This window comes from Alcaligenes sp. Me129, from assembly GCF_050487245.1.
GTDB classification, from domain to species: Bacteria; Pseudomonadota; Gammaproteobacteria; order Burkholderiales; family Burkholderiaceae_B; genus Alcaligenes; species Alcaligenes phenolicus.
Genome location: NZ_JBKQGX010000012.1, coordinates 55,948 through 113,618 on the forward strand (window position 1 = coordinate 55,948; position 57,671 = coordinate 113,618).

Annotated in this window: 42 protein-coding genes and 1 pseudogene (2 of these 43 only partly in view); 8 read left to right on the top strand and 35 right to left on the bottom strand. The window is 54.4% G+C overall.

Annotated elements, in window-relative coordinates; genetic code table 11:
* On the bottom strand, nt 1-1,925 hold the 5' portion of the coding sequence (gene metE, locus ACLPGZ_RS13390) for a 5-methyltetrahydropteroyltriglutamate--homocysteine S-methyltransferase (protein WP_321386595.1). The gene continues 367 nt to the left of window position 1, outside the view; the window shows 1,925 of its 2,292 coding nt (coding positions 1-1,925); its start codon is at nt 1,923-1,925; the stop codon falls past the left edge of the window.
* A 111-nt stretch (nt 1,926-2,036) separates the two neighbouring features.
* Between metE and ACLPGZ_RS13395 the strand changes: the two genes are divergently transcribed.
* Together ACLPGZ_RS13395 and ACLPGZ_RS13400 are read left to right on the top strand one after the other, a co-directional pair.
* Nucleotides 2,037-2,957 carry a LysR family transcriptional regulator gene (locus tag ACLPGZ_RS13395; protein WP_115635174.1) on the top strand — a complete coding sequence of 307 codons (921 nt, stop codon included), beginning with the start codon at nt 2,037-2,039 and terminating at the stop codon, nt 2,955-2,957.
* Between the two features lie 62 nt (nt 2,958-3,019).
* Nucleotides 3,020-3,226: pseudogene (locus ACLPGZ_RS13400) on the top strand (transposase); the annotation flags it as partial.
* Nucleotides 3,227-3,475: 249 nt separating this feature from the next.
* Here ACLPGZ_RS13400 and ACLPGZ_RS13405 read toward each other — a convergent pair.
* The 4 genes from ACLPGZ_RS13405 to ACLPGZ_RS13420 all read right to left on the bottom strand — a co-directional run bounded on the left by ACLPGZ_RS13405 (nt 3,476) and on the right by ACLPGZ_RS13420 (nt 8,169).
* The gene (locus ACLPGZ_RS13405; RefSeq protein WP_203144831.1) at nt 3,476-3,841 is read right to left on the bottom strand and encodes a hypothetical protein; all 366 of its coding nucleotides are present in this window, start codon (nt 3,839-3,841) and stop codon (nt 3,476-3,478) included.
* A gap of 40 nt (nt 3,842-3,881) precedes the next feature.
* The gene (locus tag ACLPGZ_RS13410; RefSeq protein ID WP_052695851.1) at nt 3,882-6,305 is read right to left on the bottom strand and encodes a TonB-dependent siderophore receptor; all 2,424 of its coding nucleotides are present in this window, start codon (nt 6,303-6,305) and stop codon (nt 3,882-3,884) included.
* A gap of 131 nt (nt 6,306-6,436) precedes the next feature.
* Nucleotides 6,437-7,597, bottom strand: a complete 1,161-nt coding sequence (locus tag ACLPGZ_RS13415) for a FecR family protein (RefSeq protein ID WP_321386591.1) — start codon at nt 7,595-7,597, stop codon at nt 6,437-6,439.
* Nucleotides 7,598-7,671: 74 nt separating this feature from the next.
* Entirely contained in the window at nt 7,672-8,169 is a 498-nt protein-coding gene (locus ACLPGZ_RS13420; protein ID WP_060185943.1) for an RNA polymerase sigma factor, read from the bottom strand.
* Between the two features lie 199 nt (nt 8,170-8,368).
* Here ACLPGZ_RS13420 and ACLPGZ_RS13425 point away from each other — a divergent pair, with 199 nt between their 5' ends.
* Complete coding sequence (locus tag ACLPGZ_RS13425; RefSeq protein WP_429641485.1) at nt 8,369-8,728, top strand: IS3 family transposase; 360 nt, start codon at nt 8,369-8,371, stop codon at nt 8,726-8,728.
* Nucleotides 8,729-9,021: 293 nt separating this feature from the next.
* Here ACLPGZ_RS13425 and drt3b read toward each other — a convergent pair whose 3' ends face one another.
* From drt3b to ACLPGZ_RS13480, 11 genes are all read right to left on the bottom strand, one after another.
* Nucleotides 9,022-11,100: an antiviral reverse transcriptase Drt3b gene (gene drt3b / locus ACLPGZ_RS13430; protein ID WP_429641487.1), complete on the bottom strand. Its 2,079-nt coding sequence runs from the start codon at nt 11,098-11,100 to the stop codon at nt 9,022-9,024.
* Nucleotides 11,093-12,439 (bottom strand): antiviral reverse transcriptase Drt3a, encoded by a 1,347-nt coding sequence (gene drt3a, locus ACLPGZ_RS13435; RefSeq protein ID WP_429641489.1) that lies wholly within the window; start codon nt 12,437-12,439, stop codon nt 11,093-11,095. Before drt3a ends, drt3b begins: the two co-directional genes overlap by 8 nt.
* A 423-nt stretch (nt 12,440-12,862) precedes the next feature.
* A complete protein-coding gene (locus ACLPGZ_RS13440) occupies nt 12,863-14,035 on the bottom strand; it encodes a GIY-YIG nuclease family protein (RefSeq protein ID WP_429641490.1) in 1,173 nt (390 codons plus the stop codon).
* Complete coding sequence (locus ACLPGZ_RS13445) at nt 14,028-16,091, bottom strand: DEAD/DEAH box helicase (RefSeq protein WP_429641492.1); 2,064 nt, start codon at nt 16,089-16,091, stop codon at nt 14,028-14,030. The genes ACLPGZ_RS13440 and ACLPGZ_RS13445 overlap by 8 nt, the downstream gene beginning before the upstream one ends.
* Nucleotides 16,092-16,104: 13 nt before the next feature.
* On the bottom strand, nt 16,105-17,106 hold the full coding sequence (locus tag ACLPGZ_RS13450) for a virulence RhuM family protein (RefSeq protein WP_429641494.1): 1,002 nt from the start codon (nt 17,104-17,106) through the stop codon (nt 16,105-16,107).
* Nucleotides 17,103-18,452, bottom strand: coding sequence for a hypothetical protein (locus ACLPGZ_RS13455; RefSeq protein ID WP_429641496.1), 1,350 nt, complete (start codon nt 18,450-18,452; stop codon nt 17,103-17,105). Before ACLPGZ_RS13455 ends, ACLPGZ_RS13450 begins: the two co-directional genes overlap by 4 nt.
* Nucleotides 18,449-21,208 (bottom strand): class I SAM-dependent DNA methyltransferase, encoded by a 2,760-nt coding sequence (locus ACLPGZ_RS13460; protein WP_429641498.1) that lies wholly within the window; start codon nt 21,206-21,208, stop codon nt 18,449-18,451. Before ACLPGZ_RS13460 ends, ACLPGZ_RS13455 begins: the two co-directional genes overlap by 4 nt.
* Nucleotides 21,205-21,822, bottom strand: coding sequence for a recombinase family protein (locus ACLPGZ_RS13465; RefSeq protein ID WP_429641500.1), 618 nt, complete (start codon nt 21,820-21,822; stop codon nt 21,205-21,207). The genes ACLPGZ_RS13460 and ACLPGZ_RS13465 overlap by 4 nt, the downstream gene beginning before the upstream one ends.
* A gap of 186 nt (nt 21,823-22,008) precedes the next feature.
* Entirely contained in the window at nt 22,009-22,389 is a 381-nt protein-coding gene (locus ACLPGZ_RS13470; RefSeq protein WP_429641501.1) for a plasmid mobilization protein, read from the bottom strand.
* A 1,057-nt stretch (nt 22,390-23,446) separates the two neighbouring features.
* On the bottom strand, nt 23,447-24,385 hold the full coding sequence (locus tag ACLPGZ_RS13475; RefSeq protein WP_429641502.1) for a replication initiator protein A: 939 nt from the start codon (nt 24,383-24,385) through the stop codon (nt 23,447-23,449).
* A 17-nt stretch (nt 24,386-24,402) separates the two neighbouring features.
* Nucleotides 24,403-24,618 carry a helix-turn-helix transcriptional regulator gene (locus tag ACLPGZ_RS13480; protein WP_136407394.1) on the bottom strand — a complete coding sequence of 72 codons (216 nt, stop codon included), beginning with the start codon at nt 24,616-24,618 and terminating at the stop codon, nt 24,403-24,405.
* Nucleotides 24,619-24,728: 110 nt separating this feature from the next.
* On the opposite strand from ACLPGZ_RS13480, the gene ACLPGZ_RS13485 reads away from it, so the two are divergent.
* Entirely contained in the window at nt 24,729-25,553 is an 825-nt protein-coding gene (locus tag ACLPGZ_RS13485; protein ID WP_429641504.1) for a helix-turn-helix domain-containing protein, read from the top strand.
* 336 nt (nt 25,554-25,889) lie between these two features.
* Here ACLPGZ_RS13485 and ACLPGZ_RS13490 read toward each other — a convergent pair whose 3' ends face one another.
* The 3 genes from ACLPGZ_RS13490 to guaA form a co-directional block, all read right to left on the bottom strand.
* Nucleotides 25,890-29,063 carry a DEAD/DEAH box helicase gene (locus ACLPGZ_RS13490; RefSeq protein WP_429641506.1) on the bottom strand — a complete coding sequence of 1,058 codons (3,174 nt, stop codon included), beginning with the start codon at nt 29,061-29,063 and terminating at the stop codon, nt 25,890-25,892.
* Between the two features lie 306 nt (nt 29,064-29,369).
* Nucleotides 29,370-30,569 carry a tyrosine-type recombinase/integrase gene (locus tag ACLPGZ_RS13495; protein WP_429641508.1) on the bottom strand — a complete coding sequence of 400 codons (1,200 nt, stop codon included), beginning with the start codon at nt 30,567-30,569 and terminating at the stop codon, nt 29,370-29,372.
* 306 nt (nt 30,570-30,875) lie between these two features.
* The gene (guaA, locus tag ACLPGZ_RS13500; RefSeq protein WP_083053949.1) at nt 30,876-32,462 is read right to left on the bottom strand and encodes a glutamine-hydrolyzing GMP synthase; all 1,587 of its coding nucleotides are present in this window, start codon (nt 32,460-32,462) and stop codon (nt 30,876-30,878) included.
* A gap of 161 nt (nt 32,463-32,623) precedes the next feature.
* Between guaA and ACLPGZ_RS13505 the strand changes: the two genes are divergently transcribed.
* Nucleotides 32,624-33,514, top strand: a complete 891-nt coding sequence (locus ACLPGZ_RS13505) for an alpha/beta fold hydrolase (protein ID WP_088452648.1) — start codon at nt 32,624-32,626, stop codon at nt 33,512-33,514.
* Here the strand turns inward: ACLPGZ_RS13505 and ACLPGZ_RS13510 are convergent.
* Nucleotides 33,511-34,317 (bottom strand): AraC family transcriptional regulator, encoded by an 807-nt coding sequence (locus ACLPGZ_RS13510; RefSeq protein WP_203144833.1) that lies wholly within the window; start codon nt 34,315-34,317, stop codon nt 33,511-33,513. The two genes, ACLPGZ_RS13505 and ACLPGZ_RS13510, sit on opposite strands and share 4 nt — an antisense overlap.
* An 85-nt stretch (nt 34,318-34,402) precedes the next feature.
* Between ACLPGZ_RS13510 and ACLPGZ_RS13515 the strand changes: the two genes are divergently transcribed.
* Nucleotides 34,403-35,308, top strand: a complete 906-nt coding sequence (locus tag ACLPGZ_RS13515; protein ID WP_429641510.1) for a DMT family transporter — start codon at nt 34,403-34,405, stop codon at nt 35,306-35,308.
* A 264-nt stretch (nt 35,309-35,572) separates the two neighbouring features.
* Here ACLPGZ_RS13515 and ACLPGZ_RS13520 read toward each other — a convergent pair whose 3' ends face one another.
* The 10 genes from ACLPGZ_RS13520 to ACLPGZ_RS13565 form a co-directional block, all read right to left on the bottom strand.
* Nucleotides 35,573-35,758, bottom strand: coding sequence for a hypothetical protein (locus ACLPGZ_RS13520; RefSeq protein WP_429641512.1), 186 nt, complete (start codon nt 35,756-35,758; stop codon nt 35,573-35,575).
* A gap of 386 nt (nt 35,759-36,144) precedes the next feature.
* Complete coding sequence (guaB, locus tag ACLPGZ_RS13525) at nt 36,145-37,605, bottom strand: IMP dehydrogenase (protein WP_009457979.1); 1,461 nt, start codon at nt 37,603-37,605, stop codon at nt 36,145-36,147.
* Nucleotides 37,606-37,648: 43 nt separating this feature from the next.
* Entirely contained in the window at nt 37,649-41,710 is a 4,062-nt protein-coding gene (purL, locus tag ACLPGZ_RS13530) for a phosphoribosylformylglycinamidine synthase (RefSeq protein ID WP_429641514.1), read from the bottom strand.
* A 235-nt stretch (nt 41,711-41,945) separates the two neighbouring features.
* On the bottom strand, nt 41,946-42,539 hold the full coding sequence (gene greB / locus ACLPGZ_RS13535; protein ID WP_009457980.1) for a transcription elongation factor GreB: 594 nt from the start codon (nt 42,537-42,539) through the stop codon (nt 41,946-41,948).
* A 17-nt stretch (nt 42,540-42,556) separates the two neighbouring features.
* Nucleotides 42,557-43,405, bottom strand: a complete 849-nt coding sequence (locus ACLPGZ_RS13540) for a 3',5'-nucleoside bisphosphate phosphatase (protein WP_429641516.1) — start codon at nt 43,403-43,405, stop codon at nt 42,557-42,559.
* Between the two features lie 6 nt (nt 43,406-43,411).
* A complete protein-coding gene (locus ACLPGZ_RS13545; RefSeq protein WP_115635153.1) occupies nt 43,412-44,308 on the bottom strand; it encodes an alpha/beta fold hydrolase in 897 nt (298 codons plus the stop codon).
* 121 nt (nt 44,309-44,429) lie between these two features.
* Entirely contained in the window at nt 44,430-46,898 is a 2,469-nt protein-coding gene (locus ACLPGZ_RS13550; RefSeq protein WP_429641518.1) for a DNA internalization-related competence protein ComEC/Rec2, read from the bottom strand.
* 200 nt (nt 46,899-47,098) lie between these two features.
* On the bottom strand, nt 47,099-47,932 hold the full coding sequence (locus tag ACLPGZ_RS13555; protein ID WP_404832935.1) for a TatD family hydrolase: 834 nt from the start codon (nt 47,930-47,932) through the stop codon (nt 47,099-47,101).
* A gap of 74 nt (nt 47,933-48,006) precedes the next feature.
* On the bottom strand, nt 48,007-48,720 hold the full coding sequence (locus tag ACLPGZ_RS13560; RefSeq protein WP_009457989.1) for an ABC transporter ATP-binding protein: 714 nt from the start codon (nt 48,718-48,720) through the stop codon (nt 48,007-48,009).
* Nucleotides 48,713-49,987, bottom strand: coding sequence for a lipoprotein-releasing ABC transporter permease subunit (locus ACLPGZ_RS13565; RefSeq protein WP_429641520.1), 1,275 nt, complete (start codon nt 49,985-49,987; stop codon nt 48,713-48,715). Before ACLPGZ_RS13565 ends, ACLPGZ_RS13560 begins: the two co-directional genes overlap by 8 nt.
* 42 nt (nt 49,988-50,029) lie before the next feature.
* Here ACLPGZ_RS13565 and ACLPGZ_RS13570 point away from each other — a divergent pair, with 42 nt between their 5' ends.
* Both ACLPGZ_RS13570 and recJ read left to right on the top strand, forming a co-directional pair.
* Complete coding sequence (locus ACLPGZ_RS13570) at nt 50,030-50,977, top strand: hypothetical protein (protein ID WP_137430912.1); 948 nt, start codon at nt 50,030-50,032, stop codon at nt 50,975-50,977.
* Nucleotides 50,959-52,683 (top strand): single-stranded-DNA-specific exonuclease RecJ, encoded by a 1,725-nt coding sequence (gene recJ, locus ACLPGZ_RS13575; protein ID WP_115635146.1) that lies wholly within the window; start codon nt 50,959-50,961, stop codon nt 52,681-52,683. Before ACLPGZ_RS13570 ends, recJ begins: the two co-directional genes overlap by 19 nt.
* Before the next feature lie 287 nt (nt 52,684-52,970).
* Here the strand turns inward: recJ and ACLPGZ_RS13580 are convergent, their stop codons facing one another.
* From ACLPGZ_RS13580 to ACLPGZ_RS13600, 5 genes are all read right to left on the bottom strand, one after another.
* Complete coding sequence (locus ACLPGZ_RS13580) at nt 52,971-53,807, bottom strand: dienelactone hydrolase family protein (protein WP_226349696.1); 837 nt, start codon at nt 53,805-53,807, stop codon at nt 52,971-52,973.
* A 516-nt stretch (nt 53,808-54,323) separates the two neighbouring features.
* The gene (locus ACLPGZ_RS13585; RefSeq protein ID WP_060185968.1) at nt 54,324-54,755 is read right to left on the bottom strand and encodes a hypothetical protein; all 432 of its coding nucleotides are present in this window, start codon (nt 54,753-54,755) and stop codon (nt 54,324-54,326) included.
* A gap of 295 nt (nt 54,756-55,050) precedes the next feature.
* Nucleotides 55,051-55,272 carry a hypothetical protein gene (locus tag ACLPGZ_RS13590; protein ID WP_155624336.1) on the bottom strand — a complete coding sequence of 74 codons (222 nt, stop codon included), beginning with the start codon at nt 55,270-55,272 and terminating at the stop codon, nt 55,051-55,053.
* Nucleotides 55,273-56,217: 945 nt separating this feature from the next.
* Nucleotides 56,218-56,649: a hypothetical protein gene (locus ACLPGZ_RS13595; protein ID WP_060185969.1), complete on the bottom strand. Its 432-nt coding sequence runs from the start codon at nt 56,647-56,649 to the stop codon at nt 56,218-56,220.
* Nucleotides 56,646-57,671, bottom strand: the final stretch of a protein-coding gene (locus ACLPGZ_RS13600) for a two-partner secretion domain-containing protein (protein WP_429641521.1). It continues 7,770 nt past the right edge of the window; 1,026 of the gene's 8,796 nt are visible here — the last part of the coding sequence; the start codon falls outside the window, past its right edge; it ends in the stop codon at nt 56,646-56,648. The genes ACLPGZ_RS13595 and ACLPGZ_RS13600 overlap by 4 nt, the downstream gene beginning before the upstream one ends.

Here is a 57,671-nt window from a genome sequence, read left to right on the forward strand (position 1 = left end):
CCCACGCCGTTGGCGGTGATGCGGAAGCTTTCCACGGCCCAGTCCAGGTAGCTTTGCCATTGCGATTTACGCAGAGGCAAACCTTCACGCAAGGCGGCTTCGTCAATCTGAATCACATGCACACCGGCCTTTTCCAGATCCAGCACTTCTTCGCGAATGGCCAGCGCCAGTTGCAGGCAAGAAGCCGAGCGAGGCTGGTCATCACGCACAAAGGACCAGTTCAAGATCGTCACGGGGCCGGTCAACATGCCCTTCATGGGTTTTTGAGTCAGCGACTGGGCGTAGGTGATCCATTCCACCGTCATGGCTTGAGGGCGGCTGATGTCACCAAACAGGATGGGTGGTTTCACGCAGCGCGAACCGTAGGACTGCACCCAACCGAACTGGCTGAATGCGTAGCCGTCCAACTGCTCACCAAAGTATTCGACCATGTCGTTACGCTCGGCTTCGCCGTGCACCAACACGTCCAGACCCAGTTTCTCCTGCTCACGCACGCTGCGCTCAATCTCGGCACGCATTGCGGCCTGATAGCTGTTTTCGTCCAGACGACCGGCCTTGAACTCGCTACGAGCACGACGGATTTCTGCCGTTTGTGGGAAAGAACCAATCGTGGTGGTGGGGAATGCGGGCAGTTTCAGGAATTCAGCTTGCTTGGAAGCACGCTGTTCGTAAACGCTCTTGCGCTTGCCCAGCTCGGCCGAGATGCGCGCCACCGCTGCTTTCACAGCAGGATTATTCACACGGGGCGAGTTGCGACGGGCAGTCAAAGCGGCCAGGTTATCGGCCAGCTCTGCCTTGACGGCATCACGCCCTTGGCTCAAGGCTTTACCCAATACACGCAGTTCATCCAGCTTTTGCAAAGCAAAGGCCAACCAGGGCTTCACATCGGCATCCAGCTTTTCTTCGCTGTCCAGATCAACCGGCACATGCAGCAGCGAGCAGGAAGGAGCAATCCACAAACGATCACCCAGTTGCTTGGCGATGGGCTCAACCCAGTCCAGTACAGCGGTCAAATCTGTTTTCCAGATATTGCGACCATTGATCACGCCCAGGGACAAGACCTTGTCGTCACCCAAGAGCTTGAGCAGTGCATCCACACCATCACGATCATTGATGGCATCCACATGCAAACCGGCGACAGGCAAGCTGGCGGCCAAAGCAGCATTTTCCAGCAACTGACCAAAGTAAGTGGCTACCAGCAACTTCACGCCAGCAGCTTTCAGTTGCTGATAAGCGGTCTTGAACGCTTGCTGCCAATCGGCATCCAGCTCGGTAACCAGAATAGGCTCGTCAATCTGCACCCACTCAACGCCGGCTTTAGCCAGCGTCTCCAGCAATTGGACATACACGGGCAACAAGCGATCCAGCAGAGCCAGCTTGTTGGATTCATCCTTGGCCTTGCCCAATGCCAGATAAGTCACGGGGCCAATAATCACAGGCTTGGCCTTCACGCCTTGAGCCTTGGCTTCAGCCAGTTGCTCCAGCAAACGCGAAGCGTCCAGCTTGAACTGGGTGTCAGCCGTAAATTCGGGGACGATGTAGTGATAGTTAGTGTCGAACCATTTGGTCATTTCACCAGCCGCCACACCACCGCAGCAAGCGCTGTGATCTTCCAGACCTTTGGCCGAACGACCGCGCGCTACGCGGAAATAGTTATCCAGCTCGTCACCATGAAAGCCCTGCACACGCTCGGGCAAATTGCCCAGCAAGAAGCTGGCATCCAGCACCTGATCGTAAAAAGAGAAATCTCCAACGGGCACCAAATCCAGACCCGCCTGGTTTTCCCAGTGACGCTGACGCAGTTGTGCGCCCAGAGCCTTGAGTTCGTCACGCGAAGATTCGCCCTTCCAGTAAGACTCCAAGGCGAACTTCAGTTCCCGTTTGGCGCCAATGCGCGGAAAGCCAAGATTATGAATCGTCGTCATGTGCTGCTCTCTAAAGGCCAGTGGATGAATGAATGACTTGCATTGTAGGAAGCCGTATCAATGAAGTAAAATGGTCTTATCTCACCAACCCATGAATATCATTCACGTATCATGTTAGAGCGCATCCACCTGGCCGTTGTGCAGCAAGTTGACAAGCAAGGGTCCCTGACCGCCGCCGCTGCCGTGCTGCACGTTACCCAATCTGCCCTTAGCCACACCATGCGGAAACTGGAGCAGCAACTGGGCACAGAAATCTGGCGTCGCGAAGGCCGTAGCCTGCAACTGACTCAAGCCGGGCAGTATCTGCTGGCCGTCGCCAACCGCGTCCTGCCGCAGCTGGATCTGGCAGAAGAACGCCTGGGCCAGTTCGCCCAAGGCGAGCGAGGATCACTGCGCATCGGCATGGAATGCCACCCCTGCTATCAATGGCTGCTTAAGATCGTCTCGCCGTACCTTAGCGCCTGGCCAGACGTGGATGTGGATGTGAAGCAGAAATTCCAGTTCGGCGGGATCGGTGCGCTATTTGGGTATGAAATTGATCTGTTGGTCACCCCCGACCCGCTTTACAAACCCGGCCTGAAGTTCGAGCCCGTATTCGACTACGAGCAGGTGCTGGTAGTGAACAAGGCCCATGCCCTGGCGAATGTGGACTACGCCAAGCCTAAAGACCTGGACAGGGAAATACTGATTTCCTATCCGGTGGACATAGACCGGCTGGATATCTACAACCAGTTTCTGCTGCCTGCTGGTATCGCCCCCCGACGGCATAAAACGATTGAGACGACGGACATCATGATGCAGATGGTTGCCAGTGGCCGTGGCGTAGCGGCGCTGCCGCGATGGCTGGTGGAAGAGTATGCGGAGAAACTGGACGTAGTGCCGGTAAGGTTGGGCAAACATGGCATCGCCAAGCAGATCTTCCTGGGGATGAGGGAGACGGAAACGGTGATTGATTATCTGCAGGCGTTTATGGATCTGGCTCGGGGGTCTGGGCCTGGAGGGGGGCAAAACTGTATTCGAACCTATCCGTAATCTTGTGGATGAGACATATTATGCAAGCTTACCCGCATGGATATGCCTATAAAGAAAAGATGCACGAGCGCCCCTTTAACGGTTTTGATGAGCGCATCACCACGCTTTATGCCCGAGGCATGAGCGTGCGCGAGATTCAGGCCTTTTTAGCCGATAATGACGGCACACAGGTCTTGCCGGCCTTGTTCAGTTCGGTCACCGACGAGGTAATAGTCGAGGCGATTAGTTGGCAGACTCGGCTCTGGGATGTCCTGTCCTCGATCGTGTTTTTGATACGCTGGATGAAGAAATATTTAGAGCCCACAGCCGTGTTGTCCGCACTGTCGTCAATGCTGAGGGTCCGTACTACTTTGCCAGCATCGGGATCGATGCCCAGAGTTTCATTCTTATCCCCTGACTGACATATCGCATGCCGGTAATAGTGTGATAGGTGGCACGGGCCGTCCAGATGCCTTCGCTGGGGATGTGGTGTATACAAGCATATTCGTCGCAGCATCGATGATCCAGACCAGACTACCTTATACAGGGTGGATAACGAAAAAGCGGTTGTGCGTGTCATCGACGATGGCCTTGCGTTTGGGGGCAAAGATCTCTTCGCCTTTGGCGTTCGTTTTCGGCTGCGCCAACTGAATCTGGTCTTTAGGCATGACATATGTGGCATCCGCCACTGAGAGCGATCCCTCCATCAGCTTGCCTAAATAAAGCGTAGAGGTCGTGTTATTCAGGCCACGTGCGAAAGAATGCCGTGGCACCCAGGGCGAACAAAGGTAAGGAATGCCGGATTCGATTGAGTATGGTGTCGGGGAAAAAGTAAAATGTGAAAGCGGGTTATCTGAAGGATGAACCCGCCATGGGGTGCGAACACCGAGCGTGGGATGTTGCAATCAAACGGCGGCATACACGGACGCTATTCCACCCTACGAACTAGAACTTGTATTGCGCTGTTAGCATGAAGCTACGCGGCTCACCCAGCAGATTGCCATTACGAGGGTAACTGACAGTGCGGTAATAGTATTTATCGAACAGGTTATTGACGTTCAAGCGCAAGTCAAGATGAGAGTTCGGGCTGTATCCGATCATGGTGTTGACAATACCATAAGCGCCTTGTCTGACCGCTGGCCCCTCCCCAGCAATAGAGCTGTGCACCGCACTCTGAAAGCGCGCCGATGCACCAACCCGCCAATTGGCCAGCGCCCCAGGCAGTTGGTACACCGTGGATAAGGTCAGCAAGTTGCGAGGCGTCGTCGTGGCATAAGCATCACCCGCTTTACCATTGACCGAATCCTTACGGTATTCGGCCTGCTGATACGCATATCCGGCAAACACGCTCCAGGCGTCTGTCAGATTACCGGAGACTTCCAGTTCCACCCCACGGCTACGAATTTCACCCGCTGCCGCGTAGCATGATTGCCCCGAGCGACACAGCAACAAAGGCAGGCTTTCCGGCAAATTACTTTGGTTAATCTGAAAAACGGCCAGACTGGCATTAAGCCTGCCGCCTAGGTATTCGCCCTTGATGCCCAGCTCATAATTGGTACCCTCAACGGGGTCAAGCAAAGCGCCTGAAGTCGAACTGTAATTCTGTGGCCTGAAGATACCGGTGACCGAGCCATATACCGTGTGCTGCTCAAACAGATCATAGGTCAAGGCAGCATAAGGGGTAAACTCCCCTTTAGCCTCATAGGCTGTCTTGCCAAGGTAGGTACCGCTTTTGAGAGTCTGATCCAGTTCATACCAACTGAAACGCCCGCCAGCGAATAGATTAAGCCCATCCAGCAAATTGAACTTGCCCGTGAAATACGCACCATACTCTTTCACATCTCCGTCACTCGACCACATCCAGTTCATTTCGGGCATAGGTGGGGCTACGGTCTCCTGCCAGTGCATCGGGTCAAAGCCATACTCATAGGCGCTCGGCCAACCGCCGGGGCCGTCGCTATCGACGCGATGGCGATAGTTGGCGCCCACCGCCAACTGATGAGATCTTCCGAACAAAGTGAAAGGCCCTGTCGCACGCAAGTCCAACGAGGTATTCTTATGGTGGTAGCGATACTGCCCGACGTTATAAAGAAACGTATCCTCCGCACTACGCCCCAGCAATGAAGTACCTAACATATCCAGCTTGCCATCTAGGTACTGTCCCTTCAAAGACACATCCCAATCATTCTCAAACGTGTGCTTGAGCTCACCGAAGAAATTCACATTTGTCTTGTTCCAGTATGACCAGGTCGGGCTGGCGCGCACCGAACGATCAAAGTCATAAAAGCTACCGTCAGCACGCGTGGGCAAACCGTTCCAGTCAGCGCCAGGGTTGTCTTCCTTGTTGTAATACCCCCCCAAGGTCAGCAAAGTGCGGTCGGTCAAATCCGCCTCTACGATGCCATAGAACAGCTCGCGCTTGTGGCCATACCCTTGAGTGAACGTATCGGCATCCTGCAAAGAGGCCACTACGCGGCCGCGCAAGGTGCCACTGGCGTTCAGGGGACCGCCTGTATCCACGCTACCCGAATAATCATCCCAACGCCCCAGTGCCGCCGTCAAGGAGGTCTGCCAGGTCGACGTCGGCCGTTTACGTACCAGATTGATGGATGCCGACGGATTTCCTGCGCCTTCCAGCAGGCCCGCCGCCCCCCGCACAACCTCGATACGGTCGTACATAGCCAAACTGGCTGACCCCAGGGTATCCGAATCGTGATCAACCGTCAGACCATCCACCTGGATATTGGAGACATCAAAACCTCGAGCACTATACGTATTGCGTTCACCGCCCGTGGCCTTCACCGTCATCCCTGTCGTAAAGGCCAAGGCATCCTCCACTGAGGTCATGCCCGCATCCGTCATACGCTCGCGCGTCACCACACTGACCGACTGTGGGGTTTCGCGGATGGACAAGGACAAGGGAGTGGCCGTGTTCATGCTACCAGTCGTATACGAGCCGGTGCCTTCGGTGGTAAGGCCAAGCTGACTGGCACTGACCGTCACAGCGTCCAGGATTGGCACGTCATCGGCGCGCGTAGCGGCTTTTATGACAATGCCGCCACCTTCCTGCGTGGCAAGCAGCCCGCTGCCAGAAAGCATCTGATCCACCGCCTGCTGCGCCGTCAGCTCGCCTCTGACCGCGCGCGCAGTTTTACCCGACACGAGTGCTGGAGAAAAACCAATTGCTGTACCAGTAGCTGCCGACAGTTCGTTGAGCGCAGACGATAAGGGTTGCGCAGCAATGGAAAGCGTAACCGCTTGTGTGCTGCTTACGGTAGCCTGTGCATAGGTGATGCCCGGCGTAGCCAGTGCAAACGTGATGGCCAACGCAAGCGGGGCCAGACGGAAATGAGGGTGCGCCAACGGCATAGAAACGTCCTTTACAAATCGAGCAATGAATAAAAATACGACTCACTACCCTTAAAGACGCACCAGCCCACCCGAAACTACACCTGTGTCACGATCTTTTTTTTTGCCCAGCAGATGTAGGGTCAACAAGCCTAGCGCTGCAAGGTGATTTCAAACTTTCCGGCTTCGCGGGGTACCAGCCTGACGGGCAGGATCTGTCTCACCATCCGGGCAAACTCATCGGGGCGGGTCACCTGAAAACTGCCGCCGATGGGCATGGCGGCGACAGCCGGATCACGCACTACCAGCCCCGTCGAGCCGTAGCGCTCCAACTCCACCAAAGCATCGCCCAGTGATGTATTCTCGAAGTGCACCAGCCCTTTGCGCCACAGTGCAATGCTACCTGGTGCAACTGCCGAGACCTTGCCCATGTGGCCATCTGCCGCCATGCTCAGACCTTGCCCTGCTACCAAGTTGACCTCGGCACCGGCCCCTCTGCCAAACCAACCACCCACGTCAGCCACTCGCACATGCCCTTCTTCCACCGCGACGTTGACAGTGTCGGCATCCATGCCCGTCTGGTGATAGCGCACGGAGAAACGTGTCCCCACAACGGTGACTCGCGCACGGCCCACCAGTACCTGAAAGGGGCTGTCACGGTCAGGCGCGACGGAAAACATGACTTGCCCCTCTTTAATACGCACCTCACGCCGATCACGGTAAAAGATGACCTTCGCCTGCGTTTCTGCATCGAGCACTAGCACGCTGCCGTCGGGCAAGGCAATCGTCTGGCTTTGTCCGCGCTTGACCGCGTACTGCGTCGAGAAGAACCGACCCTGCCCCCATTGGTGCCAACCGATACCAACGGCCAAAAAAGCCACGAAACAGAACGCGAACCAGTTTCGGCGTGATGACAGGCCAAAGAGTGATGACCACCTGCCCAAGACGTTAACGGATTTTTGGCGCCGGGCCGTATTCCTATCAACATGCTCGAACTGGCCCGAGGCATGATTGAAACAAGATGGACGCCCCTGAGCCATGTGCTGCGTCTGCTGTGCTGATGCGCTATGCAGCACCATCATGCCGTCATCAAGATGGACATAGGCAGCGGCATGTGCCGGATCCGTATTCAGCCATAGCTGGAATTCTGCCTGCTCGGCAGCGCTCAAGCCCCTCTCCCAGCGGGTATGCCAATCCACGGCGGCAACATGCACAAGATCTTGCTGACGAAAGAACTCTTCATACTCGCGCGCCTCCACAGCCTCATCAAATGGGACTGAAGATGCATGCGAGGATGGAGAAAAACGGCTCATATTATTGGTATAGACGCACTATCAGGGGCAAAACCACACCCCCACAGGAAATGTTGGCCACGGAAAGCATGTACTCAATTGTCACTATCGAGCTCCTCCCGGCAAGCCATGCAAGCGAGTTTACCGCGCTTGATGTAACGATCCACCATGCTGACCGACACGCCCATACGGTCAGCAATCTCCTGATTGGTGATATCTTCGAACAGATACAGGAAAAAGGCTTCGCGGCACCGGGGCGGCAAGGCTTCGATAGTGTCGAGGTAGGCTTGCACGGTTTGAGACGCAGCATAGGCCTGCTCGGGCTGCAGCGCTTGCGGGCCGCGCGGCTGATCTGCTTCCAGCAAGGCATGAATGTCGTCGTGCTGGCGGATGCTGGCACGGCGTTCCCAGTCGATTCTGGTATTTAACGCCACCTGACGCAGCAATGCGCCGGGCTCGCGAATGGCCTCACCGGTCTGCTGCATGGCCAGCACGCGCGCATAACTTTCTTGCGCCAGGTCAGCCGCGATGTCACGGTCACGCACCTTGCGCATGCAAAAGTTCAGCAAATCTCTGTAATAGCGGGCTAACACGGCTCAGTCAAAGTCACATCCATACGACGGGACCCGTCGTACCATGCATGTGCTGCGGCTGGCTCTATCGCACCAGAAGAAGCGGACGAACGAAGGGTTACTTATTGTACGCCACAGATGTTAATAATTCTCATGTAGATATAGAATATCGAGCACTTTCTGCTTACAACGCTCTCGCGCATCGGATTGACACTCCGCATTGACGGCCCATCTCTCACAAGTCACCGTTGCCCCACACCGTGGCGACAAGCTCAAATCCGAACTGTTCTATTTGCATTGCTTCCTGAGCATCGAGCAGCTAGGAAACAGCATCCGTCAATACATCCACTATTACAATCATCACTGCATCACACTTTACGCAAGGCTTATGAGGTCGCGGCTCGGTAGCTATTTGCATCTTAGCGGCCTAGGAATGCCAGACAGAATTGCGCAAAAAAGCCCGCAGTTACGCGGGCTTAGCGGCTTTTTATGCCATCAGTTGCCTGGCCGTGCCAGACGCGGGATCATTCCCACTCTATTGTCAATAGAAGGAAAATTTCATTTAAAAACATGGGCTTAAAACTACAAAAGGAGGCAGTACCATGAAAAATACCACACCCAGAAAACTCTCAGCCAGTCTCATGGGTTAGCAGAAACCACCTAACGATCAGGGGCAAACCACATGTAGATCAGCTTGCGCCCAGTCTATCGTGTTCCAGCAATTCCATCGAAAGCGGCGACGTAGCCACAAAGCTGGGGGAGAGACGGCCCGCTCCCGCCGTCTCATACCCTCCCCCCAATTGATATAGGGGAAGAGTTGGCGCTTGTGTGTGGGCTGCCAACAGCCATTAAGGGTAAAGCGGAGCGCCGAGGTTAGTATACTTCACGACTACGCTTCGCCTCCAGCTCCTTTCCGAGATCGAATTTATCACCCCAAGCGGTAAACCACTGATCGTTGGATGATTGAACCAACGCAAGTTTTACTGCATCCAGGCCAAAAATCTGTCCGATGGCATCCTTGGTGGCGGCACTAATATGAGGACAGACAATCAGATCAAGCAGCAAAATCAGTGTTTCTGCATCATCCGGACAGTAGGCCTTCATATATTCAAGTTTCGCGATAACGTGAGTCTCTATGAAAGCCTTCAACTTTTCATAGCGAACCTTATCTTTGATATAAGACAACAGAACTGTTATCGAAAAGTGATTCATAAAGCCCGACGGACGAACATAGTTCTCTGTACCCTCTTCCTCTTCGATTAGGAAATGCCGAAGAAGTGCAGAAACCGGCAGCCAATATTCCCGACCAATCTGCGACAAGGAAATAAGTAGGTATAGGCTTTCAATCTCACGATGGGCGCTCATCGTGTTTTTTTCTAGCTGCTGCAACACGTTGTCGTGGACGTACTTAAACAGCAAGTGCTTCTTCTCGTATGGAAAGCTTTGCGCCTGCAAAAAGTTTACGGAAGCTGTGACCATCCTACAGAGGCGGATCGTGTGATTGACCCTCGGGCTTGCAGAGTAGACAAAAAACACGAATTCCATAATTGCCAGCAAGGCATTGGAAAAGCGCTTACGATCACGACCTGTCTTATCACTCGCCACATACGCTTTAGAGAGCTTCTCAATTTTACTCTCGGTTATGGCAAAAGTGTAGTTCAGAAGATCACCATAAGTGACACCAGCCTCTTTGAGGGCAACCTTATACCGAACAATCAGACGGTTCGCATTTACAGAGCAAGCCAGATTTTTTTTTGGAGGGCTGGAAGGATCGACAAGAGGCTCCTCCTCACACCGTGGATCAATCTCATCATTCAGCAGAATCGAGACTCGTTCTTTAGCAACAGTAATCTCTGTGATAATTGGTTTTTGATAATGTTTTATTTTTGCCGTGTTGATGGCAAGCTTTTTCGATTTGAGCACTTGCTGAAGCGTCTCGAAAATCTTGATCTGGGTAGATTCCTCATTATAAAAAACAAAGAAATCATCCACGTAGCGGAAAATTTCATAATCAACCTTATGAGTCAGGTTTGCTCCTTCGAACAACTTCCTGACAAGCTCCACATCAACTGCCTGTAAAATAATCTCAGCAAAGATTCGGGAAAACTCCGGACCAATAACTATACCGTTGGTCTCTTTATGATTAAGATCTTGCATAAGGGCATCGAAACGCCCTCCAAAAGTTTTCCTAGAAGCATCCAGACTAAATTTCGTCTGATCCTTTCCCAATACAGCCCAAGGCAGTGAGTGAGTATAAATACTGTCAAAACACTTACTCACATCAATCTGAACCATTGCATCATACTTTTTCTCACTGCTATGGTATTGATGCGATTCAAAGAAGCGGTGAATATTCCGGTATTTACGATACACGAAATAAGACCCTAGCTGCTCGTACTCTCGGTCACTTTCCTCGATGCCTGAGACTGTATCTAAACGCTCTTCATGAAGCTTGTCTTTGAAATAAGCATAGCGCGACACCGACACAGGATGACGAATCGAGAATTCACTAACAGAGGTGTGATATATGATTAAGGCGCTGTGCGTTGAGTAAAAACTTGCAACAGCAACCTGATTACGCGGATGAACAACGCTAAGCGTTCGCCCATCAAGATTATGGGCGACACGAAAATTAAAAGGGATTGTTGCCATCTGGCACGCATTGACGGGTACGCTGCGGCGCGTTTTCTCCTTACCCCACTCGTTCACCACATTTATCGCAATTCCGGCATTGGGCTTGAGCTTGATTCCGAACAGTAGCACCATTATCTCGTCGAGCGCGTTCGTTTCACAAACCCAGCGCAGCTGGCCATTCTCTATCTCAACGCTGTTATCAACTAAGAAGCGGTAATAGCCCCTATTGGAGAACGTCGGCGGCACTTCGAACGGCAGCATGTCGGTGAGTACAGACCTTTGCTTCCGGTGAGTGAGTGAAACGCGTCGCTTAGTCATGCTTCCAGGCCCCCACGATCATCTGCAACTCGCGCGTACTGAAATTATGGTACCGCCGCTGCTCAAAACCCGTCGTGAATTTAAGTTTCCTCAACTTTTTTTGAAGACTACTTCGTCCTACCTTATCTATACACCTCCTGAGCTGCCTATCGAGTAATTTAAAGCTCGACAAATCGGTCACGATCGGGTTGTTAAAGTATATTCCGGTAGCGGCGCGTGATTTGCTGTTGGAAAGACGTGTATTGCCTGTCAGAAATTTAATACGTCCTACCAGTTTTCTGAATGCCCTCTTTGGACTGACAGGCTTCTCACGCCAATAGTCTGCAAACGCAGCATTCATCCTCGACCGATACTTCATCACTTTTGCCGCGCTCGGGCTAATCTCAAACAGTCCCTGCTTGAGATGAAAGCGATACCCCAGATACTCGAACTTCTGCGAGTTAGTATCAGCCAGATTAAATTCAGAGGTTTTCTCCTCATTGAGCGCCAGTCCGTTATCACTGAGGGTTTCGTTGATCAACTGCTTGAACGAGCCGAGGCTTTTTCCAGCAGGCGGGCGTGCAAACACAGCCACTATGTCATCGACAAACCGACAATACAGCACCAAGCCAGGAATAGCCCGGATAGTCTTATCCACCGGTCTAAGATACAGTTCGGCCAGGTACGCGCTGATACCTACACCTCGGGGAACCCCAGTAGATGTTCCGGAAATTAAGCCATATGAGTCCAACACCTGTTTGATGTATTTTTTTGACGCTGAGCTCAGTAGCTGGTCGCGCTCCAATTTCTCTAGCAAACGCTTACGATCGATACTCTCATAAAACGACGAAATATCCGTGCGAACCAGTTCAAAAGGAAATTTACTGCCAAGCATATCGCGAAGCTGACATACAAGGTCGTGACGGCTCGCTTGTTTGACGCCATAAATACGATGAATGTTACGCTGGATCTGCTTAATGACGAAAAAAGTCTCAGGCTCTTCGTCAATACAGAAAACAGCCTTTCCCTTCGGCCCCATCTTTTGGGAAAGATCTATCTTGAAACTCGGTTTCAGTACCTTCTGACTGATCTCATCCATCAAGGCATCGACGGCCGATGATTTAACTACCTTCAAATCCGTTAGTTCAGCTTGCAACGTAAGTAACCGTGCCTCGAAGTCACTCGCTTTGAATGTGGTTTCGCTTTTCCGTAGATCACGAATCTCCTGCACCTTATTGCGTATGCTGAGCGTGAACGGTTCAAGCGTGGGAAAATATCGGGTCGCCAAGTCGGCACCTTTGCGATTTTCAGCATCATAGATACGACGGAAGTTTTCCGCGGTGAACATTTGGTCGAGCATCGTCAGCGCTTATTCCATTTTTTATTGTCAATTATGTTGTTCAAGTTACTACCCTCGACATCCCAAAAGCATCTGATGATGCCAGGTGACTATCAAACTGGCATCGTTTAGCCTGGTTGTGCCCACTTACCAGCAAACTCAGCTGATGCTTGTTCTTCCTTGCGCTCAGCCTATAGCCCTATATCTCCGCTTCCGTTCGGCATCTGTCAGAGCGTCAGGCCACCTCGCCAATTCATCATCAGTAAGGCCTGCTAGGATTTGCGGCAAGTTTATGGTTCGGTGCGGCGGGATAGGCAGGTCATTGGACGGTGGACCGTCACTGATAAAAAACGGCTCAGCTTGGTATTCCCGCGATTTCGTCATACTACGTCCTCCTAGCGATGATCCCGGTCTGTGGCCGGAGCTGAATATACCTACACTGCTTTATGCGCTCACCAGCTTCGCAGCCTTCGGATCGTACACATACCCTGTGATACTCCCATCTTTAATCCGCGCAACAGCCTCATCAATGACGAACAGCGGAACAAGAAACCACTCCTCAGGCTGCACGGGATGGCCAAAGCGGTCGTTGATGGTAATGTTCAAGCGCGCGGGTGCGAACAGCCTATGGAACAACCTCTCCAGCCGGGTGCGGTTGATGCCTGCGAGTTTGTAGGTGGCTACCACCTCGACCTTGGCCAACAGGTAGGTGGAATCGTGTTCGGCATTGGCGATGCGCGTTTCTACTTTGCCGCCGGTGACACCAATTTTATGGATGACATCACGATGCTCAGCCACATAGGGGTTATCGGATAGCGAGCGCAACACATAAATAGTGCCGCTTTCCAGATCACCCTCTTCCAGAGAATCGCTGAACAACGGCCCCATATCTGGATCAGTAATTCGACGTGCAGTTTCGTCCTTGTACAAAGCACGCGCCAGGGACAGGCGCAGAAGGTTGCTCTCGGTACCATTGGAGAAAATGACCCGCAGCCGGGCGTCTTTCTTGCCTTGTGGCGAATCGAACTCTTCGCCCTCTTCCGCCACATAGGCTGTTTGTCCGTCCAGGATGAACCAGTGGCCCACTTCAATCGTGGCGTACTGGCCAAAAGGCCTAGTCACTCTTAAACCTGCTCTCAGATCACTGCGCACCTGATCAAATAGCGGTTTAAACGTCTCGAAATCGTCGCATGTCTCCCGGTTGGCAATTTCTTCTGCCGCCCGCTTTTGAGCACTGGTACGCACGTGGCGCAGTTCAGTGATATCAGCGGAACCAGCAGCCCCGGCCAACTCGGCAAGCAAAGCATCATCGTCCATCGCTTCCACTGCGTCCTCGTCACTGGCGCCATCACCACTGAGCAAGCCTTGATGATCAAGAGGCGTCAGCAGCTCGCGGCACTCTTCAAGGGCGCGCAGGCGATCCAGACGCACACTGTAGAGCCGCTCGAAGATGTCCCTTCCATCACCGTGCTGTGGAGCACGGCCATGCTGCTCGACAAAACGCTGAATTTCCTCAAAACCAGCAATAATCCGCTCTTCACGGGCGGAGAGGCTTTTCTTCTTTGTCTGCTGGGCGAACTCATCCAGTTCGGCACGCAAATCGTCCAGATCAGTCATAACGACCCTCATCTTTGAAACGCACAAAGGCCGCAGCACCTTCGGCCATACGCTGCTCCCAAGGATCTGCTGAACTCACCGATGGCAGACGGCCTCGCTCCTTCTTGAACTTGACCGCTCTCAGAGCAAGCTCCTTGGCCTCGTCCGGCGTCAGACTGGTGCGCTTGCCAGAAATGGCAGCGGCCACTTGCTTCAGGCTGTCCTCGCTCATGGATTTGGCCAAAATCGCATAGGCCTCGCTGAAAGGATTAATGCGGTCGATCAGGTCGATATCCAGTTCGCGTACGTCCATGGCGAACTTGCGCACGCCAGCAAGCAACGCGGTATTAGGTTTCGGCTCTGAGCCACCCACCTCTATCGTTTCGCCACCGACCAGAAGCTGCTTGGCTTGCTGAGTGAGATTCAGCGCGGCAATAGCGTGTTGGCGAACCGCTTCCTGATCTTCTGCATCCAGGTTGGGGTAGCGATCCTTGATGATCTTACCCATACGCACTTGCGTCAGCTCTTCCGGTACCAGTTCTTCATCGAACAAACCACGCTCGATGGTGTTTTTGTCCTGCACAAAGCTGGCAATTACCTCGTTCAAATCTTCCCGGCAAATGCGCGTAGCCTCATCGCTTTTTGGCTCCACCAGCCCCTTGATCTCGATTTGGTACTTTCCGGTCTCTTCATTGACGCCCACGTTGCATTTGTTCGGGTCATACCCACCCTCGCCATAGTCAAAACCTGCCTGCGGGCCACTGGTAGGGTTCTTGGGTGTGAACTCAAAGCGCGGAGCCAGCACCTGCTCCATCAGCAGGCTGGCGGCGATGGCCTTCAACGTATCGTTCACGGCCTCAGTCACTGCCTGCTCGGCCGCATCCGGCTCTGCGATCAGGTTGGTGAAACGCGCACGGGCCTTGCCCGGTGCATCCCGTGTCGCACGACCGATGATCTGAACGATTTCTGTCAGGCTGGAACGATAGCCGACGGTCAGCGCATGTTCGCACCAGATCCAGTCAAAACCTTCCTTGGCCATGCCCAAGGCAATAATGATGTCCACGTGGTCGCGATTGTGTTTCTGCTCGGGGTCTTTTAATGCAGCGGACACCCGATCCCGCTTCACGGCATCATCGTCTACCAGGTCGGCGATTTTTAGCAATCGGCCTTCTGGCGTTTTGACCAACTGGAAGCCCGTTACCGGGTCAGTGCCCTGCCATTCGCCCAGCTCCTCGATGATGTGCTCCACTTCACGGATCTTGTCCTTGGTGCTCTCACGGGAGTTCACATTGGGAATATGGACGATGGTCTTCTCGGCTGGATCAAGCACCTTGAGAATATCGTCAGCGTAAGAGTCGGAATAAAAGTAGTAACCAATATCCAGGTTTTTGAGGTACTCGTATCCGTTGAGCTGCTCGTAATAGGTGTAGGTCACCGTATCAAAGCGCGACTCGTCCTGAGGAGCGAGCACCGCTTCCGAATCACCTCGGAAGTAGGAACCCGTCATGGCCACGATATGCACCTTGTCACGAGCAATCAGCTCACCCAAGTGGGCACCCAGCTTGTTGTCCGGGTTGGCCGATACGTGGTGAAACTCGTCCACTGCAATCAGCCGATCATCGAAGGCGGCAATGCCAAACTGATCGACCGCAAAGCGGAAGGTGGCGTGAGTACACACCAGAATCTTATCGTCGCTGTTGAGGAAGGCGCCCAGCGATTTGACCTTGCCGCCGTTGTCCGAGCCCGGCGCATTGCACAGGTTCCATTTTGGCTCTACCTGCCAGTCAGCCCAAAAGCCGTACTTCGACAGCGGTTCGTTGTTAAAGCTCGCGCCGATAGACTTTTCCGGCACCACGATAATGGCTTGTTTCAACCCTTGGTTATGCAGCTTGTCCAGCGCAATAAACATCAGGGCGCGGCTCTTCCCGGAAGCCGGAGGCGACTTGATCAGCAGGTACTGCTCACCTCGCCGCTCGTAGGCCCGCTCCTGCATGGGCCGCATGCCCAATGCATTGGACTTGGTCGAGCTGCCATTACTCGCATACGAAACGGAAACAGAGGGTACGATTTTTGTCATAGTGCGATACCTGTCAGGGCCTTTTGCCCTTATGTTTGAGGTCTTGTTCCAGCTGCTCGATTTCCTTCAGATCCGCAGCATCTGCTGCTTCCGCCTCGGCTATACGCCGTTGCTGATCGAAGACCTCATAACGCTCACGGGCAACCTTCTCCATGCTCTCGCGACTGACTGAGCCAGCACCTTCGAGGATCGCCTGGTCATTAAAAGCCAGCATTCTATCGACGTTGTTACGCCAGAAGTCCAGGGTCAGCTCCTTCTGCTGCTTTACACGCAGCTCGGCCTGCTCCAGGAAGATCACCACCAGCCGATTCAGCGTATCTATCTCATCTTCGTTCAGGTAGTTCTTGGCGACGATGACATCCTGCTTTCGTACCCGCGAGCCACTCCAACTGGTTAATGCCATATTGGGCTGGCTGGGATCAGAGCGCTTCAAAATCAGCTCGGCGGCGGTGTAGCCGGTGGTGGCATACAGCAGCTTGTTCTGCACCTCGGCAAAGAACAGCGCGGTTTCACGCTCACGAGCCTGATAATCAGAACTGAGCGAAAACAGATCGCGAACCTTCTGATAAAAGCGCTTTTCCGAGGCGCGTATGTCGCGAATGCGTTCCAGCAGCTCATCGAAGTAATCCCAACCGCCGGGATTTTTCAGGCGCTCGTCATCCATCACGAAGCCCTTGCGCAGAAACTCCTTGAGATGGGTACTGGCCCACTGGCGGAATTGCACGCCACGGGGCGAGCGCACGCGGTAGCCGATAGCCAGAATCAGATCGAGGTTATAGAGCTTGGTACGGTAGTTTTTGCCGTCAGCGGCAGTTGTCAAGGATTCCTTGACAACTGAATCCTGTCGCAACTCCTTGTCTTCAAATATGTTTTTTGCGTGCAGGGAGACATTCTGCTTGGTCGTCTGGAACAGTTCAGCGATTTCCAGCTGACTCAGCCAGATGGTCTCAGTCTCTACTCGCAGGTGAAGTCGAGTTTGGCCGTCGTCGGAGGTATATAAAATAAGTTCGCTCATGCTTTCTGCCCCCACGGCACGCTCTCTGAGTCGGACGTATACGTTGCTGTCAGTCGATTAGTATATGTGCCGTCGTAACCGCACAAGGCCAGTACAGATAATTCCAGATACCAGAGGCTCAGTCTCCAAGCGTCCACATAGCAGTCACGCACATCTTTCTTGCTGACCGGATGAACCAGAGAGTTCCGGATATCGACAATCGCATGAGCTCCGTCCAGCCATTTAGAGCTTTTATTAAAACCATCATTTGCTTTACAAATGCCTGGCACAACATTCGTTATTTCGTTCGGTATACCGCAAAGAGAAAAAAGCATTCTCAACCGATCAGAGGCCCACAAATCATCGAAGCCTTTACCTGAAAGCATCTTGCGATCTACAACAACGTAGTGGTATGCCAGCCGTTCCAGGGCGACTTGTGCCAGGATAATGGCCGTGTCGATACTCGGCGAGTGGCCGCTCGTATTGGCCTGTATATACCAGTAGATAACCGCTCGCAAACACTCCCTCCACTCATCCGACTGTTGCCAACGACTTGCAAACATCGGAAACAGACGTTCAGCCTGACTTGCTTTGGATGGGGTGAACCACGAATAAGGAGGGTTACTGGTGCGAGGTGAAGCAAAGGTTGTCCAAGTTTTCTCACCGTCCTCAGCTAGTCCTACACCGCACACAGCCGTGCACCATCCACCCTTGATAAACGCCAGGAAGTTATCAAGAAGATGGCATTGCTCGCCGGCTTCTTCCCCGGAGAACGGCTTGCCATCGTTGCGCTCCAGCTTCACCATATGCGTCAGACGACAAATACCTTCGGCCTTTATTCGCTTCCATGCCTCACGCGTTGCGCCATCAGGCAATGCCTGTACCGAAAACGTCCATTCTTCGGATGTCAGAACAAGCAGAGGGCAACCTGCGGGCGCAGTATGCTGGTACTGGCCACCGTGGAAGTCAGGAAAGTTGAAAAGATGGTAAATTGCAGAAGTTGAATTCTTGGACTGCATATCGCATAACACTACAGGCTCGAACTCTGGGTGCCAATCCAACTCCCGGGTCACTGGATCCATGTTAGCTTTACGTGCTCCGGAAAATCCATCAACCATCTGGCCGTTAAACGATAACGATTCATCAACCGGCTCGTTGAAAGCAAAAGCAAGCGGAGACCGTTTCCCGCCCTGAACATTCGCATGAAAAATCAGACGAGGATTGGGTATAAATTGAAGTAGCAGGTCCGCTGTTCCAGGATATCCGGTACCATCTAAACTTACCTCTACCGTCCCTTGAGACAAGATAACGGGCTCTGATACAGAGGTAAAGTTGTATGCTGGCTTCAAAGGTTCGGGTCGACTCATATGCTCTTCCTCGCAACCTTTTTCGTTTCTTCCACCGTCATTTTGGTGTAGAGATCAAACAGCTTTTCCAACCGTTCGGTGTCATTTTTGAAACGACGACCAATATAGATACGTTCCAGCACTTCATCGTTGCGATCGTGGGCAGCACGAAGGTTATCCGGCATGACGTCAGGGTTGTAAAGGTCAGCGATCGTGGCGGGAAAATGCGCTTCGCGGGCGAGCAGGATATCTTCGGCGCAGCGGGTTAGGTCAGCTTTGTTCTTTTCGGTCAGCGTGGGGACTGGGAAAGTATTCCAGCCAAGGGTGTTGGAGTAGGAAAAATCCGTACGCATACGCACGCAAACAGTGCCGATCCAAACCCAGTGAAGCCTCGAAGCTATGAGTGCCATGTTCCAGAGTGGTGCGTCGTAAAGGGCGAAGTTTCGATCCCCCACGATAAAGTTTTCAGTCAGGTAATCAACCGGAAGGTAAGGTCTATTTTCAGAGGACACACGGGGAACCACTATTACATTTTCTTTAGCCGCCCCTGCAATCTGAACAAAACGATGCGGCCGCTTGGCGAATTCGCGTGTGGACTCTGCATTAGATTCGATCCGGTTTTCCGAAACCATTCTCAGCCGCTGCGCAATAAACTCGCTTTGCTTCGCAGCTTCAACTTCACCATCTTCAATCCACAAGCAATAGCGAAGTTTTCCGTTAATAAGTTCATCCGAACCAACGAAACGTTTAACGAATGGCTGCGCCGCAACATCTTCGGCAACAATTTTTTGAGCAAGGTCGGAATCCAGAAATAGATTTCCGCCATCACGCGGCATATTGCCGAAAAGCATAATGGACTGTTCACCAATCGGAGTTCTAGCCTTTTCAACGTAAGTCAAACTGTCAGGTACAAGATAAGGCCCAATAGCCGAGCATTCTTTTTGTAGATCTTCTTGATAAAGGGTTTTTGGTAAAGAAGATTTCCTTCCCAAACCGACAATAACCACAGTCACCCCTGCATTGTGCGCAGCAAGATTAGCCCATTTGAATGAAGTGTGAGCAAAACGAATCTCGCAGCCACGTTTGAACGTCGCCGGCCAAATTTCGGTAGCTTGTTGCCCTTGGCAGACACTATTCGTCATTACAAGTGCTGCAACAGCGTTCGGCTCCTGATCAATATAATCCAAGAATCTTGCGATCCAACCTGTGACGAAGTCAGTCGTTTTTGCCAATTTAGAATGCTTACGCCAAGCATTTGCCAGATCAGCTTTTTGCTCATCACTCTGCCACTTACTCCCTCTATACGGCGGGTTTCCGCAAATAAAGGTTTCACCACCTTCATTTTCAAAATCTATTTTCGCCTGATCAAGTGGTGTTTCAAACAAGTCATCGCCCAGTAATTTAACGTCCGTGCCTGACGGTGGGCAGATAGCCAGCCAATCCAACCGCAGCGCGTTACCGCACATAATCCAGTTATCAGAGCTAAGTGGCAGAAACTCGTTGAGTGCCAGCTGTTTGCCACGGTACTGCACGTTGCATTGGTATTCAGCAATGATGAGCGCCAGCCGGGCTATTTCGGCAGAGAAATTTCGCAGTTCAATGCCTCGAAAGTTGGTCAGCGGAATATCGGTAGGCCGATCACGCTCGCCTCGACGCTGATTAATCTCAGCTTCAATCTCGCGCATCTGTTTGTAGGCAATCACCAGAAAGTTGCCCGAGCCGCAGGCCGGGTCAAATACCCGGATGCGAGCCATGCGGTTGCGCAGGTTGAGCAGCTTGCGGGAGTTATCCCCTGCCTCTTCCAGTTTTGTACGCAAGTCGTCAAGAAACAGCGGGTTTAGTACTTTGAGGATATTAGGCACGCTGGTGTAGTGCATGCCCAGTGCGCCGCGCTCTTCGTCATCAGCTACCGCTTGAATCATCGAACCGAAAATATCCGGGTTGATCTGCGTCCAATCCAGTCCGCCAATGTGCAGTAAATACGAACGAGCTATCTTGCTGAACTCCGGTACCGCCGCGCTGCCGGAAAACAGCCCCCCGTTCACATAAGGGAAAGCATCGGCCCAGCGCGGAATACCAGCAGCCGCACGTTCGGCTTGTTTAGTGTTCATGGCACGGAAGATTTCGCTGATCACCTCATGGGTGTTCGCTGAATCCCGGGCGCTCATTTGTGCCACTGTGTCGGTAAACAGGCTGCTACCGCTGAAGATGTCAGTGTCTTCGGCGAAGAAGCAAAAGATCAGCCGCGCCATAAAATGGTTCATTTCATGGCGCTGTTCTTCCGTGCCCCACGCGGGGTTGTCCTTCAGCAGCTCCACATACAGCCGATTCAGGCGGCTGGTAGCGCGGATATCAAACGAGCTATCGCGCAGCTGCTTAACGGTGGTGATGCCCGCCAGTGGCAGAAAGAAGCCGAAGTGATCGGGAAAAGCCTGGTAGCTGCAAGCGACGGTTTCGCCGGTGTCCAAATCTTCGGCTTCGAAACTCTCGCCATCTGTGGCGAGAATAAAGCGGGCTTTAGCGCGACTGGTGGCGGGACTGGCTTTGAGTGCCGTCAACACTTGCGTCACAGCTCCTGCTTCAGCCACGGCAATGTGGATGTTTTTGGTCTGTAAAACGCCACCGAGATCGGATTTATTGGAGGTGCCGGAGCGCAGTTTTTTGAGAGTGGTGGCCTTGTTTCCAAAGGCCTCCAGAAAAGCATAAGCAAACTCAGCCGGGTCAAAGGGCTGGAGCGCTAAATCTGAAATAGCCTGTTCGATTTCTACTGCGTTCATGTGTCTTCTCGTGGCGTTGTCGCGCTTGCGTCTGTTTGATCGCTGCCTGGGGCAGCCGCGCCGCGAGGCGCCACTTTGTAAAGGGTTGTCCGGGAAACTTTGTAGCGTTCTGCAATCTGACTGACCGGGATACTCGGATCAGCCATGAGCCGCTTGATCTCCTTGATTTGCCGGGCATCCAGCTTCGGCTTACGGCCTCCTGATCGCCCACGCGCACGGGCGGCAGCCAGGCCCGCCTGCGTTCGCTCACGAATCAGGTTGCGCTCGAACTCTGCCAGTGCGGCGAAAACATGAAACACCAGCTTTCCGGCAGCGCTCGCTGTCTCGATCTTCTCGGTGATGCTCTCGAAGCCAATACCTTTGTCTTCCAGCTCTGCAACTATACGCACCAGGTCAGGCAAGCTGCGCCCAAGCCGATCCAGTCGCCACACCACCAAGGTGTCACCCGCTCGCAACGCCTTCAGACAATGATTCAGCTCCGGGCGGCCAGCGGCTTTGCCGCTCGCCATCTCTTCGTAGATCGCCTGAACCCCAGACAATTGCAGTGCATCGCGCTGCAAATCCAGGTTCTGGTCATCCGTCGAAACACGGGCATAACCGATCCGTTGATTCATTAACAGTTTCCGGACGATGAAAAAATGATGGGAATTTTAACAGTTTGATAGCCAGAGCGGCAGTGGTTAGGCGAGATTTTTATAGTGTTCAAAAAACCACCGTTTTCTGAACAGATCTACCCTCGCTCCGCCATATAAGGACCACTCGCAGCCCGCACTGTCACAACCACTTCTTGGCTTTGCTCGTTATTTCCGGCCGCGTATCGCTACGTGAATCAAATCGCGCATCTGTTTTTGCAGCATCCGAAAATCATCCATCATTGACGCAACCGCTGTTGGTGCAGCTCCCACCCCTCGCTTTTCCGCCAGCCATAGTTTCAGCAACCCTGCGACCCGGCCTAAATCCCCATTCACTTTAGACAGTTCGGTAGCGGCTTCTAGATCCAGCACGGATTGCACTGGCACATTAAGACCCAGGGCTCGTAAGAAGGCTGACTCTTTCATCCCTGCATCGGCAGCTGACTGCGCGATAGCGGCTTTTTCATCTTGCGTCACCCACACCTCTATCCGATGGCTGCGCGGCCTTCCTTCGCGCCTTCCAGTGCCTGCTAGATCACTTTCATCCATAGGTTCATCCTTTATTGAAATGGGTTCGTCGCGGCAGCGACTGTCAGCCTCGCAGAGCAAGAAGCCCGTTGAGAGAAGCGAATAAGGCTGGTGATGGACTGGTTCGGGCAACGCCCGTACCGGTACAACACACATCTTGCCGTTTAATCACACGCGATCATGTGCAAACAACTACCTGTCAGTGCACAAATTGCGAAAAATCGCGTTTGTTCGCGAATCCTCGCGTTTCATCGCATTTAATCGCGTTAAATCGCACTTAATCGCGTTAAATCGCACTTAATCGCGTACATCAAATGGAAAACACCCGTTATTCAATTGTCCTCTGCACTTTCTGACACTGCGACTCGCAAGGCTTGTCATACCGATAGAAAACTGAGGTGCCCAACAAGCCTACACAAGCACATCTCTAACAAAGCTGCTTTTCCCCCTAACTGACAGCACAGACATAGCGGCCCCCAATGTACGGAAAAATAATCAAGACACGTCGCCCGCATTCTCTGGCGCAAGCTTTTTGAGCGGGAAAAGAGGCACAAGCTGCAGGCTGAACCTCGCACCAAGGGCTCCATCCGTACATTGGGGGCCAACGTTTCTCAGGCATAGGAGCAATGCCTAAAAGGGGTTTAGGCAGCTGCAGACTAGATCCCAGGCGCTGACCGCTTTCCTCCTTTTTGGTGCCGCTTTTTTCTTACGCAATCCGGATCCTGTTCACCAGCACTCTAAACATTCAGGCCCCGCTTCACTTGCGGCGTTCACCCGTGGCAGCACGAGGAATAAGCCTCTGCCTTGCCTCAAGCTACGCAGAGGTCAGCGGCACCATCACGTTAAATATATATATTAGTTAAAACCGCGCGCGCGCGTTACGGTTTTGCAAGATTATGATTCATATAAGATTTCTAGAACTTTTGTTCCTGAAAGCACGATACAGGCGTTCCTGAAAGCACGATACTATCCACAGGCTAGCGTTCCTAAAGGCACGATGTGATTCACAGGGCAGCTCGACTTATCCACAGTCTCAAAACAAACCTTCTTGAGTTTCCGTCAAGCAATCACAGGAGCGTCAGCGTCTTCTCGATCTGGCAGAGTGCGCCTTCTGATGGGCCTTCAACGAAGCGTTCGGCCGACCAGCAAGCATGTCCTTCACTTCGGCTAATTTGCCTTTAGGACCGTTGGCGTAGAACGTCACCATATCCCGCTGCAGGTCAATCGCCATTAAGTAGTCCGGCAGGTTCCCCGACTCAGCAAGCGCCTTCACGTCAAACCGGAAACGACGCAATTCCCCCATGCTGCCACTTTTTTGATGCAATACCGCCAACGATATACGCCAACGTGGCTGCTCACCGCAGTGCTTGCGTGCCAGCTCATAGATACGTCGATCTAGGGGTTTACGCAGACGAAAATAAGCGCTCGATAAGGTCAGCACTCGCTTGGCCTGGACGGAACGAAACAACCATTTGGGCAAGTCCACTTCAACGGCCACCATACGACCAGCGTCTTGAGATTTCTCTATCACTCGCCAGCCTTCTATCAAGCCGAAGCCTCTGCGCTCGCGAAGGCCTGCTGTTTCAATGCTTGTCTCAACCACGGTACCTTTAAGGCGACGCAGCATCTCTGACATGCGCTCATAAGCACGCCCACTGGTACCGCGATGGGTCGTAGCTAGAAAATCAAACGCAGTAAAGCGGACTGTCGGCCCAATTTCACGACCCCGGTTTGCCGCTTCAATCAACTGGCTAATGCAATAGATCCAAAGATCCTTGTCATGGATCGTTGCGCAGCCCGTTGCGCCCGGCAAAACAGTTAAGGTGTGCCCGTTGCGCTCGTACCTGCGTACCTGCATATCCCCTGCACGTAGCGCAAAAATGGGGTGTTCCATGCTGGCAACATCATTTTTTGGTGCTGGATCGAGGATGTCTGCGACAAAAAAATCGCTACGCTGAATGCCATCGGCATCAAGTTGAGCCTGTGCGTCATTCACCGCGCACGCGTCTTGGTTCACACTGAACACGATGACGTTTACACACCGACCTCAGAATGTGGGGCGGGGATACTCGATTGCTTGCGCAATTCAATCCACGCCTCAATTTCAGCCAAGTCCCACGCCACATTGCGACTGGTCAGAGCAATACGTCGAGGGAATTCACCACGTTGCTCCATGTTGTAAATCGTCCGCTCAGCCAGTGGGATCATGGCGTGTAGTTTTTTGCGGTTGATCAGTATTTTGCGTTCCATCATTGCAGTGCCTTAGCATCAATCAGTTGCCTGACGATACCTGCCGGTGCCAGCATAGACATGCAAAAAAGTTAGAATAAAGTTGACACGACAACCGCGCATTCGCAGTCATGAAAAAACAGGGATTCGATCCGATTTATCAGCAGATCACCAGAGTTGCTGAGACCTCATCGCAGCGTATTCAGTCCAAGCTGAGCAATCCGTACTTGTGGTGCTTCTGCGAGCTTTGCTGGCGCACGACCGAATACTCGACTAACTTGAACTCACCGCTAATCATCAAGCACCTGCTGCGCGGCAATGCAAAAATCGTCGGCCTGACGGCTTCGGCTAGAGCTGCAGCCATCAAAAAAGCGGATGCTGTCGTGAAACGCTACGAGCAAGCCTTAGCTGGCGAGCTGGGGCGCTATACCGCATCTCGCCTATATGCCAAATACTGTGATGCAGTGGAGATGCGTGGCGACCGCTCGGTCGCTGGCTTTCGAGACTGTGTAGAACGAGTTACCTTGTATCAGGAATGGGCAAAAAACGGCGAACTAGCTTGGAGCACACGCAAACCTGGACAAGATGACAAAGCTGCCAAACCAAGCAAGTTGTATTGCGAGGCGCATAACCCAAAGCGCAGCGACGAGGCACGTCGCGCCTATCAGCGTGACCGAAGGTTCATGGCAGAGTATGAGAGTTTGATGGATGCCATCTGGTCGCAGGGCATCAATAGTGGCTCTTTGCCCACTTGGGATATTGAGGCACACGCTTACGTCCGGCGCGAGGCCTACCGGCTGCTCCAAGAGATCAAATCGCCCAGAGCAGCTGCCAGCACAATTGAAGAGCTCCTAGCCAAAGGGATGAGTCAAGCAGCCATCGCCCGTGAGCTCTGCGTTTCTCGTCAAGCTGTTTCGGCTGCCATCAAGCGGCACAAGCACAGGGCAACCACCTGACTCGGTCACGGACGATACTTGCAAGGCACCCCATCAAAAACCGAATTTATCATCCGGGAGCACTCATTTGATGACAGATTCGACCCATTGCAGTCGCCCAAGCTTCGTAGACCTATATCAACGTTGAAGCGATTGTTGTCGTTTATCGGGTCTGCTGAACTCATACTGAGCTCCGCCAAGCCATGCGAAGGCCAGCAGTACGGCTTAGATCGGCGTTAGGATTCCCAACTGCTTGTCAGTGACGTGCAAAGGACGGCTTGCGGACGATCCAACTAGTGCTGCTGACCTGCCAGCGGATGCAAAAATGCGGGCATTCGTAGCTGCAATTTAGTGTGCTCAGAGTCTCTTGGCACCTCTTTGGCGTGTTGTGTTACTTGCCAGCGGCGCAACGTTCCTCACCTGTGCCACTGCTTTCTTCGTGGCAGCTTTCGCTCTTGCGGCCACAACAAACTGATCGTCGAATGGGATATCAACAACGGTCAGGCGCACCCCCAGCTGTCTCGCGTAGCCGTTTAATCCTTCCAGTAAGTGGAGTAGTTGCGCCGTCTCTGAGGTACGAGCGGAGGGGGTGTCGATGGCATGTTTGAGCCTCATCTTGTCACAACAGCCTGCCGTTACAAGCACCACGTGTAACTCGCCGTCGGGCGCATCGATGATGTCAGCCTTCAATCTCTTCCAAAGAGGTGTACCCTTCTCAACACTGGTAGGCGTCTTCAAGATTCTGGGCACGCCCGTTTTGTTCCAGAACACATCCGATTTCCAAGACTTAGCGCCTTTGGGTGTCTCTGCGTTAGGCGTCAGGTAAACAAGATTCTTGATGGCCTGCGCCACAACTTCGTGAAAGTCAGAAGCCGAGATGCTTGAGCCTCCACCCGTCTTCGCATGAAGCAGTGCTAGTTTCCTCCCAGCTAGATCAGCAGCGACAAAGTCTGCACACTCTGAACTCAAGTCGTCGCAAATCAGAAGATCTGCATCAAAGGGAATTACTCCCTTCTCCGTCACGATAGCGTTGAAAATGGACCCTGTGGCAAAGGTGGACTGTTTCTGCGTATTGCCGGAGCCCTTTGCGAGCTCGATCTGATCCTTCGTCCCCTTCTCAGTTGCGCACCTCGCCGCACCGGTCAGCGAGATGATACGTTCGAGTAGCGTACTTTCAGCATTCCGATAGTCGATGGCATAGAAGTCTCGACCTTGGTAAACGACTTCGCCTCCATCCAGCCCAATCAGCACCAAATCTTGATTGGCGTTCAGATAGTCGTGCAGGCTTCTGCCTGCGGGAAACCGTGGATCACCTAGATCAGCTCGAATCTGACTGTTGTTGCTAGACTTAAACCAGAATCTCTTTTTCTGAGGCTGGTAGTCGACTAACAGCTTTTCCGTGATGTGGACGCGTGGCGCGACAGTTCCCTCGAATTCAAGGGAGAGCTCATAGCGCTGGGGCGTACCATGAACCTCAGTCAGGTTTCCCGATGATCGCTTAACTTGCACGGGTTCGCCCTCGCCATTAATCAGGAGAGTGCCCATCCGTACAAGATCCACGCAAATCGACCTCGCTGAGAGGTTAGTAGGTGGCTGACAGGTCTGCATGTAGCGTTCGAACACTGTATTGGTACTCGACGACATGCTTAGCTCCATCGCGACTTCGCGACACCAGCTCACGAAGTCTGGAAGTGAATAGTCTTTCCGCTGATGAGTGGAGAGCTCTTGGCGGACCCTTCCACGCTTCATACCAACGTAGCGGCGCCCGTGCTCTGGCGATGCGCCGCGTGCCGCCCGGCATATCTGGATGCGATCTGTCAGCGATGCCGGAATCCTACCGATGTCTTGACCTCGAATATCAGCTCCCCGCACGACGTTATCGAATGGTATTGCGCTGCTGACTGACAAATTGGTCAATTTGAACGTAGAGTCCAATAGACTCGACAGCTGTCCAGGAGCTAAGCCAGAGGAATGGTCTTCCAGGATCTCGACAGGATAGTTTCCTGCGGAGTCCGAGATAAGGAGATAGCCGTTGCTCACAACTGCGCAATGCGCCTCAAGCCGGATCTCGTACAGGGAGTGCCGCTCAAGAAGACGCGAATTCTGGACTGTCGCATAGATCCAGAGCGCATAATCGACACTCTGAACACATGGAGCGAACGGTTTCGGGCCAAGAATGATCGCGTCTGCCATCGATAGCGTATCAGTGCAGTCGGCGACATACTCGTTAAATTTAAACGTGTTGGATAAGGCTCTTACCAGGACGCTGGGAGCGACTGTGACTTTCGGGTTCCGATCCAAGTCCTGAACGTCAAACCTCTTGCGGAATCGTCTATTAAAGTACTCAGCGTCTGGTTGTGAACTTAGCAGCTGATCAATGACCTTCCGGTAGTGCTCCGTAGTGACGAGTTCAGAATTTTTCTCGAACTCCATATATGCATCCCAAGTTCGTTTGATATCGAACTCGTCTGGTGCCAACAAGATCGCGCTCTTCCCCTTGCGATCCGAAGCGTGTCGGCGTAGTGCGCGCCCAACTTGCTGCACCAGTTTGCGATCGTTCTGGACCGGGCAAAAGAGTGCGACGCAACAGAAACGATGGTCGTCAAGCCCTTCGACTAGCTTGTATTGATGAACCCACACCTCTGCATTGGTGTCAGTTGGCGGCACATCGTGAAAATGTCCTTTGGTTTCATCTTTTGAGAAGCTGTCGTGCACGCCAAGTGCGCTGAGGCCATGCCCCTTCAAGCCCGCAACTACTGTCTTGATCGCGATCGCGTTCGAGCAGCAAATGATTGCGCGCGGGGTGTCGGAAACTAGGCTATTGGACTCCGTCACACGCTTCCAGTAAGCAACAAAGTTCGTGATCAGTCCATTGAGGTCATTGCCAGTGCCGAGAGATTCAAAGCCGAGCGAACGGATGATCCGACGACGCTGCGCTTCGTGGTGTCGAAATTGCCAAACAGATTTTTCTGCGTTCGATATCTGAAAAAGCTTCAGATCGTTTCGGTACGGTGTGGCGGTCATCAACACGGTGAGTTTTTTCAACTCCTTGACCGACTTCCCCCACTCCACCGCTGGTTCATAGTGTCCCTCGTCAACAATTACAAGATCAATCTTTTGGCGGAGCGCCTGATAGCGAGGCGGATCGTCACGCCGCAAATCGGTGAGCGCAGCTAAGCTTGAAACAATGACTTTTACGTCTTTTTCGGCCAGCATCTTCTTGGCATTGCGGGGCAGAAGGGTCTGGACACTCAGACCTGGTGCGTCGATCCCCGCTTGCTTCCAGAACCCCTCTCGCAAGGACTCGACCATCTGCTCGCGCAAGTTTGTCCAGGGCGCCAACACGAGCGTCACACCAGAAGCACTCTTCATGGACAGCCATGCGATAACGCCGGTTTTCCCTGTGCCAGTAGGCATTCGCACTACACACGGCCCCTGCGTCGGCCCGGCATTCAGATGCGAGATAATGAAGTCCAGCGCTTCTCTCTGGTGCTTCCACAATCTCGTTGGGTAATTTCCCTTCGTGAACATGTTTCCTCCCTTGTGATCTTGTAGCCACGAAGGTTACTCGAATACATCAACGTGAGAACCTCTGCGCCTGGCTGAGTGCATTTAATTGGTCAACCGGGGGGTATGCCGCAGCGACCGTTTGGGCGGTGCACGACGAGCGCCGCAATGAAGGAGCCGGTTCCGAAGGATAAGCCGCTCAGGACCTGCAGCGTTCAACGTCTCGTGTTGGCATTTGCTGGCTTTCAAGCACACGACCATGAATGACTCAGATCAGCTTGAAGCAGTTGGCCAAGCAGCCGCCTTGCAACATCAGGTAGATCAATCTCATTACATTGATCGTTTGCTCGTCCACTCGTCAATCATGTTGGCCCAATCTTGCAGCATACCAGTGCGCTGTTCCCGGTACTCTGCCTTGTTATAAACCGCCCGTACTCCACGCTGCTCGTGTGCTAGGCACTTCTCAATCCAGTCCGTGTTGTACCCCGCCTCATGCAGCAAGGTGCTTGCGGTACGCCGCAAATCATGCGGCCCAAACTTAGCTAGTGGTTGCCCTTCTTTCTGTGCCAGCCGATAGGTCAAGGTCATCACCTGATTGAGCGTCGCGCTGCTCATGGGTAGGTCAGTGTCGTAACGAGATGGCAAGACATACTCGGAGCCACCCGCGAAGGTTTTCAGGGCGATGAAAATATCTAACACTTGTCGGGATAAAAACACCAAATGAGGATTGCGTCGTTTCATCCTCTCTTTCGGAATGGTCCATAACGCTTCGGTGAAGTTGATTTCGCTCCATTTTGCGTTAGTCAGCTCGCTCTTGCGCACCATCGTCAGCAGCAAAAGCTTTGCTGCTGCTCGGATAGAAGGGGTCGTACCGATACGCTCAATGTATTGATACATCAAGCCGATTTCGTCTGGTGTAAGAGCTCGGTCACGCGGCTCAAATCGGGCGATGCTGGCTGGACGGACCAACTCTGCAGGGTTCTCTACCTTCTGGCCGCGCTCAATCGCCCAGCGGAAGATTTGCAGCACCAGCTCACGCGCATGCACTGCGGTGGCAGGAGCGCCACGCTCAACAATCCGATCCGTCAGCGCGCGCAGATCCTCGTGGCTAATTTCCTGTAGCTTCAGTTTGCCGAACGCCGGTAGCAACTCCCGCTCATAGACGGACCGGCGCATATCGCGTGTGGAATCCGCCATTTGATAGCCGCGCAGCCATTTCTGCGCCCAGGCATCAAAGGTATCAGCATCTTTGATACGAGCCTTGTCACGAGCTTTCTCTTTGGCTGGTGACTTGCCTGCGGCGATCATCTTTTTGGCTTCGCCCAGTTGCTCACGCGCTTCAGCCAATGTGATGCCGCCCAAGCCGTAGCGCCCAAACGTGATTGTCTCCTGCCTGCCGTGGATGCTGTAGTTGTAGCGAAACGAAATGGCACCAGCTGGCGTGACGGCAGCATAGAGGCCATCACGGTCATTCACCTTGTACAGCTTGTCCTGAGGTTTGAGATTGCGCAGCTTGGTATCGGTCAGCATCAGAGGGGGCTCCAGATCTATAGAAATACCATGATTAAAAACTCAGAAAAAAATCAGTAAATATCCAGTAAAAACAATTGCTTATGTATTTTCAATACCATGCACAAACTGATTCGTTCGACATGGTATCTATGAGCTTCATGGTATCTAGCCCCCATGATACCAAGTTTGATGCCATGAGAAATACATGCTTGGTGTTGCCTGAAGGTGCTAGACAATGCCAAACCAAAAAACAAAAAAGCCCGCAATTACGCGGGCTTAGATGCTTTTTATGCCGTGTCGTTCCTGACTATGCCAGACGCGGGATCACTCCCACTCAATCGTCGCTGGCGGCTTGCTGCTAACGTCGTACGTCACACGGTTAATGCCGCGCACTTCGTTGATGATGCGGCCAGAAGTACGCTTCAACAACGAGTATGGCAGTTCAGCCCAGTCAGCCGTCATGAAGTCGGTGGTCTGCACGGCACGCATGGCAACAACGTACTCATAAGTACGCGCATCGCCCATCACGCCTACGCTCTTCACAGGCAGGAAGACGGTGAAAGCTTGGGAAGTCAGGTCGTACCAGTTCTTGCCGGTTTCTTCATCAACCGTGTTGCGCAGCTCTTCGATGAAGATGGCATCGGCTTGACGCAGCAGATCTGCGTATTCGCGCTTGATTTCACCGAGAATACGGACACCCAAGCCTGGGCCTGGGAAGGGGTGACGGTAGACCATTGCTGGCGGCAGGCCCAGGGCTACGCCTAGTTTGCGCACTTCGTCCTTGAACAGTTCGCGCAGGGGTTCCAGCAGTTTCAGGTTCAGCGTATCTGGCAGGCCGCCCACGTTGTGGTGGGATTTGATGCCAGTGGCTTTACCGGATTTAGCGGCGGCGGACTCGATTACGTCCGGGTAGATTGTGCCTTGGGCCAACCAACGGGCGTTGCTGAGTTTGGCGGCTTCTTCCTGGAAGATTTCCACAAATTCGCGGCCGATGATCTTGCGTTTGGCTTCTGGGTCAGTCACACCGGCCAGTTTGCCCAGGAAGCGGTCGGAAGCGTCGATATGGATGATCTTCAAACCCATATTGTCCGCGAAGGTGCTCATGACTTGCTGGGCTTCGTTCAGACGCAGCAGGCCGTGGTCCACGAATACGCAGGTCAGCTTGTCGCCGATAGCCTGGTGGATCAGAGCGGCAGCGACGGAGGAATCCACACCGCCGGACAGAGCCAGAATAACTTCTTCGTCGCCGACTTGTTCGCGAATATTGGCGATAGCCTCTTGCACGTAGTCCGGCATGTTCCAATCGCCCACGCAGCCGCAGATGTCGCGCACAAAGCGCTCGAACAAGGCGCCGCCTTGAACGGTGTGGGTGACTTCGGGGTGGAACTGAACCGCGTAGAAGCCGCGATCTTCATCAGCCATACCGGCGATGGGGCATGTAGGCGTGGAAGCCATCAGCTTGAAGCCGGGAGGCAAGGCGGTAACTTTGTCGCCGTGGCTCATCCAGACTTTGAGCATGCCGTGGCCTTCTGCCGTAGCGAAATCCTGGATACCATCGAGCAGCTTGGTGTGGCCATGGGCGCGGACTTCGGCGTAACCGAATTCACGCTTGTCCGAACCTTCGGTAACGCCGCCCAGTTGGCGGGCCATGGCTTGCATGCCGTAGCAAATGCCCAGAACAGGTACGCCGGCTTCAAACGCGGCGGCAGGAACTTGCAGAGCGTCTTCGGCGTAGACCGAGGCGTGGCTGCCCGACAGAATGATCCCTTTCAGGCCTTCTTGGGAACGGATGAATTCATCGCTGACATCACCGGGGTGAATTTCACAGTACGCACCGGCTTCGCGTACGCGACGCGCAATAAGCTGGGTGACCTGGGAGCCGTAATCAAGAATCAGAATTCGCTGGTGCATGAAAGTATCGAGCCAATAATAAAGCGGTAAAGGATCTATTTTACGCTGTGTAGCGCCGCTTAGGGAGTCGCAGAAATACTCCAGGCCGAAATTGTCCTGCATCACTGGCATTCATGCGGCAAGGCAGCTACAGTACATGCAGCCATTTTGGGAGTTTCAGCATGTCTTCGAGTCGTACCCCTCGTCCGAGCGAACTTAATGAACACCAGGAATCCCGACCTGCACAGGCCACACAACAACAAGGCGGCGGTAGCTATATCCCTGCTCCCGGCCCCTCCGGTGCCCGCTCGCACAGCTTTGCCTATGAATGTCAGGAAGATACGGACGAAGTCTCCGACAGCCTGACCTTTGTGCTGGTTCACGGTGCCTGGCACGGTGGCTGGTGCTGGTCCAGACTGGCTGCCCGGCTACGGGCCAAGGGGCATAAAGTCTATACCCCCACACTGACAGGCCTGGGCGAACGCAGCCACTTGCTTAGTGCGGACATCACCCTGAACACCTTTGTAGATGATGTCGCTAATTTGATACGTTGGGAGGAACTCTCCAACGTGGTTCTGGTGGGCCACAGCTTTGGAGGACTGGTCATTAGCGGCGTCGCCGACGTCATGCCGCGCTGCATTCAACAACTGATTTACCTGGACGCCTTTATCCTGCCCAGCGGCACCAGCACCTTCGACACCCTGCCAGAAAAGATTGTCGACAGCATGGTGGCCTCTGCTGGGAAAAGCGCCATTCCTGCCGTCCCCCCTCCTCCACTGAGTGCACTGGGCCTGCATGCCACAGAAGATCTACACTTTGTCGGTAACCGCCTGACGCCACAGCCGCTTAGCGTCTACCGCTCTTCCCTGCGCTTACAGAACCCCGTCATCGGCAATGGCCGCCCTTGCTCCTATATCTCCTGCATACAACCCACTTTCAGAGGGGTTGATACCTCACGTGAATGGGCCCGTCAGCAGAAAGACTGGGAATTCCGTGAGTTGGAAAGTGGGCACTGCGCGTTGATGACACACCCCGACATGCTGGCCCGGCTTTTACTGGAGCTAGCGGACTAAACTGCGTCGCCCGCGCTGTCTTTAGAGCGATAAAACTCTCTGGGAGTGACCCCAAAATGCCGCCGGAACACGGCGGCATATGCGCTTTGACTGGCATAGCCATGTTGTAAAGCCACTTGCACAATAGGCTCACCGGCTGCCAAGCCCTCCAAAGACCCCAACAAGCGAGCGAATTGACGCCATTGCCCAAAGCTGATGCCGGTATGGCGACGAAACAGGCGGTGGAAAGTTTTGACGCTCATGGCCAGTTGCCTGGCCCAGGCATCTGCATCTCTATCATCATCGGGGCTAGCCTCCAGATGTCGACACACCAATAGCAAGCGCGGCTCTTCGGGCCAGGGCAGATGAAACGGCAATACAGGCAACTCGCGCAGTTCATCCAGCAATAAACGCATCAAGCGGCCATCGCGACTGTCTTGCGCATACACCAAAGGAATTCGGCTGGCCTCCAGAATCAGCTCCCGTAGCAAAGGGCTGACATCCAGCACGCAGTTACGCGCCGGCAAGCCCGGAGCAGCATCCTCATCCACAAAGATCGTGCGCATTTTGACCTGCCCGCGCATGCGAACCGTATGAGGACGACCCGGTTGCAGCCAAACGCCACGGCTAGGAGGAACCACCCAGCGCCCTTCCTGGGCATCAATCACCATCACCCCTTGCACGGCGTACAAGAACTGCGCACGTACATGCTGATGTTCGTGAATAAGATGGCCGTCCGGATAGTCTGCTGCCAAACCACTAATAGGCATCTTGGCCAGCTCAACCGGAATATGAATAAGAGGATCAAGCACAAGCTGTCCCATTTGCGCTAATTCAAGTCAGTTTAGCGAAAGACAGGCAAGTCGGTCTACAGCGAGCATACGTCTTCCTTATTGATGGATGCTTCCAATGCGCAACTATGCTTATCCGCTGGTGACCATGCTGTTGTGGTCCGGCAATGTCATTGTTTCCAAAATGGCGCACGGCCTGATCGCCGCACCTGCCATGAGTTTTTATCGAGTCGTACTGGCGCTGGCCATCATGAGCCTGTTTGCCGCTCGCCCTGTCTGGCGACACTGGCACTCGATCCGTCCTCAACTACCCAAACTGCTGTTTCTGGGATTTCTGAGCATGGCGTTTTATCAATGCCTGTCTTATTGGGCAGCAGCCAGCACCAGTGCCACCAATATGGCCGTGATTACCGCACTGACACCCCTACTGACCCTGTTGACCACACGTCTGCTGCTGCCAGGCTCTGGCTCTCGCGGCATGCTGCCCGGCGCCCTGCTGGCCTTGTTTGGAACAGTCTGGTTGATTAGCGGCGGCCATCCCATGCAACTGCTAAGCCAAGGAGTCCGCTCTGGCGACTTGCTGATGCTGACAGCGGCATTGAGCTACGCCTTTTACAGTGTTTTTTTGAAGAAATGGCATATCACTGTGCCAGCCTGGCAATCGACCTATCTTCAAGCCTGGGGAGCCTTGATCACCCTGCTGCCCGTCTTCTTCTGGCTACCGGCTGAACAAACCCAGCTGAATGAGCAAACAGTCCCCCTGATCCTGTACGCAGGTATCCTGGCCTCCGTCCTGCTGCCCTACTGCTGGATCCAAGGCATCACACGCTTGGGCCCGGCCCGCTGCAGCCTGTTCCTGAACATCCTGCCCTTCATGACCGCCATGCTGGCCATCCCATTGCTGGGCGAACAACTGGGCGCACACCATGTGAGCGGTGGATTGCTGACTCTGGCAGGGGTGATTTTGGCTCAATGGCCGCCTCAACAATGGCTGTTCAAAACCAAAGCAGCCCCTGCTAAATAAGAAATATGGGAGTTTTATATTCAACTCCTGATATGAAATGATTTTCCAGCTATCCGCCACTAATTTGTGAGCTAACGAGTGACGAACTAATGAACTGAATAGCTGAATAGCTGAATAGCTGAATAGCACTCTTAGGGTAAGCGCACCCCGCAGTATCCAAAGCAAGGCGTCCCGTCATAAACGGGGCGCTTTTTATTATTTAGAGTTCTCTGCATTCCCATCCCTCCCACCTCATAAAGAGTCGCTCCCTGAATGAAATAAGGGCTACACAGCACCAGCCAAGGTGGAAATAGCAAAGGCTGAGATAGCAGTAGTTACTGCTATTGCTGTTGCTGTGATCTTGATGGTGACGGTGACGGTGACGGTGACGGTGACGGTGACGGTGACGGTGACGGTGACGGTGACGGCAGTGATTGTGTAGAGCCCTGACCAAACAGCCAACACACCCACAAAAATCCCAAGTGCAAGATACAGGCGGGGCTAAGTATTTCTCGATCTGAGCCTCTTGCGGCCTGGGTGGGGGCGCGGGGCGAGTCAGACTGCTTGCCGCGGGCGGTGTCGGGATACGGGATGCAAGCACTCTGCTGTTTGAACCCGACGCTTGTGATTGGTCCGGGGGACCAATCACCGGGTGAGTTCAGAGTGCGCCCGTATCTCGACACCGCCAAGGGCACCGGTGCGCAGCACCGGCAAGCGGTCCGCCCCGCACCCCCACCCAGGTCGCAAGAGGCGTCTATCCTGAGACTACCCCCTACCCCTCAACACAAAGGCGATACACAAAAAAAACCGCCAACCCAAAGGCTGGCGGTTTCTGGCATGCAAGAGACTGGCTAAGATCAGTCAGCGCGGTAGTTAGGCGCTTCCTTGGTGATCTGTACATCATGCACGTGAGACTCACGTACACCCGCAGCCGTAATCTCCACGAACTCAGCCTTGGCATGCAATTCCTCGATGGATTTGCAACCGCAGTAGCCCATGGAAGCACGGATGCCGCCAACCAGTTGGTAAATAATGGCAATAACACTGCCCTTGTAAGGCACGCGGCCTTCAATACCTTCTGGAACCAGCTTGTCCGCGTTGTTCGAAGGATCCTGGAAGTAGCGATCAGCCGAACCATCGACCATGGCACCCAAGCTACCCATACCGCGGTAGGACTTGTACGAACGGCCCTGGAACAGCACCACTTCACCCGGAGACTCTTCAGTACCGGCAAACATACCGCCCATCATGCAAGCGGAAGCGCCAGCGGCCAAAGCCTTGGACACATCGCCGGAGAAGCGGATACCACCGTCAGCGATCAGAGGTACGCCCGTACCTTCCAAAGCCTTGGCAACGTCAGCGATCGCTGTAATTTGAGGTACACCCACACCGGCCACGATACGAGTCGTACAAATAGAGCCGGGGCCAATACCGACCTTGACACAATCTGCACCGGCCTCGACCAGAGCGCGAGCGGCATCAGCGGTAGCAATGTTGCCACCAATAACCTGAATGCGAGGGAAATTTTTCTTGACCCAGCGAACGCGCTCGATCACGCCACGGGAGTGACCGTGCGCAGTGTCCACCACCACCACGTCCACACCGGCTGCGGCCAGTTTCTCGACACGTTCTTCAGTACCATCACCCACACCGACCGCAGCGCCAACGCGCAATTGACCGTGGCTGTCTTTGCTGGCCAGAGGGTGCTCGGTGTTTTTGACAATATCCTTAACCGTTGCCAGACCACGCAGCTGGAACTGATCGTTAACGATCAGCACGCGCTCCAGACGGTGGCGGTGCATCAGGGCCTGAGCTTCGTCCAGCGTGGCGCCTTCGTGCATGGTGATCAGACGCTCTTGAGGCGTCATGACATCACGCAAAGGCAAATCCAGGCGGTCTTCAAAGCGCAGATCGCGGTTGGTAACAATACCCACCAGCTTGCCGGCCTCAACCACAGGCAAACCGGAAATACCGTGTTGACGCTGCAGGTTGATGGCATCGCGCACCTTCATGGTGGGCGTCACGGTAACCGGATCAATCACAATACCGAACTCGTGACGCTTCACACGTGCAACTTCACGTGCTTGAGCATCCGCCGTCAGGTTCTTGTGGATGATCCCGATACCGCCTTCCTGTGCCATGGCAATAGCCAGACGCGCTTCGGTTACCGTGTCCATGGCAGCCGAAACCAGCGGGATATTCAGGGTGATGTCCCGCGTAAAGCGGGTGAGCAAGGATGTATCGCGAGGCAGAACCTCGGAGTAAGCGGGAACCAACAACACATCGTCGAAGGTCAGTGCTTTCTTGATGAGACGCATGCTTTTATAACTCCGTCCAAAAATCGATTATACGCGTAAGCAATTACGCAATCCAGACCCGAGCGTTGCGAAACATCCGCATCCAGGGAGTAAATCCACCATTTGCCATCTGATCAGCACCCTGATCGGCGGCGCCCCACTGCTCTGGCGTCCAGGACATCATGACGTTGCGCGTCACACGTTCCGGGTGAGGCATCATGATGGTGAAGCGGCCATCTGCCGTGGTGACACCCGTCAAACCGTAAGGGCTGCCGTTGGGGTTCAGCGGGTATTGCTCCGTGCGCTGACCGCGGTGATCCACAAAATGAACTGCAGCCGCTACCTTGGATGCATCGCCCTGACGCTGGAAGTTCGCAAAGCCTTCACCGTGAGCCACGGCTACTGGCAGGCGTGTCCCTTCCATGCCCTTGAAGAACAAGGATGGCGAAGCGGCGATTTCCACACTGGAGAAACGAGCCTCGTATTTTTCCGACTGGTTACGGGTAAAGCGTGGCCAGAATTCCGCACCTGGAATCATGGGAGCCAGGGCCGCCATCATCTGGCAACCATTACAAATACCCAGACCGAAAGTGTCGCTGCGACCGAAGAAGGCAGCAAACTGATCGGACAACTGGTTGTTGAAACGAATGGTCTTGGCCCAGCCTTCACCGGCACCCAGAACGTCGCCGTAGCTGAAACCACCCACGGCCACCATGCCCTGCATGCCTTCCAGCGATGCGCGACCCGACAGCAAATCGGTCATGTGTACGTCCACGGCCTCAAAACCAGCAGTATCAAAGGCCCAGGCCATTTCCACCTGACTGTTGCAACCCTGTTCGCGCAAGATGGCAACGCGTGGGCGTTTGCCGGTAGCGATGAAGGGAGCAGCAATATCTTCTTGCGGGTTGAACATGACACGCGGCGAGATGCCTGGGTCTTGCACGTCTTCCCAGCGATCGAATTCAGCCTGTGCGCAAGCGGGGTTATCGCGACGCTCCATGACGCGGCGGCTAACTTCACTCCACTGTTGCGCCAGTTCCACACGTGGTGCCTGGTAAATGCAAGCGCCATCGCGGTAGAACTCGACCTGATCGGTCTTGTTCAAGCTACCAATTACGTGGGAGTAAGCCGACAAACCTGCTTCACGCAGAGTTTGCATGACCTGATCACGCTGGGCCAATGGCACCTGGATAACAGCACCAGCCTCTTCGTTGAACAAGGCGCGCAAGGTGATTTCATCACGCTGCACGGAAACCTGTTCGGCACGAATCTTGTAATCGCCCCAATCGGCAGCATGAGGGTCGATGGTCAGCATGTCCAGGTTCACGGACACGCCGGTGTGGCCGGCAAAAGCCATCTCGGCCACGGTCGCGGCCAGACCACCGTCGGAACGGTCGTGGTAGGCCAGGATCAGATCCTGGTCGGCCAATTGGCGAATCACCTTCACAAACGCCAGCATGGCTTCGGCGTCCTGCATGTCAGGTACGGACTGGCCAACCTGATTGAAAGCGTGAGCCAATACGGAAGCGCCCATACGCTGTTTGCCCTGTCCCAGATCGATCAAGACCAAAGCGGTATCGCCCACATTGGTTTGCAGTTGGGGGGTCAGCGTGCGGCGCACATCCGCCACTTGAGCAAAAGCGGTCACCACCAGGGAAACTGGCGAAATCACCTGACGGGACTCACCGTCCTGCTCCCAGCTGGTACGCATGGACAGGGAGTCCTTGCCCACCGGAATGGACAGGCCCAGGCTCTGGCACCACTGGCTAACAGCCTGAACCGTGTCGAACAAGGCAGCGTCCTGGCCATCCACGCCGCAAGCGGCCATCCAGTTGGCGGACAATTTGACGTCTTTCAGGTCACGCACATCACTGGCGACCAGGTTGGTCAGGGCTTCAGCCACAGCCATACGGCCGGAGGCAGCAGCGTCAATCATGGCGCTAGGGCTACGTTCGCCCATGGACATGGCTTCGCCGCGCACGCCTTCAAAATCAGCCAAAGTAACGGCGCAGTCAGCCACAGGCACTTGCCAAGGGCCAACCATCTGATCGCGACTGCACAGGCCACCCACGCTGCGGTCGCCAATGCTGATCAGGAAAGTCTTGTTGGCCACAGTGGGGTGACGCAGCACCCGGTGCATGGCTTCGGTCAAAGGAATAGCGGTCAGGTCCAGCGGTTCGGCCACGCCGTCCAGACGCTTGACGTCGCGTTCCATGCGGGGGGCTTTACCCAGAATCACATCCATAGGCACGTCAACAGGACGTTCCTCAATGCTCTTGGGGGTGTGCACTTCGTCCACGCCAGGCAGGCCTTCGCCGAAAGTCACGCGCAATTGGCGCTCTTCAGTCGCCACACCCACGACGGCAAAGGGGCAGCGCTCGCGCTGAGCAATGCGCTCAAAACGCGGCAGATCCTTGGGCAGAATGGCCAGGACGTAACGCTCCTGGGATTCGTTGGACCAGATTTCAGCAGGCGACAGACCCGACTCTTCCAGAGGAACGCGAGTCAGTTCAAAAATAGCGCCACGCTCGGCATCGTTCACCAGTTCCGGGAAGGCGTTGGACAGACCGCCCGCCCCCACGTCGTGGATGGCAATAATGGGGTTATTCTCGCCCTGCTGCCAGCAGCGGTCGATCACTTCCTGGGCACGGCGTTCCATCTCCGGGTTACCACGCTGCACGGAGTCAAAGTCCAGTTCAGCACGGTTGGCACCCACGCCCATACTGGACGCAGCACCACCACCCATACCAATACGCATACCAGGACCACCCAGCTGAATCAGCAAGGCACCCACTGGCAAAGGATCTTTGTGAGTCAGGCGATCGTCAATCGAACCCAGACCACCGGCAATCATGATGGGCTTGTGGTAGCCCCAGCGCTGATCGCCAGCCGTTTGTTCAAAAGTACGGAAGTAACCCAGCAGGTTGGGACGACCAAATTCGTTATTGAAGGCGGCACCACCAATCGGGCCTTCAATCATGATGTCCAGGGGGCTGGCGATACGGTCAGGAATACCGTGGGAGTCTTTTTCCCAGGGTTCCATTTGCTCAGGGAAGCACAGATTGGACACGGTAAAGCCGGTCAAACCTGCTTTGGGCTTGGAACCACGGCCTGTTGCGCCTTCGTCGCGAATCTCGCCACCGGCACCGGTAGATGCACCGGGGAAAGGAGCAATTGCGGTTGGGTGATTATGAGTTTCCACCTTCATCAAGGTGTGAACCAACGCTTCGTGACGCTGATACACAGGCTCGTTGGCCTGATCATCAATACCGGCGTGGAACAGAGTAGCGGGGCCGCCCGTCATGATGGCGGCGTTATCCGCATAAGCCACCACGGTATTTTCTGGTTGAGCGGCGTGAGTTTCGCGAATCATGCCAAACAAGGTCTTGCCCTGGTTTTGACCGTCGATTACCCACTGTGCGTTAAAAATCTTGTGACGACAGTGTTCGCTATTGGCTTGCGCGAACATCATCAATTCCACATCGTGCGGGTTACGACCCAGCCGTGTGAAGGCATCCATCAGGTATTCAATTTCGTCCTCGGACAGCGCCAGACCCATTTCCTCGTTGGCCTGCTTCAAGGTCGCCACGCCACCGCCCAGAACATCCACGGTCTGGATGGGCTTGCCTTCCAGTTGGGTGAACAGCGCCTGACCGTCAAACTCCAAACCAACAACAGTTTCGGTCATGCGGTCGTGCAGCAAGGCAGCCAGTTGCTCCAGCTGAGCCTGATCCAGTTCCTTGGCACCCAGCAAGCCACGCTTGGGGGTGATGATGTAACGCACGCCACGCTCGATACGACGTACCGCTTGCAAGCCACAGTTATGAGCGATGTCAGTCGCTTTACTGGCCCAGGGCGACACGGTACCCAAACGAGGAATGACACGCAGAACCAAGGCGCCTTTAGGCGGTTGAGGGTCCAGCGCAGGCAGACCATCGTCCAGCAGGTCGCTGAGGTGCTGACGCGCACTGGCATCCAGGCCGGACTCTTCAGTCCAGACATAGTATTCGTGCAAGGCAAGAATGTCGGCAACAGGCAGTTGACGCTGCTCGACACGCTCTAGCAAACGCTCACGACGAAATGCGGAGAGCACGGACGAACCGGGAAAGTACAGGATTTGGCTCACGATACGGGAGGGGCAAAAAAGGTGGGAGAAATAGAAAACACGCCATTTTAACCGGAAGCGACACAAGAGGTCACATCGGTAAATGGCGTGCACAAAAAGGGAAAATTCAGTTCAAACAACGGGGCCGCAACAAGCGGGGCTGGAGACACAGCAAACCCGGCAAGCTCGACAAGACGTCTTGAGGGGCCGGAGCGATTGGCGCCCCGTAATCTCCAATACGGACCCGGTACGGCGTTCAAATCGGGCTGTCTCCATCCAGATCAGGAGCTGGTGCGGGTTCAGGATAGGACACTTCCAGAATATCCAGCTCTTCCTTGCCGGCGGGGGTGCGCAGCACCACGGTGTCGCCTTCACGCGCCTTGATCAGGGCCCGGGCCACCGGCGAAATCCAGCTGATACGGCCCTGCAAAGGCTCAGCCTCGTCCACGCCCACAATGGTGATGGTGAACTCTTCACCCTGGCTGTCGCTATAAACAACGGTTGCACCAAAGAACACCTGATCGGGATTGGGCTGCAAGCCGGGATCGACCACTTCAGCAATTTCCAGACGCTTGGTCAGGAAGCGGATACGGCGGTCGATTTCCCGCAGGCGTTTTTTACCGTACAGATAATCGCCGTTCTCGGAGCGATCACCATTGGATGCCGCCCAGGAGACGATCTGCACCACCTCGGGACGCTCCTTGTTCATCAAATGGCTCAGTTCGCCACGCAAACGGCGATACCCCAGGACCGTCATGTAATTCTTGGTCCCACTGGGTAGCGCACTGGCCGGGGCGTCCAGATCGTCGTCATCGTCCTGATCGGACTCTTTCACAAAGGCTTTATTCATCGTTTTCAAGGCTCCTGCTAGAGCCACTCCTGCCAAACGGGTTTCAATCCCGAGGGCAAAGGCGGCAAACCGCCTAAATCAACACGCCCTTCGCTGGGACCATGAAAATCCGAACCACAGGACACTTCAAAACCATAGCTGCGTGCTACCTGGGTATACACGCTGTATTCCTGCGGAGTGTGACTGCCCGTCAGCACTTCAATCCCCACACCACCCAATTCCAGAAACTGGGTATACAAAGCATGGCTGCGGGTGCCGTCCAATTCGTAACGTCCGGGGTGGGCAATAATGGCCTTGCCGCCCGATTCACGTATCCAGCCCACCGCTTCTTCCAGGCTGGCCCAGACGGTTTCCACGGCAGCAGGCTTGCCATCCGCCAAGTAGCGGCGAAAGGCCTCATTCATATCAACGCAGTAACCTTGCTGTACCAGAAACCGCGCAAAGTGCGTGCGGCTGATCAGTTCCGGATTGGCCGCAAATGGGACTGCACCTTCATAGGCATTGGGAAAGCCCAGTTTTTCCAAGCGGTCACCCATTTGACGGGCGCGCTGCTCGCGGCCAGCACGCACATCATGCAGTGCCTTTTGCAAGGCAGGATGGTCCGGGTCCACGCCCAGGCCAACAATGTGGATAGTCTTGTTCGCCCAAGTGACGGAAATTTCTACGCCGTCCACGAAGCGTATGCCCAGATCCTCGGCATAGTGCCGGGCCAGTTTCAAGCCACCAATTTCGTCATGATCCGTCAGGGCCCACAGTTTCACACCGTTAGCATGCGCACGCGCGGCGAGTTCCGCGGGGCTGAGCACACCATCTGAATAGATGGAATGGCAATGCAAATCAACGGGCAAGCGGGCCTGAACACTCATAAGGGGCTATCCAGCTAGAAAGTAGTCGATGTGGTCGATTTGCTCGGCATTGCGCAGCATGGGCGCATGTCCCACATTGGGAATAGTCACCAGTTGCGAATTGGGATTGCGTTGCAACATTTCCTGGGCCGCTTCTGGCTTCAAGAGATCGGACTCTTGACCGCGCACGATCAGCACCTTATCCGGCAAACCCTCATAGGCGCCCCACAACAAGGCCTGTGCCGCTTGCAAGTCCACATCCGCTTGCTGAGCAAAGGCTTGCGACAAGCGCAAATCGTAATGGCGACGCCATTTACCTTCATGTTCCACAAAGACGTGGCGGGACATATCGGCCCATTCTTCAGCGGAATGCTCTCCGAAGGAAGCCGAGACGGAACGTACATACTCCACCGCCTGCTCGAAGGTATCAAACAGCACGGACTGCCCAACGTATTCACTGATGCGTTGCAGCCCTGTCATATCCAGCGCCGGGCCTACATCGTTCAGAACGACTCGACCCAAAGGCAGTTGCAAGGGCTCGACACCCAGACCTGGTCCGGGGCGAGCCGGACGCAGCAAGGCTGACATGGCTTGCGCGCCTTGCAAACCCAAGGCAATCAAACCGCCCATGGATGTGCCCACCCAATCCAGCCGTGCCGGCTGCAATCGGGCAATCAATACCAACATGTCGGCAACGTATTGAGGAATGGCGTAAGCGGCTGGATCAATCAGCCAATCAGAGCGGCCACGTCCCACAACATCGGGGGCTACCACACGGTAACGTTCGGACAGGCGCTGAGCCAATTGATCAAAATCCCGGCCAGTACGTGTCAAACCATGCACGCACATCAAGACCTGATCGTTACCGGGATCGCCCCACTCCCAGTACGCCATGCGGTGCGTACCGGAGGCACTGGCACACATAACCCAATTAAGGCGCGGCTCCTGAAGATCAGTTGTCATGAACGCTCAGACCAGAATTTGACAGATAAAGGACTATTGTAGCCCAGCCCGAGGGCTTTACTATGCCGTTTCTGTCCTGCCGTCAGGGCGGTGGTGGGGACTGCCAGTAGCGGGCGTGACGATCACGCTCGCCAAAGTAATACAGGGCCGAAGGACGCGACTCCACAGTCAAAGCGCCCCAATGATCGGTACGCAGGAATAAAGCGCCGGAGCGTTCCCAACGCGTTTGCACCTGCGCATGTGGATGCCCAAAGCGATTCCACCATCCTAATTGAGCAATCGCCAACCCCGCTTGCATGTGTTTCACAAAATGCGCCCCCGAGGAGGTCCGGGAACCGTGATGCCCGACTACAACGACATCAACAGGCCCCAAGCCCGCCGCCACAATGGCTTGCTCCTGCGCCACACCGGCATCGCCCAAAAGCAAGGCGCTGTGTCGGGCACCTCGAATTTCCAGCACACAGCTGATGGCATTCTTATCTTCCTCGCTACCATAGGCGGCCTTGAATCTGGCTTCATCCGCAGGGGGCCACCAGAACCGGAAACGTACGCCGTCTACCTCCCAGTGCACATCCTGCTCACAGCGCAGGGCCTGCTCCGGGCGAACAGTGGAGCCAGCAGGCACAGCCAGCAAACGCTCCTCCCGATTCAGATGCGCGTCCAGATCAAAGCTGCTATAGGAGCGGCTAACCGGTACCGCCTGCAATACGCTGCGCGTCCCGCCCACATGGTCCATATCGGCATGAGACAACACCAAGGTATCGATCCGCCCTATTCCCTTGGCTTTCAACCAGGGCGCAATGCTGCGTTTGCCTTCATCGGAATCAGGGCCGTAGCGGTTTCCCACGTCAAACAGCAACACCTGACTGCGAGTACGCAGCACCACCGCACTACCCTGGCCTATATCCAGGGCAAACAAGTCCCAGTCCCCTTCCTGCAATAAAGAAGGTCGCAAAGCCAAGGCGGGCACCAGCAGAGACAGGCCGCTCAAGCGGGACACAAAGCCTTTGGGCAAAAGTAATAGCAGCACCCCCAGCAAAGCCAGAACTGTCCAAGCCCAGTGCTGGGCAGGCACTGGCACACTGGCAAGGCTACGCTCCGCCAGCCAGATCGTAGGCTGCATGGTGAAATCCAATACAGCATGAGCAAGATTAGCGACAGACTCGCACCAACTTGACGGAGCCTGTAGCGCCGCCAAAATCAACAAGAGCAGCACCAGCGGCGTCACAACTGAGCCGATCAAGGTGATGGCATACGCATTCGCGGGCAAGGAAGCCAAGGATATTTCATGGAACAAGGGGGCCAGAGCGGGCAACAAGGCCAAGGTAATCAGCACCTGCAACTGAGTCGCAAACCAGATCCGCCGCCCCCAGCGCTGCCACCAGGAGCCTGGCTGCGGCACCTGCCCCATCAAAGCGCCAAACGCGAACAAGACCGAAACAGCGGCGAAAGACAGATAAAAGCCGGTGGTCAGCCCCGCCCATGGATCATGCAAAACCACAAACAGAGCTGCAATCAGCAAAGTCCGGCTGGCTCCCAGGTGCAAGCCCCAAAGACGGCAGACACCCAGCACCAGCAACATCAAAAAAGTACGCTGGGCAGGAACACCCCAGCCTGCGATGACGCAGTAAGCACCCGCCCCGGCAATACCTACCCAGGTCGCAGCAACCTGAGCAGGAACTTGTTCGGCCAATACCCAGCGCCCCCAACGAACACGTCGCCAACACCAGGACACTAAGGCAGCCAACAACACGGCCAGGAACGTAACGTGCGTGCCGCTTATCGACACCAAGTGCGTCAGGCCACTGCGGTTAAAGATCAGCCAATCCGGTGCCGCGATACTGGCCTGATCTCCCAAAGACAAAGCCAGCATCACCCCGCCCCAGCGTTGTTCTTGTACGTAGGGCATCAGGACGTTGCGCAAATGATGGCGTAGACGCTCCGTCCATGTGAACCAGGACTGCGCCGGATCAAAGTCCAATCGTTGTGGCTGACCCCGCACACTGCCCACAGCCCGCCAGCCTTGAGTCATGGCATGACGTTCTGCGTCAAAGCCATGAGGGTTACGGGCTCCTTGAGGTGGACGCATCAATAAAGACATGCGCCAGCGCTGACCGGGCATCAGCTCGGGGAAGCTTTGTACAGACGGCTCACGGTACAAGGAGCGATGGCCTTGAGCCGCATTCCAGCGAACCAGAATCTGCTCGGGCAAACCGGGCGGCTGGGAGTTCAGGACGCGTGCCTGAAACTGTCTGTAATTCGGCCCGGCCTGTATCAAGGACTGGATTTCCAGCTCTACCCGACTGACTTTATTGATGTCAGTGACCGGGACGGATTGAGCCAGCCGGCCCTGTATATGCCAAATGCTGTAGCTGGCTCCCAAGCAGGCAAAGACCAGAACATAAGCAAAAGAAAAACGCTGCGCCAGCAAGATGCTCACAACCACAGCACCCAGCCACGGCCAAACAGGCAAGGCCAGATACGAAGGCTTCAGGAAATGGGTGAATGTGGCTGCGGCCACAAAAGCGGCTAAACACGCACGCCCTGTCATGGGCTCTGCCCTGCCATCGTGATCTCCACGCAAATCTATAGCGTAGAGTTCAGGCGTGCCTCAAAGGGTCGACACAAGAACACTTTGCTCATATCGGCTTGTACCGATAGGCAAAACGCGCCTCTTATCTGACAGATAAACCAGGAGTGAAAGCCCAGGGAAAAAGCAGTTCTGGCAACATCAAAAAGCCTGCCCCCAGCCTAATACCCCTGGCTAGACAAAAACGCATCCAGCCTTGGCAAAACTCGTCGTGCCGTGGCCCCGGTCTGGCGAATGACATCAGCCACGCCCGTCCCCCGCAGCTCTGCAAGACTCTCCGCGACTCCTTTCACCTCAGCCGGCTCATTGCGAACCGATGCCAAGGGAGTCCCCGGCTCCACCAACCAGGACGGCGCCAAATCCGGCGCATCGGTTTCCAGCACAATATCATCAAGACTCATATCCTGCGCCAGACGGCGAATCTGCTTGGCTCGGCCAAAGGTCATGGCCCCACCAAAACCCAGCGCACAGCCTTGGCGTACGAACATCTGCGCCTGCTGCTCACTACCGTTAAAAGCATGGGCGATTCCGCCTACTCCCGGAAATTGCCGCAGATATTTCAGCACCCGGTCTTGAGAGCGACGCACATGCAGGAGTACAGGCAAGCCATAGCGTTGCGCCATGGCCAATTGAGCTTCATACAGCCATTCCTGATGACGACTAGCCTCTTCGGTTTTCAGCTCTGGCACAAAGTAATCCAGACCGATTTCACCCAAGGCGACAAAACGCGGGTCGTCCAGACGCAGCTGGATTTCCTGCTCCAGGGCTTCCAGATCTGCTGCCCCCGCTTCAGGAGTAAACAGGGGGTGAATCCCTAGCGCATACACGCCCCCGGGTGCTGCCATCGCGGTCTCACGGGCAGCTTGAAAGTCAAATACACCTACGGACGGCACCACAATCGAACGTACACCCGCCACGCGGGCACGCTCAATCACCTGCTCTCGGTCTTGAGCAAATTCGGGAGCATCCAGATGACAATGCGTATCAATAAGCATAACGAGACTCCCCACAAACCTCAGCCCCTCAAAGGGAAGGACGCGGTATGACAGCCCCACGCCCCTGCCAGGTATTAGACCCGGCGCTCGGACCTGATTTCCTGGGTCAGATAGCCCTTGTCCATGACCAGCTGACGATGGGCCAGGGAGGCCAGGGCCTGGTCATGGGTCACGATGACAAAAGCCGTGCCGAACTCTTCATTGACCCGGCTTAACAGTTCAAACATGCCTTCAGCGGTATAGCGGTCCAGATTACCCGTAGGCTCGTCCGCCAGCACGCAGGCAGGTCGTGTGACCAAAGCACGCGCCAAGGCCACTCGCTGACGCTCGCCCCCAGACAACTGACCCGGATAGTGATGCACGCGCTGGGACAAACCCACTTGTTCCAGAACCTGCTGAGCCTGCTCGCGCGCCTCTGGACGCTTCATGCGACGCACGATCAAGGGCATGGCCACATTGTCCAGCGCATCAAACTCAGGCAGCAAATGGTGGAACTGGTACACAAAGCCCAGCACCTTGTTGCGCAGCTGACTGCGTTCGCTTTCATTCAGACTCTCTGTCTGGGTGCCGTTAACCTCGATGCTGCCTGTATCAGGCTTATCCAGCAGGCCCAAAGCGTGCAGCAAGGTACTTTTACCCGAGCCGGAAGCGCCGATAATAGCCACCATCTCGCCACGACACACTTCCAGATTCACCCCGGAAAGCACTTGAATGCTGTTGCCACCTTCCTCGTAGTGGACGCTGACATCGCGCGCGCGCAGCACGGTTGGAGCGATAAGATCAGTCATGACGCAGCACCTGTGCAGGTTGAAGCTTGGAAGCACGCCAGCTTGGGTACAGCGTGGCCAGGAAGGACAAAACCAGCGAGACGATAGCAATCAGCACAATGTCATAGACCTGCGGATTGGAAGGCAATTCGCTGATGAAGTAAATCTGCTGAGGCAGGAATTTACGACCCATCAGATTTTCAATAAAGGGCACGATCACGTCGATATTGTAGGCAATCAAGGTACCCAAACCGACGCCCAGCAAGGTACCCACAACGCCAATCAAAGCACCTTGCACCAGGAAAATACGGGCAATCTCGCGGGGGGTGGCGCCAATAGTGCGCAGAATCGCAATATCCGACTGCTTGTCTTTCACGGCCATCACCAAGGAAGACAGCAGGTTGAAAGCCGCCACGGCCACAATCAAGGCCAGAATCAGAAACATCATGCGTTTTTCGGTTTGCACAGCGGCAAACCAGGTACGGTTATTGGCTGTCCAGTCCGACACCAGCACGTTGCGCGGCATTTTGCTGGCCAACTCCTGAGCCACCATGGGGGCCTGCTGCATATCTTTAATACGCAGACGCACACCACTATTGCCACTGTCGCGGAAAATCTTGGAAGCATCATCCACGTTCACAAAAGCCAGGCTGGCATCGTATTCGTAATAGCCGGAGGAAAACACGCCGGTTACCGTGAACTGGCGCATGCGTGGCGAAAAGCCGGCTGGCGAGATCGAGCCTTGCGGGGCCATCAGCATAATCGTATCGCCCGTGCTGACACGCAATTGATTGGCCAACTGCTCGCCCAGCACAATCCCGAAAGTGCCTGGCTGCAGATTTTCCAGTCGGCCCATGACCATTTGCTGGGCCAGCTCGGACACCTTGCTTTCCTGATCAGGCTCAATGCCACGTACCTGCACGCCCATCAATTGATTACTGCGCACCAACATGCCCTGACCGGCCACATAGGGGGCCGAGCCCACCACCGCCGGATTGGTCTGGGCTTTTTGAGCCAGCGATTTCCACTCATTCAAGACTTGCTGATGATCGGCATTGCGCACAATCAGTTCAATATGCGGCAAGACCGACAGCATGCGATCACGCACCTGGGTCTGAAAGCCGTTCATGACAGACAGCACGACAATCAGCGCGGCTACCCCCAGGGCAATCCCCGCCATCGAGCTGCCCGCAATAAAGGAGACGAAACGGTCTTTTCGTCCCCCACGCCGTTTGCGGCCCTTGGCCAGGCCGGCATACCGCGCTCCAATCCAAAATTCGTATCCCATGCGAGCTGCTATCGCCTCAAAGAAAACACTACAATCGCTGTCATGCAGATCGTAATCAACGGTGCGCTGCCGGAACCGGCCATCGCGCGCGAACTCATCAAACACTTGCCCCAGACGGCCCCTTCACTGGTTCAGTTACTGACTCAGGGCAAAGGCACGCTGTCGGTACGCGACCCGTCCGAGGACCTGTGCACGCCAGCACAAGCCTGGCTTTTGCACGCCCACGGCTTTACGGCGCACCAAGCCCAGCATCTTAGCGCAGGTCTGGCCCCTTTGCGGCTACGCCAGTTGAAACAAATCCACTCGGTGACACCTGAAGAAGCTGTCTGGCTGGCAGAGCTGGTGCACATTGCCCCCTCTCGCGAGGGCGCCATGCTGATACCCAGCGAGCAACTGGCCTTGACTGAGTCCTATAGCCGCGCCTTGCTGGAGGCCATTCGCCCTTATCTGGACGACACCGGCTTTCAATTCGAGTACATCAGCCCGGCCTTGTGGCGTGTCACTCCACCGGCTGATTTTACGGTGCAAGCGGCCTCCACAGAACTGGTCAGCCAAAGCAATTTGAATAATTGGTGGACACAGGATGTGCAAACCCGCCCCTGGCGTCGTCTTATCAATGAATTTCAAATGCTGGCCTTTTCCCTGCCGGACAATCAGGAGCGCGAACAGGCGGGTCTGCCCAATGTGAACAGCTTGTGGCTGTTTGGCGGAGCGTCCTGTCAGCAATTAGGCCCCGAGCCCGCCGAACTGCGCATTATTGATGACTTGCAAGACAGCCTGATACGTCAAGACTGGGGGCTTTGGCTGCAACAACTGGCCGAGCTGGATCGTACCGTGCTCGCCCCCCTGGCCGCAGGGCCCATGCCAGAACTGGTGCTGACCGGACTGGACCGCTATGCTCACGTCGGTCCCGCCTCGCGCCGCATCTGGCCCCTGTCCCTGTTCAAACAAACCTCTAACTGGAGTCAGTGGTGGTCACCCCTATCCTGAAAAACCGTCCCGCTCAAGAAGCCGCCAGCCACGCCCTGAAACAGGCCGGGATTCACGATTTAATGGCCCGTCTGCTGGCCTCCCGGGGTGTAACCGATGCCGCCCAGATCGATCCGGCCTGGCGCAACATGATTCCGCCCAATATGCTGACCCAGGCTCGTGAAGCCGCCGTCTTGCTGGCCGATGCCATTGCCCGCCGGGACCGCATGCTGATCATTGCCGACTACGACTGTGACGGTGCTACCGCCTGTGCAGTCGGCCTGCGTGCGCTGCGCAGCATGGGGGCAGTCGTAGACTTTCTGGTTCCGAACCGCTTTGAAACCGGCTATGGCCTGTCGCCCGCCGTGGTCGAACTGGCTGAGCAACATCCCTCGGGCAAACCGGATCTGCTGATTACCGTGGATAACGGCATTGCCAGTATTGATGGTGTGGAAGCCGCTCATATGGCGGGCATGAAAGTTCTGGTCACAGACCACCACCTGCCCGGCGATGAGTTGCCCAATGCCCTGGCGATTGTGAACCCCAATCAGCCCGGCTGTGAGTTCCCCTCCAAGAACCTGGCCGGTGTGGGCGTTATTTTTTACCTGATGCTGGCTTTGCGTGCCGAGCTGCGTCAGCGCGGGGTATATGAGGCCAATGCAGGCCCACGCCTGAACGAACTGGCCGATCTGGTCGCCCTGGGGACCGTGGCCGACGTAGTCAGCCTGGATGCCAATAACCGCCTGATCGTCACCCAAGGGCTGGAGCGCATGCGCAAGGGCCAGATGCAGGCTGGGCTGCGCGCCCTGTTCCAGGTTGCTGGCCGTGACCCGCGGCAGGCCAGCGCCTTTGATCTGGGTTTTGCCCTGGGGCCACGCATCAACGCCGCCGGTCGACTGGCCGATATGGCCTTGGGCATACGCTGCCTGATCACGGATGACGAAGACGAGGCCGCTAATTTGGCTCGCGAACTGGAGGACATGAACCAGGATCGCCGCTCGATTGAGCAATCCATGCGCGAAGAGGCCCTGCGCGCAGCCGAACTGGCCGAACCGGACACCAGCGCCACTGTGTGCGTGTTCCACCCCGAATGGCACCAGGGCGTGGTTGGCCTGGTCGCCTCGCGTTTGAAAGAAAAGTACTGGCGTCCTACCCTGGCGTTTGCACAAGGTGACGAAGGCGAGATCAAAGGTTCGGGCCGCTCCATCCCCGACGTCCACCTGCGCGATGCGCTGGATCTGGTCTCCAAACGCTACCCCGGCCTGATTCTGAAGTTTGGTGGCCACGCCATGGCAGCTGGCCTGACAATCGAAGAAGATAATTACGATGTGTTTGTGCAAGCTTTTGAAGAAGCCGTGCAGGAACTGACAGGCCGCTTCCAGTTTGATCCTGTCATCGAAACCGACGGTTCGCTGGAGCCCGAGCACATCAATATTACGGTGGCCGGCATGCTACAAAAACAAGTCTGGGGCGCAGGTTTTCCAGCACCAGTATTCCATGACCGATTCTTTGTGCGCCAGCAGCGCTTACTGAAAAACAAGCATCTGAAATTGAGTCTGGAGCGTAACGGCGAATACTTCGATGCCATTTGGTTCAATCGCGATACCTTGCTGTCCGAGCATATCGAAGCCGCTTATCGCTTGGACCAGAACGAATGGAATGGAAACGTCAGCGTGCAATTCATTATTGAATTTGCCCAGGACTGCCCCAACGATCCATCCCGCTGACCGAACCCAAGCACTGCCCTTCCCAATAACATATCCGTGACCGCTATCCCTCGCTCATCACACACAAACAGGGGTAGCGCACTCACGATGGGAGAATACGAGGCAAACCTACGCAGAATCAGCACTGCCCTCAACAATGATGCGCCCCATTCGGATAAAACCCTTAGCCTGCCAGGGTGCCTGGGGCATATCTCGTTTGAGCTGAACCAATAAAGAGCGCTCGAAAAGGGCTGCTGTTCTGGTCCGCCTATGCACTGCCCAGCGTCAGAACCCACCTTTTGGACGGCTTAGCTCAAATGCTCACGGAAGAACTCGCGAATGCGTTTATAGGCCGCTTCGCGGGCAGCGGGATTGGCTCCCACATGCACTCCTGCCTGACCATTAACACCGTTAGGTACATTCTTACGGACGTAGACTTCATTTTCGCTGTCAAAGGCATGATAGGCGCCTTCATACACAATCAGTTCAACAGGCTCGTTGCGCTGCTGGCTACGAGTCGTCAAATCTCTGCACGGCGCTACCGGCGTCCAGTCGTCTTTCTCGCCAGCCAAAATCAACAAAGGGCCATACGCAGAAAACTCGGGGCGCTTGCGCGACTGCCAGCCGCAGCCTGGGTATAGGGCCACCGCCGCTGCAAATTGCTGTCCCGAGCGCTTATACGCTTCGCTTGTCGCGTCCATTGCCGACAACGCACCGCTACCCCCGTGCGAAAACCCGATGGCACCGATCTTGTCAGTCACAATGTCAGGGCGCGAATTCAAGTACTGCAAGGCCCCATAGGCATCCCTGATCCGGTGTCTGTTCTTAATATCCCGGTCCGCAAGAGGTGTCGTGCATATTTGTGACACGCCACGTGGATTAAAGCTGTCCACAATCAACACCGCATAGCCCATCTCGTTGAGCAAGTGCGCCATATTGGTAAATCGCGAGGTAATGCGCCCAGTCTTGACGGATAATGCACCGGCGCAGCCATGAAACATGACAACAGCAGGGAAAGGCGCAGCGCCTGCGGGCTTGAACAGGTATCCGTCCAGCGTTAAAGCCTGATCGCCCTTCCACTTATCCAGACTAGGAAAACGAAGCTGCTCAGGCTGTACCGGTTCCCCCTGCGCTACTCCCAGCATGGCCCCGCCCAACACAAGAGCCAAAGCCGCTGAGACCAGGTTCCTGATCCGCGAACCAGACCTAAAGCTGAAGTCTCTTACTATATATCCCGCACCAATCCGATTATTTACCAGGTTCTGCCTACTCTTCTTCATCGCCACCACTACCAGAAAATCTCGTTCAAAACACAAGGCCAAGCGCTGCCGCCAGACAGTACGACAACAATGCGGCTCCAAGCCTAGTGCAACATAATTGGAACTGCGATTCAACCGAGGTTAACAACCCCTTAAGCCTATTGGCGCTCTCAGAACATGGCGCACGGTACTGCCTCGAACAGGCACAATCCATACCTTAGGTAACGAAATACCTAGCGCTAATCCTTGAATTTTGTGTCCAGACAAGCCCCGGCACTCACCTGATCAAACTGAGCCGTTCAACTTTGGGCTTACCCTCTCTTGCCTTTTGGCTTAGTTAAGGCGTCCAAGAAATAAGCTCAACACACCCACAGGCTAGATCACCTATTTATTCAGGCTCCGTTACTTTTCCGGGACCTTATCTTTCCGGTACGAATTTGGGGCCTGCTTAGGCAAGGCCCATATGGCCATTAACAATGAGGTGCCGCCTCCCAGTAACGCACTCGCCCAATCCTTCAGGCCTGGAAATACAAACATGTTCCACAGTAAGGCGGTCAATGCTCCTAGAAGCGCAATTAATAAAACGTTAAGCCATGTTCTGGTAGGTTTCACCACGCTATAGATCAAGGCCAGTAACAGCGCTGGGGCGCCATAAAAAGCAAGTGCATTAAGAGCGGCCAACAAACCACCTGCCATACTGCCTACCAGCACCACCCAAGCCTGATCCCCGGACTGGGCCCCCGAGAGCGCCAGCCACACCCCAATAAACAGACCCGCCAGCATGGGACACAACAAGAAACCCAAAAATACCCGCAAGCGTGGGTACGGACTCATGCTTCGCCCCCCTGATTGGCTATACATCAAAAACTTATACGCAAAACGAACCTAAGCCCTTCTTCCAAGATGAATCAACTTATTCGCCTCTAGGGTACTTAGGCAAGACCCATAAGCCATCAAGGGCTGTCATGGCGCTATTGATTACCATGATTGCTCGCACCGTTATGCTCTTCGCTCACCCGCTCCAAGTGGACAGGGTGTTAAGAAAATGATCGATCTATCGTCTTAATATTTAATAAAACCCATTTACGTTGGCTTTCACCAATTCATGACCGGGTTAATTTCAACTATTTCACTGTTTTCTGTCGCTTACTTCAGACCGTTTAGGCAAAACCCAAAACGCCATCACCAATGACGAAATCGCGCCAAGTACAAATGCACTGGCAAACGGCGTGGTTAACCAATTTTCAGAAATTGCCTCCCAATAACCAAGCCCATCATTAGCAGGAGATATATACTGACCCCAGAAAAAAGCCAGAAACCCACCAAAAATAGAAATAAACAACAAACTCATCAACGATCGAAAAGGACGAAAAAACAACAAAACCATAGATATAATAAAAGCCGGTGGAATATTAATAACGATAGTAAAAAAAACTATTACCGGCAAAGAACCAGAAAAAAAAACCCAAAACCCCAAGCCAACTTATTTTCGGATCTATTATTTGATAATAGGTTCCCACTAAAGTTGCAATAACACCCGCAATTCCAGGGCACAAAATAAACCCCAGACCAACTTTCCAGTATGGATAGCCCTTCATGGTGTGCAACCTTGCTGTTCAGAATAACCTAGAAGCCTACATCCGTATCTAACACGAGACTGATAATCCAAGACATCAATCCCACCAGGCTGCCCCTGCTTATCAGAAGTAACAAAATTATTTCCAGCACCTAATATAGAGTTTGTATTAGTCTGCCATTCGGACATCAACCCAAATAAAAATCTATCCTTAAGATAACCTTCATGGATAGGCCGCAAAGTTTGCTGCTCACTTATTAACTGATTAATATCCCACCGCACCGGGTCGCCTCCGTGGTTATCCAGGGCTTTGAAGTTGCTAAAGCCCGCATTCATCAAGGCGCTACCCGCTTCTGCCCGCCAATCATAAATAGTATCTGCGTTTATTCCAGCTAAAGCAGACCCGAACAGAAAAGTCTAAAAACAACCATCAACTTTCATCCAATTCTGTTCAATTTCATTCCGTATCTTTTATAGTCGGACCACATAATCATCTCAGCACGTTAATCAAGCATGAACACAAAAACTCAGTGCTTATCACCTATTGCAAATTGCCACTGATGCTCAAGCCCTTTTCCTTGCCGTGAAACTTGCAAAGAAAAATCCTCTGAGTAGAAACGCGTAGGTGGAGGCTATATGTACTAGCCTCCACCTTAGTTGAAGAGTTCATAACACAAGCTCAGCATGCCTAGGTTATGTCACTTACGTCCCCAGGCTGTGCTACGTGTCCGACATCGTGCCTTTCAGGTGCGAATTTGGGGACTGCTTAGGTAAGGCCCATAGGGCCATGAATAGTGACGTGCCCCCCCCCAACAACGCGCTCGCCCAATCCTTAAGACCGGGAAACACAAACATATTCCAAAACAACGCAGTCAGCGCCCCCAGAATGGTAATCAATAAGACACTAAGCCCTGTTTTTGTAGGTTTCACTACGCTATAGAGCAAGGCTAATAGCAGCGCTGGAACACCATAGAAAACAAGCGCATTGAGTGCGGCCAGCAAAGCACCTGCCATACTGCCTACCAGTACCACCCATGCCTCATCCCCGGGCTGTGACCCCGACAAGGCCAGCCACACCCCAATAAATGGGCCGGCCAGCACGGGACAAAGCAAGAAACTCAAAAATACACGCCAGCGTGGGTATGGACTCATGGTTTGCACCCCTGTTCCTGGCTATAACCTAGCAGCTTACATCCGTAATTTATCCGCGAGTTATAGTCCAGAATATCGATCCCGCCGGGTGCGGTTTGTCTATCTGGCAGTATTGCGCCCAGACCATCACTATTGGTCATCGTTTTAGATACCCATGTAAACACTACGCGGTCCTTCAAGTATTTTTGATGGATAGGCTGCAAGGTTTGTTGTTCACTTCGTAGTTGATTGATATCCCACTGCACTGGGTCAAGATCTTGGTTATACAAGTCCTTGAAATTTGAGAACCCGGCGCTCATTAGCGAATTACCAGCTTCTTGCCTCCAATCATAAATTGTGTCTGCATTTACCCCCGCGAGAAGCGAACCGAACAGGAATGAATATCCTGAACCCTTTCCGTCCGCACCCAGGCCTGTTAAGGCTGCACGCGATACATCTTCCGCACCCCCATACCACTTCGCCCCCGAACCGACATGTTGCTCATAGCGGTCCGATGCACCAAAGAAGTCCGCCCGGTTATCAATGGTGTTGTAGTACAGCGCAAAGCGTGATTCGGCCCCGAGGCTGTTGTAGACATAATCAAAGGTGTTTTTGGACGAACGGGTCACGTCTCCATTCAATAAGGCCCAGGCATCTTGCATGGCTATGTACTGCGTAGCCGTATTGACCGCAGTACGACATGCATCCCCCACCGGATTGGCCGCGCACAGCGCATTCATTTCTCGATCAAGCAACTGACTGAGACGTTCAGCCTCTTCCTTACTGACCCTCTTTTGCTCCTCGGACGAGCAGGTCTTGCCGCTCAGGCAGGCTTTCACTTTATCGACAGCCGATTGCGTCAGATAGTTGTTATCAAGGGCAGCAATAGCGCTGTTGGTGGCGGTAGCCGCCTCCAGGCCACCGGTCGCACTGATGCCGGCCACCAGCGTTGCAATCAGATTGCGCTTCGCTTCTTTTGCCTGCGCCGTCTCTCCCGGTTGATCCAAAAACAAATTGGTCAACAAGCTACTGCTTGCAGCGCC

Excerpts from the sequence above, each read along its gene's own strand:
- ACLPGZ_RS13395 (WP_115635174.1), top strand. The coding sequence starts at position 2,037 with ATGTTAGAGCGCATCCACCTGGCCGTTGTGCAGCAAGTTGACAAGCAA.
- ACLPGZ_RS13410 (WP_052695851.1), bottom strand. The coding sequence starts at position 6,305 with ATGCCGTTGGCGCACCCTCATTTCCGTCTGGCCCCGCTTGCGTTGGCC.
- ACLPGZ_RS13415 (WP_321386591.1), bottom strand. The coding sequence starts at position 7,597 with ATGAGCCGTTTTTCTCCATCCTCGCATGCATCTTCAGTCCCATTTGAT.
- drt3b (WP_429641487.1), bottom strand. The coding sequence starts at position 11,100 with ATGACTAAGCGACGCGTTTCACTCACTCACCGGAAGCAAAGGTCTGTA.
- drt3a (WP_429641489.1), bottom strand. The coding sequence starts at position 12,439 with ATGCTCGACCAAATGTTCACCGCGGAAAACTTCCGTCGTATCTATGAT.
- ACLPGZ_RS13440 (WP_429641490.1), bottom strand. The coding sequence starts at position 14,035 with ATGACTGATCTGGACGATTTGCGTGCCGAACTGGATGAGTTCGCCCAG.
- ACLPGZ_RS13445 (WP_429641492.1), bottom strand. The coding sequence starts at position 16,091 with ATGACAAAAATCGTACCCTCTGTTTCCGTTTCGTATGCGAGTAATGGC.
- ACLPGZ_RS13450 (WP_429641494.1), bottom strand. The coding sequence starts at position 17,106 with ATGAGCGAACTTATTTTATATACCTCCGACGACGGCCAAACTCGACTT.
- ACLPGZ_RS13455 (WP_429641496.1), bottom strand. The coding sequence starts at position 18,452 with ATGAGTCGACCCGAACCTTTGAAGCCAGCATACAACTTTACCTCTGTA.
- ACLPGZ_RS13460 (WP_429641498.1), bottom strand. The coding sequence starts at position 21,208 with ATGAACGCAGTAGAAATCGAACAGGCTATTTCAGATTTAGCGCTCCAG.
- ACLPGZ_RS13465 (WP_429641500.1), bottom strand. The coding sequence starts at position 21,822 with ATGAATCAACGGATCGGTTATGCCCGTGTTTCGACGGATGACCAGAAC.
- ACLPGZ_RS13470 (WP_429641501.1), bottom strand. The coding sequence starts at position 22,389 with ATGGATGAAAGTGATCTAGCAGGCACTGGAAGGCGCGAAGGAAGGCCG.
- ACLPGZ_RS13480 (WP_136407394.1), bottom strand. The coding sequence starts at position 24,618 with ATGGAACGCAAAATACTGATCAACCGCAAAAAACTACACGCCATGATC.
- ACLPGZ_RS13485 (WP_429641504.1), top strand. The coding sequence starts at position 24,729 with ATGAAAAAACAGGGATTCGATCCGATTTATCAGCAGATCACCAGAGTT.
- ACLPGZ_RS13490 (WP_429641506.1), bottom strand. The coding sequence starts at position 29,063 with ATGTTCACGAAGGGAAATTACCCAACGAGATTGTGGAAGCACCAGAGA.
- ACLPGZ_RS13495 (WP_429641508.1), bottom strand. The coding sequence starts at position 30,569 with ATGCTGACCGATACCAAGCTGCGCAATCTCAAACCTCAGGACAAGCTG.
- guaA (WP_083053949.1), bottom strand. The coding sequence starts at position 32,462 with ATGCACCAGCGAATTCTGATTCTTGATTACGGCTCCCAGGTCACCCAG.
- ACLPGZ_RS13505 (WP_088452648.1), top strand. The coding sequence starts at position 32,624 with ATGTCTTCGAGTCGTACCCCTCGTCCGAGCGAACTTAATGAACACCAG.
- ACLPGZ_RS13510 (WP_203144833.1), bottom strand. The coding sequence starts at position 34,317 with ATGGGACAGCTTGTGCTTGATCCTCTTATTCATATTCCGGTTGAGCTG.
- ACLPGZ_RS13515 (WP_429641510.1), top strand. The coding sequence starts at position 34,403 with ATGCGCAACTATGCTTATCCGCTGGTGACCATGCTGTTGTGGTCCGGC.
- guaB (WP_009457979.1), bottom strand. The coding sequence starts at position 37,605 with ATGCGTCTCATCAAGAAAGCACTGACCTTCGACGATGTGTTGTTGGTT.
- greB (WP_009457980.1), bottom strand. The coding sequence starts at position 42,539 with ATGAATAAAGCCTTTGTGAAAGAGTCCGATCAGGACGATGACGACGAT.
- ACLPGZ_RS13540 (WP_429641516.1), bottom strand. The coding sequence starts at position 43,405 with ATGAGTGTTCAGGCCCGCTTGCCCGTTGATTTGCATTGCCATTCCATC.
- ACLPGZ_RS13545 (WP_115635153.1), bottom strand. The coding sequence starts at position 44,308 with ATGTGTGCCAGTGCCTCCGGTACGCACCGCATGGCGTACTGGGAGTGG.
- ACLPGZ_RS13550 (WP_429641518.1), bottom strand. The coding sequence starts at position 46,898 with ATGACAGGGCGTGCGTGTTTAGCCGCTTTTGTGGCCGCAGCCACATTC.
- ACLPGZ_RS13555 (WP_404832935.1), bottom strand. The coding sequence starts at position 47,932 with ATGCTTATTGATACGCATTGTCATCTGGATGCTCCCGAATTTGCTCAA.
- ACLPGZ_RS13560 (WP_009457989.1), bottom strand. The coding sequence starts at position 48,720 with ATGACTGATCTTATCGCTCCAACCGTGCTGCGCGCGCGCGATGTCAGC.
- ACLPGZ_RS13565 (WP_429641520.1), bottom strand. The coding sequence starts at position 49,987 with ATGGGATACGAATTTTGGATTGGAGCGCGGTATGCCGGCCTGGCCAAG.
- ACLPGZ_RS13570 (WP_137430912.1), top strand. The coding sequence starts at position 50,030 with ATGCAGATCGTAATCAACGGTGCGCTGCCGGAACCGGCCATCGCGCGC.
- ACLPGZ_RS13580 (WP_226349696.1), bottom strand. The coding sequence starts at position 53,807 with ATGCTGGGAGTAGCGCAGGGGGAACCGGTACAGCCTGAGCAGCTTCGT.
- ACLPGZ_RS13585 (WP_060185968.1), bottom strand. The coding sequence starts at position 54,755 with ATGAGTCCGTACCCACGCTTGCGGGTATTTTTGGGTTTCTTGTTGTGT.
- ACLPGZ_RS13590 (WP_155624336.1), bottom strand. The coding sequence starts at position 55,272 with ATGAGTTTGTTGTTTATTTCTATTTTTGGTGGGTTTCTGGCTTTTTTC.
- ACLPGZ_RS13595 (WP_060185969.1), bottom strand. The coding sequence starts at position 56,649 with ATGAGTCCATACCCACGCTGGCGTGTATTTTTGAGTTTCTTGCTTTGT.